Origin of the sequence: Delftia sp. WSY_22, assembly GCF_043104185.1 — a bacterium.
GTDB lineage: Bacteria > Pseudomonadota > Gammaproteobacteria > Burkholderiales > Burkholderiaceae_C > Comamonas > Comamonas tsuruhatensis.
This window is the reverse complement of the sequence record NZ_JBICKN010000027.1, coordinates 1-54,755: the sequence shown is the minus strand read 5'-3', so window position 1 is coordinate 54,755 and position 54,755 is coordinate 1. Positions and strand designations below refer to the sequence as shown.

Genomic DNA, 54,755 nt, shown 5'->3' with positions numbered 1-54,755 from the left:
CACCCCCTGGGCGGCCTCGCCCTGGGCCTCCAGCGTGCCGTCGGTCAGAAAGCCCGAGCCGTACAGCGGGATGGTCTTGTGCAGGCCGGCCGCGTGGTAGTCCTTGACGAACTTGACGGCGCCCGCGCCCGCGAAGAAGGCAAACACCGCATCGGGCCTGGCCGCCGCGATCTCGGTCAGCAGGGCCTGGAACTCCACGTTGGGAAAGGGCACGGTGAGCTGCTTGCTGACCTTGCCGCCCTCCTTCTCGAAGCCTTCCTTGAAGGCATTGGTCATCTCCTCGCCGGCCGCGTATTTCCAGGTGATGGTCATGGCGGTCTTCCTGCCTTCCTGCCTGGCGGCCACCACGCCCATGGGATAGGAGGACTGCCAGTTGGAGAAGGACGAGCGGAAGATGTTGGGCGCGCACATGGCGCCCGTGACCGCATCGGCGCCCGCATTGGGCACGATGAGCACGGTGCCGCTTTCCTTGGCCGCGCGCGCCATGGCCATGGCCACGCCCGAATGCACGGTGCCCACCAGCACATCGACCTTGTCGCGCTTGATCAGGCGGTTGACGTTGTCCGTGGCCTTGGCCGGATCGGACTCGTCATCGACCTTGAAGAACTCGATCTCGCGCCCGCCCAGCCTGCCGCCCTGCTCGTTCACGAACATGCGAAAGCCGTTTTCTATGGCCGAGCCCAGCGCCGCATAGGTGCCGCTGTAAGGCAGCATGAAGCCGACCTTGATCCTGTCCTGCGCATATGCGCCGCAGGACAGGGAGGCCGTCAGGGCGAGGACGGCCCAGTGTTTGCGATCGATGTTCATGCGTGTCTCCTTGTGGTCGATGGGTCTTGCTTTTGTCAGGGGAATCGGAAGGGGCTGTTCAGCCGACGCTGGCCTCGCGTTCACGCAGGCGGAAACGCTGGATCTTTCCGGTGGCGGTCTTGGGAAGTTCGTCCACGAACTCGATGAAGCGCGGGTACTTGTAGGCGGCCAGGCGCTGCTTCACGAAGGCCTTGAGCTCGGCCTCGGTGGCGCTGCAGCCGTCCTTGAGCACGACGAAGGACTTGGTCTTGAGCAGGCCGTCGGCGTCGGTCTTGCCGATCACGGCGGCCTCCAGCACGGCCGGGTGCTGCATCAGCGTGGCCTCGACCTCGAAGGGCGAGACATAGATGCCGCTGACCTTGAGCATGTCGTCGCTGCGCCCGGCATAGGTGTAGTAGCCATCGGCGTCGCGCACGTACTTGTCGCCGCTCTTGAGCCAGCCGCCCTGGAAGGTCTCGCGCGTCTTGTCGCGGTTGCCCCAGTACATGAGGGCGGCGCTGGGCCCCTGGATGAACAGGTCGCCCACCTCGCCATCGGCCACGGGGCGGCCGTCCTCGCCGCGCAGCTCCACGCGGTAGCCGTCCACCGGCTTGCCCGTGGTGCCGTAGCGGATGTCGCCAGGCCGGTTGGACAGGAAGATGTGCAGCATCTCGGTGGAGCCGATGCCGTCCACGATGTCGGCGCCGAAATGCGCCTTGAAGCGCTGGGCGATCTCGGCCGGCAGCGCCTCGCCGGCCGAGGAGCACATGCGCAGGCTGACCTGCTCGCGCGCGGGCAGCAGCGGCGAGGCCAGCATGCCCGCAAAGCCCGTGGGCGCGCCGAAGAACACCGTAGGCCGGTGCTGCACCCAGCGCGCGAAGGTGGCCTCGGGCGTGGGCCGCTCGGCCATCAGCAGCACGGTGGCGCCCACGCTCAGCGGAAAGCTCAGGGCATTGCCCAGGCCGTAGGCGAAGTAGAGCTTGGCGGCGGAAAAGCAGATGTCGCCCTCGCCCAGGCCCAGCACCGGGCCGCCATAGAGTTCGGCCGTCCAGTACGGATTGGCATGCGTGTGGACCGCGCCCTTGGGCTTGCCCGTGGAGCCCGAGGAATACAGCCAGAAGCCCGGGTCATCGCCCAGCGTGGGCGCCGGTGCGGGCAGCGGCGGCTGCGCCGCCAGCCAGGGCTGCAGGGGCGCAAAGCCTGCGGCGCGCGCCGCCGCTTCGTCGCCGGCCACCCAGACATGGCGCACCTCGTTGGGCGCCCGGTCCAGCGCCTGGCGCAGCAGGGGCAGCAGCGCATCGCAGGTCAGCACGGCCTGGGCGCGGCTGTGGCCCAGCATGTAGGCGTAGTCGTCGGCCGTGAGCAAGGTGTTCACCGCCACCGGCACCACGCCCGCATACAGCGCGCCCAGAAAGGCCACGGCCCATTCATGGCGGTCGTGCATGAGCAGCAGCACGCGCTCCTCGCGGTGGATGCCCGCCGCCAGCAGGCCGCTGGCCATGCGCTGCGCCTGCTGCTGCAGCTGGCCGTAGCTCAGCGTGCCGTGGTCGTCGATGTAGGCGATCTTGCCGGGCCGCCCCTCATTGAGCGCGAACAGGTGCGCGGCGAAATTGAAGGGCTGGGTGAAGTCGATCATCGGGGTCTCCTTCGACATCGGGCATCCGGCCCGACTTGTGATCTTCCGCGCAACATGCAATATTGTGCGTGCACCGGAAAGATAGTTAGAACACCACCGAGCGTCAAGCACTATATTGCATGGCTGGTGTTAACCCCGACTGTTTATCATTCACGCCCTCTTCAAGGAAACTCTATGGACCAGTTCGAGACGGCAGCCCAGTCCGCCGGGGCGGCGGATTCCCTCTCAGAAGCCCCCAGGAACCAGGTGCTGCAGGCGCTGGGCGAGCGTGTGCGCAGCCTGCGCTCGCGCCGGGGCATGACGCGGCGCGCCCTGGCGGCGGCGGCCGATGTCTCGGAGCGCCACCTGGCCAACCTCGAATACGGCACGGGCAATGTGTCGGTGCTGGTCCTGCACCATATTGCACAGGCCCTGCAATGCTCCATGGCCGAGCTGCTGGGCGACGTGACCACCACCAGCGCCGAATGGCTGCTGATCCGCGAACTGCTGGAAGGCCGCGATGAAGAGGACCTGCGCCGCGTGCGCCTGGCCGCAGGCGAGCTGCTGGGCACGGCGCCCAGCGACCGCCAGCGCCACACGCGCATCGCCCTGATCGGCCTGCGCGGCGCGGGCAAGTCCACGCTGGGCCGCATGCTGGCCGAGCAGCTGGGCGTGCCCTTCCTCGAACTCAACCAGGAAATCGAGCGCATTGCGGGCTGCAGCGTGCGCGCCATCCACGACCTGTACGGTGCCAACGCCTACCGCCGCTACGAGCGCCGCGCGCTGGAGGAGGCCGTGCAGATCTACAGCGACGTGGTCATCGCCACGCCGGGCGGCATCGTCTCCGACCCAGCCACCTTCAACGAGCTGCTGTCGCACTGCACCACGGTCTGGCTCAAGGCCCAGCCCGAGGAGCACATGGCCCGCGTCGTGGCCCAGGGCGACACCCGCCCCATGGCCGCCAATCCCGAGGCCATGGACGATCTGCGCAGCATCCTCGAAGGCCGCGCCGGCTTCTACGCCAAGGCCGACCATGTGGTGGATACCAGCGGCCAGACGCTGGAGCAGAGCTTCGATCAGTTGAAGGCACTGTTCCTGCCCGCACGCTGAGACGGCGGCAGCAACCCACGGCATCCAGGCCCCAGGCCTGGATTTTTTTCGCCTGTACTGGCTGGTGTTTACCCTGGATATGGCCAAAACACGCACTATCGTGCGTGTTGCTGCGTGCATTTTTGGGATGAATCTGCATAATTGTGCCTGCACCGTATCTGCGACTGCACTATTTTTCATCCAAGAGGCCGTCCATGCACCCGTCCAGCCCCACTGTCGATTACCGCACCGAGCCCGCCCAGTACCGCCACTGGTCGTTCACCGTCGAGGGCGCCATCGCCCGCATGCAGCTGAACATTGCCGAGGACGGCGGCATACGGCCCGGCTACAAGCTCAAGCTCAACAGCTATGACCTGGGCGTGGACATCGAGCTGCACGATGCGCTCAACCGCATCCGTTTCGAGCATCCGCAGGTGCGCACCGTCATCGTCACCAGCGGGCGCGACCGCATCTTCTGCTCGGGCGCCAACATCTTCATGCTGGGCGTGTCCAGCCATGCCTGGAAGGTGAACTTCTGCAAGTTCACGAACGAGACGCGCAACGGCATCGAGGACAGTTCGCGCCACTCGGGCCTGAAGTTCCTGGCCGCCGTCAACGGCGCCTGCGCGGGCGGCGGCTACGAGCTGGCCCTGGCCTGCGACGACATCGTGCTGATCGACGACCGCTCCTCCTCCGTCTCCCTGCCCGAGGTGCCGCTGCTGGGCGTGCTGCCCGGCACGGGCGGCCTCACGCGCGTGACCGACAAGCGCCATGTGCGCCATGACCTGGCTGACATCTTCTGCACCAGCGTGGAAGGCGTGCGCGGCCAGCGCGCCGTGGACTGGCGCCTGGTGGATGCCGTGGCCAAGCCCGCGCAGTTCGAGGCCGTGGTGGCCGAGCGCGCGCAGCGCCTGGCCGAAGGCAGCACGCGCCCCGCCAACGCGCAGGGCATCACGCTCACGCGCCTGGAACGCGAAGCCACGGACGATGCGCTGCACTACCGCCATGTCAGCGTGCAGATCGACCGCGCGCGCCGCAGCGCCACGCTGACCGTGAAGGCGCCCACGCTTGGGCAAGGCCCGCAGCCGGCCACCATCGAAGCCATCGAGCAGGCCGGGGACGCCTGGTGGCCGCTGGCCATGGGCCGCGAGCTGGACGACGCCATCCTGCACCTGCGCACCAACGAGCTGGACGTGGGCACCTGGCTGCTCAAGACCGAAGGCGATGCCGCCGCCGTGCTGGCCGCAGACGCAGCCCTGCTGGCCCACCAGGACCACTGGCTGGCGCGCGAGACGCTGGGCCTGCTGCGCCGCAGCTTTGCGCGGCTGGATGTGTCCTCGCGCACGCTGTTCGCGCTGATCGAGCCCGGCTCCTGCTTCGTGGGCATGCTGGCCGAGCTGGCCTTCGCGGCCGACCGCGCCTACATGCTGGTGCTGCCCGACGACACCGAGCGCGCCCCGCGCATCCAGCTGGACGAATTCAATTTCGGCCTGCTGCCCCTGGTCAACGACCAGTCGCGCCTGCAGCGCCGCTTCTACGAGGAAGCCGCGCCGCTGGAGGCCGCGCGCGCCGCCACGGGCCGCGCGCTGGACGGCGACCAGGCCCTGGCCCTGGGCCTGGTCACGGCCGCGCCCGACGACATCGACTGGGACGACGAAATCCGCATCGCCATGGAAGAGCGCGCCGCCATGTCGCCCGATGCGCTCACGGGCCTGGAAGCCAACCTGCGCTTTGCCAGCCGCGAGAACATGGTCACGCGCATCTTCGGGCGCCTGTCGGCCTGGCAGAACTGGATCTTCAACCGCCCCAATGCCGTGGGCGACAAGGGCGCTCTCAAGCTCTACGGCACGGGCCAGAAGGCCGGCTTCGACTTCAACCGCGTCTGACCGCAGGCACGCCCCGAAACATCCACGGAGACCCCACCATGAGCGCCATCAACTACAGCGAGAAGATCCCCAACAACGTCAACCTCGGCGAAGACCGCACCCTGCAGCGCGCGCTGGAGAGCTGGCAGCCCAACTTCCTGAACTGGTGGGGCGACGTGGGCCCCGAAGGCTCCACCGACTACGACGTCTACCTGCGCACCGCCATCAGCGTGGACCCGCAGGGCTGGGCCCAGTTCGGCCACGTGAAGATGCGCGACTACCGCTGGGGCATCTTCCTGAACCCGGCCGAGGCCGACCGCAGCATCCACTTCGGCGACCACCTGGGCGAGAAGGCCTGGCAGGACGTGCCCGGCGAGCACCGCGCCAACCTGCGCCGCATCATCGTCACCCAGGGCGACACCGAGCCCGCCTCGGTGGAGCAGCAGCGCCACCTGGGCCTGACCGCGCCGTCCATGTACGACCTGCGCAACCTGTTCCAGGTCAACGTGGAGGAAGGCCGCCACCTGTGGGCCATGGTCTACCTGCTGCACAAGCACTTCGGCCGCGACGGCCGCGAGGAGGCCGAGGCCCTGCTGGAGCGCCAGTCCGGCGACGAGAACAACCCGCGCATCCTGGGCGCCTTCAACGAGAAGACGCCCGACTGGCTGTCCTTCTTCATGTTCACCTACTTCACCGACCGCGACGGCAAGTTCCAGCTGGCCGCGCTGGCCGAAAGCGCCTTCGACCCGCTGGCGCGCACCACCAAGTTCATGCTGACCGAGGAGGCCCACCACATGTTCGTGGGCGAGTCCGGTGTCTCGCGCGTGCTGCAGCGCACCTGCCAGGTCATGAACGAGCTGCGCACCGACGACGTGGGCCGCCTGCGCGCGGCCGGCGTGATCGACCTGCCCACGCTGCAGCGCTACCTGAACTTCCACTACAGCGTGACCATCGACCTGTTCGGCGCCGACCAGTCCAGCAATGCCGCCACCTTCTACAGCAGCGGCCTCAAGGGCCGCTACGAGGAAGGCAAGCGCGCGGACGACCACCGGCTGCACGACCAGCACTACAAGGTGCTGGAGGTCGTGGACGGCAGGCTGCAGGAAAAGGAAGTGCCCATGCTCAACGCGCTCAACGAGGTGCTGCGCGACGACTACATCAAGGACTCCAACGCGGGCGTGGGCCGCTGGAACAAGGTCATGGAAAAGGCCGGCATCGATTTCCGCCTCACCGTGCCGCACAAGGCCTTCAACCGCCAGATCGGCGCGCTGGCAGGCGTGCGCATGAGCCCCGACGGCCGCGTGGTCAGCGAGCAGGAATGGCGCATGCGCGAGGGCGAATGGCTGCCCTCGGACGCCGACCGCGCCTTCGTCGCCTCGCTCATGGGCCGCTGCGTGGAGCCGGGCCAGTTCGCGGGCTGGATCGCGCCGCCGGTCATGGGCATCAACCGCCAGCCCGTGGATTTCGAATACGTGCGCTTCAACTGAAGCGCCGCGCCAGCAGGGAGTCGCCCATGACAGTCGCCTTGGTAGAACACGGCATCCTCACCCAGCACCTGATCGACCCGGAGATCTGCATCCGCTGCAACACCTGCGAGGCCACCTGCCCCGTGGGCGCCATCACGCACGATGACCGCAACTACGTGGTACAGGCCGAGCAGTGCAACGGCTGCATGGACTGCGTCTCGCCCTGCCCCACGGGCGCCATCGACAACTGGCGCAAGGTGCCGCTGGCAAGCGCCTATCCCGTGGCCGAGCAGCTGCTCTGGGACGAGCTGCCCGAGGAGCTGCCGCCTGAGGCGCTGGTCCAGGCACTGGCCCAGGCGCAGGACACAGGGGACGCACCTGCCGGCGAGGACCTGAGCCAGGCCCAGGCCGTGATCGCGGCGGCCGCCACGCGCGGTGCGGATGCGGCCCGGCCCGATGACCAGGCCGATACCCAGGTGTTGCGCAGCGCCAGCTACGGCGCCACCGTGCCGCCCTGGTCGGCCGCCCATCCGTACACCAACCTGCATGGCCCCAGGAGCCCCGTCACGGCCACCGTGGTCGGCAACCTCAACTGCACGGAGGCGGGCTTCGACAGCGAGACCCACCACATCGTGCTGGACTTCGGCAGCCAGCCGTTCCCCGTGCTCGAAGGCCAGTCCATCGCCGTCATCGCGCCCGGCACCGACGCCCAGGGCCGCCCGCATGTGGCGCGCCAGTACTCGGTGGCCAGTGCGCGCAATGGCGAGCGGCCCGGCTACAACAACCTGGCGCTGACCGTGAAACGCGTCACCCAGGACCACCAGGGCCGCCCCGTGCGCGGCGTGGCCAGCAACTACCTGTGCGACGCACGCATCGGCGACAGGGTCCAGGTCATAGGCCCGTTCGGCCAGTCGTTCCTGATGCCCAACCATCCCCGCTCGCACATCGTGATGATCTGCACGGGCACGGGCAGCGCCCCCATGCGCGCCATGACCGAATGGCGCAGGCGGCTGCGCAAGAGCGGCAGGTTCGAGGGCGGCAAGCTCATGCTGTTCTTCGGCGCACGCACGCCGCAGGAGCTGCCCTACTTCGGCCCGCTGCAAAGCCTGCCGCGCGACTTCATCGACAACAACCTGGCCTTCTCGCGCGTGGCCGGCCAGCCCCGGCGCTACGTGCAGGACCTGCTGCGCGAACGTGCGGCCGACCTGGCAGCCCTGCTGCGCGACGACAACGCGCACTTCTACGTCTGCGGGCTCAAGAGCATGGAGGAAGGCGTGGTGCTGGCACTGCGCGACGTGGCGCAGCAATCGGGACTGGACTGGGAGCAGGTGGGCGCGCGCCTCAAGCGCGAAGGCCGGCTGCATCTGGAGACTTATTGAATCGCCACAGGCCCATACGCATCGCCGGCCAGGGCCTGGGCCAGTATCCAGGCAGGGTCCACCAGCTCGGCACCGCGCGCCAGCGGCGACTGCGGCAGGGCCAGCGGGATCTCGGTGCAGCCCATGATCACGGGCACATCGCCATGGCGCTGCAGCAGCGGGGCCAGCACCTCGCCGAAGCAGCGCGCGGCCAGGTCCATGTCGCCCTGCTTGACGCCGTCGTAGATGCCCTGCATGAGCCGCGCGCGGCCCTGCGCATCGGGCTGCAGCGCGGTGATGCCGCACTCGGCCAGTGCCGCGTCGTACAGGCCGCTGTCATAGGTGCCCTGCGTGGCCAGCACGATGGCCTGCTGCGCGCCGCCGGCCTGCAGGTGCAGGGCGGCCTGGCGCGCGATGTGCAGCACATGCAGCTGCGGAAAAAGCGCCTGCAGCTGCCCATGCCAGGCATGGGCCGTGTTGCAGGCCAGGGCCACGCTGCGCACGCCCAGCGCCGCCATGCGGCCCACGCCCTGCAGCAGGTGCTGGGCCGGCCCCGTGGGCGACTGCGGGTCCGCGCGCAGCGCCGCGCTGCGGTCGGGCATGGGCAGCTGCACCAGCCAGTGCTCGGGATAGGCCTGGTCATGCACGGGCAGGCCCTGCTGCTGCAGGTGCGCCGTGCAGGCCTGCACGAACAGGCGCACGAAATCCGCGCCTGCGGCCGGACCCATGCCCCCGAGAATGCCCACCGCGCGCGGGGGCTGAAGCTGCTGCTGCATGCTGCGATCCGAAGTCAAAAAGCGGGTTTGTCGCTGAGGTCCTGCAGGTTTTTCTGCAATTGCTCGCTCATCGGCAGGCCCAGGGCCACGTTCCTCGGGGCAATGGGCTGCATGAACCACTTGTCATACAGCCTGGCGAACGCGCCCGACTTCATCATGTCGCCGATCACGCCATCGACCAGCTGCTTGAACTGGGCATCGTCCTTGCGCAGCATGCAGGCATAGGGCTCGACCTGCAGCGAGTCGGCCACCACCTCGAAGTCCCCGGGGTTCTTGGCCGTGGGGATCAGGCCGAAGAGCAGGATGTCGTCCATGCCGAAGGCCGCGGCGCGGTCGTTCTCCACCAGCAGGAAGCCGTCCGCATGGTCCTTGGCCATGACGATGTTCATGCCCCAGGCCTTGTCGGCATTGGCCTTGCGCAGCACCTGCAGGTTGGTGGTTCCCGTGGTGATGGCCACGGTCTTGTCCTTGAGGTCGGCGTAGTTTTTGATGCCCGAACTCTTCTTCACCAACAGCCGCGTGCCCGTGTAGAAATGGTTGATGGCAAAGGCCACCTCCTTGCCGCGCACCGTGTTGTTGGTGGTAGAGCCGCATTCCAGGTCGATGGTGCCGTTGGCCAGCAGCGGCATGCGGTTCTGCGAGGTCACGGCCTGCCACTGCACCTTCAGATCGGGTCGGTTCACCGCCTTCTTCACGGCCTCGGCCACGGCCTGGGACATCTCCACCGTCATGCCGATGGGCTTGCCGTTGTCCAGGTAGCTGAAGGGCACGGAGGACTCGCGGTAGGCCAGCGTGATGCGGCCGCTGTCGCGCACCTTGGCCAGCGTGTCGGCATGGGCCGCAGCCAGGCCTCCCAGGGCCAGGGCCGCGCACAGCGCGGTGGTGTGAAGTTGCATGCTTGTCTCCTCGTCTTTGGTGGATGTGCGGCCAGTGTAGGAAGGGCGGCGGCCTTTGCGGAATGACAATATCGGGCCGGTCCATGCCCGCCGGTTATGGGCTGTCGCCCTGCCCTGAGCAGCAGCCCCCGGCCATAACCTGCGTGCATGGCCCGTGTGCCAAATGCCATGGCCCAGCCTGCCGCGCGCGGCCTACAGTGCGGCTGCATGGAGAAACGATCAATGCATGTCTGCATCGTGGGCGCCGGCATCGTCGGCCTGGCAACGGCCTGGGCGCTGCAGCGGGCCGGCCATCGCATTACCGTACTGGACCGCGCACCGGGCCCCGCCCAGGGCGCCAGCGGCGGCAATGGCGCGCAGCTGAGCTATTCCTACGTGCAGCCGCTGGCCGATCCCGGCATCTGGAAGATGCTCCCCCGCCTGCTGCTGCAAAAGGATTCGCCGCTGGCCTTCCGCCTGCGCGCCGACCCCGCGCAATGGGCCTGGGGACTGCGCTTTCTGGGCGCCTGCAATGCCCATGCCTCGGCCGAAGGCACGCGCGCCCTGCTGGCCCTGGCCGCCGAAAGCCGCCAGGCCTTCGAGTCGCTCCAGGCCGACGAAGCACTGGCCTGCGACCTGCACACGCCGGGCAAGCTGGTGCTCTACCCCACCCAGCAGGCGCTGGATGCCGCCGCGCAGCAGGTGGCACTGCAGGCGGGCCTGGGCGGCGCGCCGCAGCGCATCGTCAACGCCGCCGAAGTGGCGCGCATCGAACCCGCGCTCGCCCGCTACGCGCAACGTATTGCAGGCGCCGTGCACACGCCCAGCGAGGCCGCAGCCGACTGCCGCCTGCTGTGCGAGCAACTGGCCGCCCGGCTCACCGCACGCGGCGCCGAACTGCGCTACGGCGTGGAGCTGCAGGGCTTCGAGCGCGAGGGCGACGCCATCACCGGCCTGCGCACCGCCGCAGGCCCACTGCCGCTGCGCGCCGACCACTACGTGCTGGCCAGCGGCTGGGAAAGCGCGGTCCACGCGCGCCAGCTGGGCCTGCGCATTCCCGTCTATCCGCTCAAGGGCTACAGCATCACCGCCGATGCCGCCGCGCAGCTGCCGCACGCCGCGCCCCGGGTCAGCGTCACCGACACCGCACGCAAGGTCGTCTTCGCACGCATCGGCGAACGCCTGCGCGTGGCCGGCATGGTGGAGATCGTGGGCCGGGACACGCGCACCGACCCGCGCCGCATCGCCAGCCTGCGCCGCTCCACGCAGGAGGTCTTCGCCGACCTGCCGCTGGACGGCAACCTCCACCCCTGGACCGGCATGCGCCCCGCCACACCCACCGGCCTGCCCCTCACCGGCCGCCAGCGCGGCGGTCCGCGCAACCTGTGGCTGCAGACGGGGCACGGCGCGCTGGGGCTGACGCTGGCGTTCGGTTCGGCGCAGAGGCTGGTGGGGCAGTTGGAGGAGGCCTGAAACCCGCAGGCCTCAACCAGCCAGCAACTCGCGCAAGGCCTTGCGCATTTCCTCAGTCATTGCCCGCGCCAGCACCGACCCCGGCCGCTGGGGCAGGCTCAGGGCATTCACACCCACCGTGATGCGCGGCAGCAGGGGGACAACATGGACCTTGCGGCGGTCGGCGGCCAGGGCGGTGCAGCCGTCCATGATGGCGGCGCCCAGGCCGTACTCGGCCATGGACAGGGCCGCGTGGTAGGTCTGCACGGTGACCACGGGCGACAGGCCCACGCCGTGCTCGCGGCAGGCCTGGCCCAGGCGCATGCCCAGCGGGTCGCGCGCATCGAGAGCGACCACGGGCAGCTCGGCCAGGTCCTTGAGCTCCATCCCCTCTTCGCGCACGCGCGAGGGCGGCAGCAGGCCCTTGGGCAGCACGCAGAACATGTCCACCTCGGCCAGCAGCTCATGCTCCAGCGCGGGCTGGCCCACGGAGCTGATGACGAAGCCCACGTCGGCCTCCTGCAGCAGCAGGGCCGAGACCACCTGGGGCGTGTGCAGTGCCTGCACATGGACCTGCACCTGCGGGTGGCGGCGCCGAAAGCCGGCCACGGCGCGCGGCAGCACCTCGCGGCTGAGCGCGAAGACGGTGAGCACGGTGAGCCGGTCCGCTGCCCGGCCATGGCGCAGGTTGTCGGCCAGACGCTGGACCTCGTCGAGCTGCTCGAACAGCTTCTCGATGTGGGGGAACAGCGCCAGCGCCTCATTGGTGGGCGTGAGCCGCCCGCGTGCGCGCTGGAACAGCGCAAAGCCCAGCTGCAGCTCAGCGTGCTGCAGGGTGCGGCTGACGGCCGGCTGGGTGATGTTGATCAGCCGTGCGGCAGCGCTGACGCTGCCGGTCTGCATGACGGCATTGAAGACCTCGATGTGGCGCAGGCGCATGGGCCGTCCTCAGCACGGTCACTCTTGAGCGGACTGCGCGCGCGCCAGCCGCTCGCTTTTCCAGTACAGGTCGTCGCCGCCATCCATGCGGTTGAGCACGCGTGCCAGCACGAACAGCAGGTCGGACAGGCGGTTCAGGTATTGGCGCGGCGCGGGCCGCATGGCCTCGCCCTGCTCCAGCGCCACCACCATGCGCTCGGCACGGCGCGCCACCGTGCGGCAGACATGGGCCTGGGCCGCTGCGCGGCTGCCGGCCGGCAGGATGAATTCCTGCAGCCGGGGCAGCTGCGCGTTGTAGTGGGCCAGCGCTTCATCGAGCTGCAGCAGGGCGTCGTCCTTGAGCAGTTCATAGCCGGGAATGGACAGCTCGCCGCCGAGGTTGAACAGCTGGTGCTGCACATCGACCAGCAGCTCGCGCACGTCGTCGGGCAGGGCCTCGCACAGCAGCAGGCCGATGTGGGAATTGAGCTCGTCCACATCGCCCATGGCGTGCGGGCGGCCGCTGTTCTTGGAGACGCGCGTGTTGTCGCCCAGGCCCGTGCTGCCGTCGTCTCCGGTGCGCGTGGCGATCTGTGTCAAACGGTTGCCCATGGGGTTCTCCTTGGCGATGCGGGGTGAAAAACAGGACCCGTGACGGCCCATCACCTGATTGTGCGTTACAGCCGGCACGCAAATGTTGTAGCAGGCAACAGCCGGCAAAAGTGCTGGCCCTGCTGCGCTGCAACAGGTGGAATGCAGTCATGTTCCACGTTCGACAAGGAGTTCGACACATGACCTCTCAACTGCGCAAAGTCTCCGGTTTTGAAATCCGCAGCGTGATGTTGTTCGCGGCCATTTCGCTGGGTAGCGTTGCTGCCATGGCGCAGACACAGGCGCCTGCCGCGCCCGCATCTTCCGCAGCCCAGATGGGACCTGCCGCTGGCGTGCAAAGTGCCCCCGCCCCGGCTGGTGCCAACGACGTCCAGGCCGCATTCGACCGCGCCGACACCAACCGGGACGGCAAGCTGAGCAAGAAGGAGGCCGAGGCCCTGCCCGCCGTGAGCAGCAATTTCGCGCAGATCGATGCCGACAAGAACGGATCGCTGTCGCGCGATGAATTCAGCAAGGCTGTCCAGCCGCGCTGACACCCGGATGCCTGGCGGCTGACCACACGGTTGGGCGACAGGGCCGGTGGTATTCTTTCCGGTTCCCCCTGGAGAACACCGATGAACGCCCCTGTCGCCCCCGTCCGCCTGCAGCCTGACTTCGCTCAGCGCCCCATCCCCGAAGCCTTTCTCCAAGCCCTGGCCCAGCGTTTCGGCGCCCAGTGCTCCACGGCTTTGGCGGTGCGCGAACAGCACGGCCGCGACGAGGGCGCCATCCAGGCGCCCCCGCCTGCGGCCGTGGTCTTCGCCGAAAGCACGCAGGACGTGCAGGACGCGCTGAAGCTGGCCGACCAGCATGCCGTGCCGGTCATCCCCTACGGTGCTGGCTCCTCGCTCGAAGGCCATCTGCTGGCCGTCGAGGGCGGCATCAGCCTGGACCTGAGCCGCATGAACCGCATTCTCTCGGTCAACACCGAGGACCTGACGGTCACCGTGCAGCCCGGCATCACGCGCAAGCAGCTCAACGATGCCATCAAGGACACGGGCTTCTTCTTCCCCATCGATCCCGGCGCCGATGCCTCCATCGGCGGCATGACCGCCACGCGCGCCAGCGGCACCAATGCCGTGCGCTACGGCACCATGCGCGAGAACGTGCTGGCGCTGGAACTGGTCACGGCCAGCGGCGAGCTGATGCGCACCGGCACGCGCGCCAAGAAAAGCAGCGCGGGCTACGACCTCACGCGCCTGATCGTGGGCAGCGAAGGCACGCTGGGCGTGGTCACCGAGATCACGGTGCGCCTGTACCCGCTGCCCGAGGCCGTGAGCGCGGCCATCTGCTCCTTCCCCAGCATCGAGGCCGCCGTGCGCACGGTGATCCAGACCATCCAGATGGGCGTGCCGATTGCCCGCGTGGAGCTGGTGGACGTGAACTCGGTGCGCATGGTCAATGCCTACAGCAAGCTCACGCTGCGCGAGGAGCCCATGCTGCTGATGGAGTTCCACGGCTCGCCCACGGGCGTGAAGGAGCAGGCCGAGATGGTGCAGGACATTGCGGGCGAGTTCGGTGGCAACGCCTTCGAATGGGCCGAGCGTCCCGAGGACCGCACGCGATTGTTCACGGCCCGCCACAACGCCTATTTCGCAGCCGTCTCCAGCCGCCCCGGCTGCCGCTGCATTACCACCGACGCCTGCGTGCCCATCAGCCGCCTGGCCGATGCGCTGCTGGACTCGGTGCGCGAGGCCGACGACAGCGGCATTCCCTACTTCCTCGTCGGCCACGTGGGCGACGGCAACTTCCACTTCGGCTACCTGATCGACCCGGACAACGAGGATGAGCGCTCGCGCGCCGAGCAGCTCAACCACCAGCTGGTGTCGCGCTCCATTGCGCTGGGCGGCACCTGCACGGGCGAGCATGGCGTGGGCATCCACAAGATGGATTTCCTGCGCGAGGAAGCCGGCGACGGCGCGGTGCAGATGATGCGCTCCATCAAGCAGGCGCTGGACCCGAAGAACATCCTGAATCCCGGGAAAATCTTCAGCCTCTGAGTCCCTCCGCCTCGGCTTTCTCGCGCAGGAAGTCGATCAGCGTGGTGATGGCCCGCGTCTGGTAGTGGGACGGCATGTACAGCAGGTATTGGCGCGTGGCCAGAAAGTCCAGGCTGCCCGGCGGCAGCGGCAGGCGCTCAAGCGCGCCGCTGGCCAGTTCGGCCGCCACCATGTAGCGCGGCACCACGGCCACGCCCAGGCCCTGCAGCACGGCATCGCGCAGGAAGTGGAAGTTGGGCGACATCAGGCGCGGGCGTATGCGCAGCTCGGTGGGCCGGGCGCCGTTCATGCCGGCCGTGCGCAGCTTCTGGCCCGTGAGCGCCGAGGTGATCAGCGGCACGCGCTTGAGCGCCAGCAGCGAGTCGGGGTGGCCATGCTGCGCCAGGAACTGCGGCGTGGCGCAGGCCTCGTAGAGCACATCGCCGAGCTTGCAGGCCACCAGGCTTTCGGGCGGCTCGGTCATCACGCGCACGGCGAAGTCCACCGCGCCCTGCATCAGGTCCTCGATGTCGTTGTCGAAGATCACCTCCAGCGTGATGCCCGGATGCATGCGCATGAACTCCGTCAGCCAGCCCGACATCTGCAGCTGGCCGTAGCCGCTGGGCACGCTCAGCCGCACGGTGCCCTGCAGGCTCTGGCCCAGGCTGTCCACCGACTCGTCCGCCGCCATGGCTTCCTGGCGTATCGCGCGTCCATGCGCGTACAGGCGCAGGCCCAGCTCGGTGGGCTCGACCTGGCGCGTGGTGCGGCGCAGCAGCTGCTGGCCGATCTGGCGCTCGAACTGGTTGAGCCGGTGGCTGACGTTGGCGCGGCTCATGCCCAGGCGCACGGCGGCGCGGCTCAGGTTGCCGGCTTCGATGATGTCCACCAGCAGGGACAGTCCGCCCAGATCCATTGTCAAACCTCAGTACACACAATGTCCATTTTTTAGCACGATTGTCAAAGTCAATAAACGAATGAAGAATGCGGGCCTGCCCGGGCATCACCGGCCCGTTGCGGTTTTCGTGGTTCGACAAGGTTTCGCATGAGTGCTCTCCCCTCTTCCCTGCCGCTGGACGGCGTGCGCGTCCTGGATCTTTCGCGCGTGCTGGCCGGCCCCATGTGCGCCATGGCGCTGGCCGACCTGGGTGCCGATGTCGTCAAGGTCGAGCACCCGGGCCGCGGCGACGACACGCGCGACTGGGGCGTGCGCGTGGGCCAGCGCAACACCTCCTACTTCAACAGCGCCAACCGCAACAAGCGCTCGGTCACGCTGGACCTGCAGGCCGAAGAGGGCCTGCGCATCGCACGCGAGCTGGCGGCCGACAGCGACGTGGTCATCCAGAACTTCAAGGTCGGCGGCGCCGAGAAGCTGGGGCTGGGCTACGAGCAGCTGTCGCAGCTGAACCCGCGCCTGGTGTACTGCTCCATCTCGGGCTACTCGCGCAGCGGCCCCGAGGCCACGCGGCCCGGCTACGACCTGGTGGTGCAGGGCGAGTCCGGCATCATGGCCATGAACGGCGAGCAGGGCCAGGGTCCGCTGAAGTTCGGCGTGGCCGCCGTGGACATGTTCACGGGCATGTACTCGGCCCAGGCCATCCTGGCCGCGCTCTACGAGCGCGAGCGCAGCGGGCGCGGCCGCCATGTGCAGATGGCCCTGTACGACTGCGGCCTGATGATCACCAGCTACTACGGCATGGAGGCCTTGCTCAAGGCCGGCGACCCGCCCAAGTTCGGCAACGCCCATCCGTCCATCGTGCCCTACGGCGTGTTCGAGGCGGCCGACGGCCCGCTGGTCATCACCGTGGGCAACAACGGCCAGTTCCAGCGCTTTTGCACCGACGTCATCGCCAAGCCCGAGTGGGCCGCCGACGAGCGCTTTGCCACCAATACCGCACGCTCGGCAAACCGCGAGCTGCTGATGCCGCTGGTGCAGGCCGAGCTGCTGCGCTTCACGCGCGCCCAATTGCTCGAATGCCTGACGGCCGCGCAGATTCCCTGCGGCGAGGTGCTGGGCCTGTTCGAGGCCCTGAACTCGCAGCGCACGGCCGACGCCGGCCTGCTGCACCGCTTCGAGGACAGCGAGGCCGGCAGCCAGTCCGTGCTGGCCCCGCCCTATGCGCTGGACGGCCAGCGCCTGCCCGTGCGCCGCCCGCCGCCGCACCAGGGCGAACACACCGACGAGGTGCTGCAGCAGCGCCTGGGCCTGGACGAACAGGCCCGCGCCGCGCTGCGCGCCAAAAACATCATCTGAGAGCGCGCAGACGTTCCCACCCAGACCGCTCCACGGCTCTCATTTCCACCCCTTCCCGCTTGAGGAGACATATGACTTCCACCCCCTTCCAGGCCTCGCGCCGCCAGATCCTTTCCGCCGCCTGCGCCACCGCCATCGCCACGCTGGCCCCCGCCGCCCGGGCCCAGAGCCAGTGGCCCGACAAGCTGATCAAGCTGACCGTGGCCTTCCCGCCCGGCGGCCCCACCGACACGGCCGCGCGCATCGTCGCGCAGCGCCTGACCGAGCGCCTGGGCCAGACCATCGTCATCGACAACCGCCCCGGCGCCTCGGGCTCGGTGGGCACGGCGGCCTTCATCAAGTCGCAGCCCGACGGCTATTCGCTGTCCATGTTCGGCATGCCCGCGCTGCTGGCGCCCATGCTGTTCAACAACAACCTGTACGACGTGCGCAAGGACTTCCTGCCCGTGGCCACGGTCTATGACCTGCCCATGGCCATCGTCATCAACCCGCGCGAGCTGCCGGACGTGACCAACCTGCAGCAGCTGATCGAGCATGCCAAGAAGGCCAAGCCGGCGCTGAACTACACCAGCTCGGGCACGGGCAGCTTCGGCCACCTGTCCATGGAGCAGCTCAAGGACCTGGGCGGCTTCGACATGCAGCACGTGCCGTACCGCGGCAGCGCGCCGGCCGTGACCGACCTGATCGGCGGCCAGATCGCCGTGATGTTCGCCGACGTGGTCGCGGCCCTGCCCCACATCCAGGCCGGCAAGCTGCGCGCCATTGCCGTCAGCTCGCAAAAGGCCAAGCAGCTGCTGCCCAATGTGAAGTCGGTGGCCGAGCAGGGCTTCCCCGGCTTCGACGCCGACACCTGGGGCGGCCTGATCGCCCCGCTGAACACGCCGCCCGCCGTGGTCCAGCGCCTGAACCAGGAGCTCAAGCTCATCCTGGCCGAGCCCGAGCTGCAAAAGAAGATGCTGGCCGCAGGCGCCATCGCCACCTACCAGGACGGCGCGGCCATGAAGGCGCGGCTGAACGCCGACTTCACGCGCTGGAGCAAGATCGCGAAAGACAAGAACATCTCTTCGCAGTAAAGAACACAGAGCGCCCCACGATGCGCCTTCAGGGCATGCCGCAAGGCATGCCCTTTTTTGCTTTTTGACCCCGCCATCCGCAGCGTGCGCCAGGTTTCGCTGCCGGGCCGCCCCAAGGCGAACCGCGGCCCCCTCGGGGGGCGCCCGGCCAGGGGCAGCGGACCATGCGAAGCATGGGGAGCGTGGGGGCTACTTCGACAGATCCATGATCATGCGCGTGGCCAGGTACAGGCGGGGCACGATGGTGTTCAGTTGCACATACTCCGCATCATTGGAGTGCGCGCCGTAGCCGCTCAGGCCAAAGCCCTCGATGACGGCACCCTTGGCCTTGAGCGCCGCAAACGCCGCGTCGGTGCCGCCGCCCGTGGCCTTTTCCATCACGCTCATCTTCAGGCCCAGCTCATCGCTGTAGATGGTCTGCGCCTGTTTGGCCAGGCTGCGCGAGGCCTCGTTGGCCTCCAGCGGCGGGCGGCGCACCTCGAACTTGAGCTGCACCTTGCTGGCGTCCAGCAGCTTGTGGCCCACCTTGGCCTGCATGGCCTGCTCCAGCGCCGTGAAGTCGGCCACGCGCAGCGCGCGGGCGTCGGCCTGGGCCGTGGCATCGGCGGGAATGACGTTGCGGTTGGTGCCGGCCTTGGCCACGGTCCAGTTGAGCTTGAGGCCGGTCTCGGGCTTGGACAGGTCCTTCATCTGCAGCAGCTGGTGCGACAGCTCGTACAGCGCGTTCACGCCGTCCTCGGGCTTGGCGCCCGCGTGCGAGGCCTTGCCCTCGACCTTGAGGTAGGCCGCGCCGATGCCGCTGGTGGCCAGGCGCACGCCGCCGTCGGTGCCGCCGCCTTCGAACGAGAAGACCGCATCCTGCTCGGCGCCCAGGCGCGTGATGGTGCTGCGCGCGCCGGGCGAGCTGATTTCCTCGTCGCTGTTCATCAGCACGGTCAGCGTGCCGTAGTTGTCGAAGCCCAGCTGGCGCAGCATGGCCACGGTGTGCAGGATCAGGGCCACGCCCTGCTTGTCGTCGGCAATGCCCAGGCCGTAGGCGCGCTCGCCGTCGATGCGAAACGGCTGGTCCTTGAGCATGCCGCGCAGGTAGACCGTGTCCATGTGGGCGATCAGCATGATGCGGCTGGTGCCCTTGCCCTTGAACTCGGCATGCACCATGGGGCCGATCTTCTCGGGCGTGTCACCCAGCCGGTAGACGTCGGTGGGCTGCAGGATCTCGACCTTGCCGCCCTGCTCGCGCAGCTTGCCGGCCACGTAGTTGGCGATCTGTTCCACGCCCTCCATGTCCTTGCTGCCCGACTCGATGTGCACCAGCTCGCGCAGCGTGTCCAGCAGGGGCTGCTGGTGCTTTTGCGCCAGCGCCTGGATATCGGCCTTGGGCGCAGCCAGGGCACTGCCGGACAGGCCGGCCATGGCGAGGGCCAGCGCCAGCGGGGCGCTGCGGAACATGAGGGAAAGCGGTGCGAAGGCGGAACGCATGGACAGGTCTCCTGTGTTGAAAAGTTGTGCCTGCACGATAGCAGGCGCCGCGCAGGGCGCACGCAATTGGCGTGCCTGTTTTGTCCATCTCTGCGCCCAAAGCAAAGGCCCCGCAAGCCTGGGCCTGCGGGGCCTTGTGGGGAGCGCGACCCGGTATCAGCCCGCGCTCAGCGCCATGCCGCTTTTCCGGCTCACGCCATCGCCCACGACCACGGCCGACACCACGCTCAGCACCAGGGCAATGGCCGATCCGTAGAACACGCCGTGGCTCATGCCGTGGTCCAGCATGTAGCCGAACACCGGCGCGGCCAGGCAAAAGCCCAGGTCCAGGCCCGAATACACCGTGCCGTAGACGCGGCCCGTGGCGCCGGGCGGGGCGGCGCGCTTGATCAGCATGTCGCGCGAGGGGCCGGCCAGGCCCGTGCCCAGGCCCGCGATGGAGGCCACGGCCACGGCCGCCATGGCCGGCAGCCAGCCCGTGCCGACCAGGAACAGCGCAACACCCGAGCCCAGCATGCAGATGGAGATCACCTTCTCCAGCCGCTGCACGCGGCCCACGAGGAAGCCACCGGCCAGCATGCCTGCCGCGCCGCACAGCATGTAGCCCGTGACGATCAGCGCCGTCACGCTCAGCGGCAGTCCGTACATGGACTGCATGGCGGGGCTGGCAAAGCTCTGGATGGCGCTGAGCGCGCAGGTGCTCCAGAAGAAGAACGAGAAGCACAGCCAGACCGAGGGCAGCTTCAGGAAGGCCATGGGATGCTCCTGCGGCACGGCGGCCGCAGCGGCGCGCGCCGCGGGGGCCTGGGCATCGGCCGCACGGTCGTCCAGCGCCTCGCGGTTGAGCACCATGATGGTGAGGATGACGGCGGCCAGGGCCGCGCCGCACAGGCAGGCCAGGCGCCACGAGCCCGTGGCCGTGGTGATGCCCGCCATGAACAGCGGCGCCAGCGCCCAGCCGATATTGCCCGACAGGCCGTGCACCGAGAACGCATGGCCGATGCGCTTGGCCGACACGCGCTTGTTGAGGATGGTGAAGTCCACCGGGTGGAAGGGCGCATTGCCCAGGCCCGCGAAGAAGGCCGCCAGCAGCAGCATTCCATAGCCCTGTGCCAGGCTGGCGACCACGCCCGCCACGGTGAAGCTGCCCAGCGCCGCAAACAGAATGGGGCGCGCGCCGAAGCGGTCCACGGCAAAGCCGGCCATGGCCTGTCCCACGCCGGAGACCACGAAGAACAGCGACACCATCACGCTGAGCTCGGCATAGCTGTAGCCGAACTCGGCGATCAGCCACGGGAACAGCGGCGGCAGCAGCAGGTGGAAGAAATGCGAGGAACCATGCGCCAGGCCGATCAGGCCGATGGTGCGCACATCGCTGCGCAGCGGGTCCGGCGCCACGGCGTCCGGCATGGAAGAGGAAGAGGCGGTCATGGGCCGCATCTTAGGCAGCAGCGTTTCGTCTTGTATGCGATAGTCTGCCAACTTCTATCGCAAACATGCCAAAGCCTGTCTCCACGCCCGGCCCCCCTGCCGACACTCTTGCCGACACTCTTGCCGACACCCTGCCCAGCGCCTGCCCCGCAGCCGCACTGCGGTCGGTGCGCAGGGCCCGGCCGATGGAGCCGGTGGAGGCCCTGCATCCGCACCTGTTCGTGCCCACGCCCCAGCGCCCCGTGCGCGCCAAGCAGCATCGCCTGTCGGCACGCACGCGCGTCATACCGCACAGCCACAGCTGGGCACAGATCGCCATCTCGCTGGACGGCGTGCTGCACCTGTCGGCCCCCCAGGGCACGCTGATCGCCCCACCCTCCAAGGCCGTGTGGATTCCGCCCGGCCTGGTCCACGCCGTGGCCATGGTCGAGGAAGCCGATCTCGTCTCCATCTACGTGCTGCAGGACGATCCGGCCCAGGGCCCCGTACTGCCGGACCTCCCGCCCTGCGGCGTGGCCTGCAACCCGCAGGACTGGGCACGCTGCCGCGTGCTGGAGGTTTCGCCGCTGATGCGCGAGCTGATCACGGCCCTGCCCAAGCAAAGCGATGACCAGCCCGCCCCGGACGCCGCCACCCTGCAGCGCGAGCACCATCTCAGCGCCCTGCTGCTGGAAGAGCTTCGCCGGGCCAGCGAAGTCCACCTTGGCGTGAACATGCCCCAGGACAAGCGGCTGCGCATGCTCTGCGAGGCCGTCGTGGCCGACCCCACCCAGCACGAGAGCCTGGCCGACTGGGCGGCCGACACCGGCGCCAGCCCGCGCACCGTGGCCCGGCTGTTCCAGCAGCAGCTGGGCTGCAGCTTCACCACCTGGCGCCAGCAAGTCGTGCTGGCCCACGGCCTGAGCCTGGCCGCGCGCGGCCTTCCCATACAGCAGATCGCGGCCGAGCTGGGATACAGCCCCAGCGCCTTCAGCGCCATGGTGCACCGCACGGTGGGCATGCCTCCGGCACGGTTCTTCGGGCAGCAGGCCGGCTCCGCTGCCCACAGGGTCGGATCAGGCGCTGTATCGCGGCCGATCAGGGGATGACAGGGAACCATCGCCTCTTCGCGATAGCTGATCCGATATAGGGTTTGCCTAAGGCCAGCCCATGGAATAGGGCGGCGCCCTGCGTGCTCTTATGCCGCATGATCTCCACCGCCGAGTCGCGCTACAACCAGTGGGTGCGCGATCACTACCGATTCCTGCTGCGCAGCGCCTGGGCGCTGACCGGCTCGCGCGCGCTGGCCGAGGACGTGGTGCAGGACTGCTTCACCAGCGCCTGGCGCTTTCGCCACCAGCTGCGCGAGGCCGCGATGGCGCGGGCCTGGCTGTTCCAGATCATGCGCCGCCATGCCTTCCGGCACCTTGCGCCATCGGCCCATCTGGTCAGCGATGACGAGGCACTGGACCAGCATCCCGCCCCCACTCCCTCGCCTTCGGCGCTGGATGACCGGCTCGACGTGGTCAAGGCGCTGTCGCGCATCGCCCCCATCCACCGCGAGGTGCTGGTGCTCTATTACTTCGACGACATGCCCACGGCCCAGATGGCCGAGGCCCTGGACATTGCGCCGGGCACGGTGCTGTCGCGCCTGTCACGCGCCCGCGATGCGCTGAAGGCGGCCCTGGAGCAGGCGGCCCCGGCGCCTGCCCCAGAGACTGCCAGCGTGATCCCGCTGCGCCCCACCCCGCTGCGCGCCACCCGATACCAAGGCTTGAAATGACTGCCCCGGACACGACCGACGAATCGGCCTTCGACCTGCGCGCACGCGCCGAACTGGCCCTGGCCTTCGACCCCGGGCCGCACGGCGAGCCGCCCGCCCATCTGCTGCGCCACACGCCCTGGCATGCGCGCAGCGGCGTGCGCCGGCTGATCGCCGCGCTGCTGGTGGGCAGCTCGGCCGCCACCGCCGTGTTCGCCATGCGCCCGCCCGAGCTGGTGCGCGCCGCCATCGAGCATGAGTACTACGAGCGCACGCTGCGCGGCAGCTTCATGCCCGAGGCCGAGGTGGCGCGCCGCCTGGACCTGCCGGCCGGCGAGAAGCTGCCCGGCTACACCCAGCTGATGCGGCCCTGCGACATCGACGGCACGCGCGCCTACCACCTGACCACCTTCTTCGAGAAGGGCGGCATCGTCACCGTGCTGGCCTTCGACCAGCCCCAGCGCCTGGCCGATGGCCAGGGCTGGTGGGCCAACATGCACTGGCAGGTCGTTCGCTCGCGCGAAGGCCGGCCGCTGGTGCTGGTAGCCCAGAAGAAACAGGCCCTGGCCGTGGCCAGCAAGGCCCTGGGCCCCCCTGCCCCATGAGATGCCCCATGAGACGCCACGACACGCCCCCTGACAACCACCACGAGGAGACAACCATGAACCACTTGCCGACATCGCCCACCTCCCCCGCGCGCCGCAGCCTGCTGGCCGGCAGCGCCAGCGCACTGGCCGCCGCAGGCCTGGCCGGCCTGCACCAGGGCGCGTTGGCCCAAGCATCCGCAGCTGCGGCGGCACCGACAGCCCCGGCGGCCAAGCCCCTGCCCGGCTACGCGGGCTGGAAAAAGGCCGATGCCCTCATCGTCCACAGCTCCACCACCATAGAGACGCGGCGCGGCGCCTTCGGCACCAGCGTGATCACGCCCAGCGACCAGCTCTATGTGCGCAACAACCTGCCCACACCGCCCGAATCCATCGTGGCCGACCGCGATGCCTGGCAGTTGCAGGTGGGGGGCGTGCGCCAGCCCCGCAGCCTCAGCGTGCGCGAGCTCAAGTCCCTGGGACTGGAGACCGTGGCCATGGTGCTGCAGTGCTCTGGCAATGGCCGGGCCTTCTTTCCCAGCAAGCCCAGCGGCACGGCCTGGACCGTGGGTGCGGCCGGCTGCGTGGTCTGGAGCGGCGTGCCCGTGCGCGAGGTGGTCAAGGCCCTGGGCGGTGTGTCAGACGGCGGTCTCTACATGACCGGCACGGGCGGCGAGGTGCTGCCTGCGGGGCTGGACCCCAAGAGCGTCATCGTCGAGCGCTCGGTGCCGCTGTCGGCCCTGGAAGACGCCCTGCTGGCCTGGGAGATGAACGGCGAGCCCATCCCGCTGGCCCACGGCGGGCCACTGCGCCTGATCGTTCCCGGCTACACGGGCGTGAACAACATCAAGTACATCAAGCAGCTGGCCTTCACGCCGCGCGAGAGCGAGGCCCACATCATGTCCCACGGCTACCGCATCTCGCCACCCGGCAGCAAGGGCGACCCGAGCCAGCCCTCGGTGCAGGAGATGAGCGTCAAGTCCTGGATCAACTCGCCCCTGCCCGAGGACGGCGGGCAGGCCGCCGGCCTGGTGCAGATCCACGGCGTGGCCTTTGGCGGCATGGATGCCGTCAAGGGCGTGGAGGTGTCCACGGACGGCGGCAAGAGCTGGCAGGCCGCGCGCCTGGTCGGCCCCGACCTGGGCAAGTACGCCTGGCGCCAGTTCGTGCTGCAGGCGCGCCTGCCCAAGGGCACGCATGTGCTGGCCAGCCGCGCCACCGACGCGCGCGGCCGGGTCCAGCCCGAGACGCGCGGCGAAAACCAGAGTGGCTACAACAACACCAGCTGGGCCGACCACGCCGTGACCGTCACCGTGGCCTGAACACGGCCCGCGCGCTCATCCCGCCCCCTTCTCTTCACTCCCGTCACCTCCCGCACACGGCGCCAGACCGTGGCGGGCCCGTACCCCCATTGCCATGTTCACGATGAAACACCTGATCCACACCGCCCTGCTGGGCAGCACTTTGCTCGGCAGCGCCCTGCTGTGCGCCCCCGCCTTTGCCGATGAAGCGGCCCAGATGGACCTGGGCAAGAAGCTGTTCGCCACGGCCACGCCCGCCTGCGCGCTGTGCCACACGCTCAAGGACGCGGGCGCCGAGGGCGCCATCGGCCCCGTGCTCGACGAGCTGCAGCCCGATGCCGCGCGCGTGGCCCGTGCCCTGCGCGACGGCATAGGCGCCATGCCCTCATTCAAGGCCACGCTCAGCGAGGCCGAGATCGCCGCGCTGTCGCTCTACGTGAGCAAGGCCAGCGCGAAGAAGTAGGCGGCACGGGCCCTCACCGGCGTTCCTGCAGCTCCCGCAGGGCCTTTTCGTAGGGCGTCTCCTCGGGCTCGGGAACATGCACCACGGCCTCGCCGGCACCGCCCAGCGGCATGCGGTAGACCCAGAGGCTGTGCCGGCCCGGTCCCTGGCGCTGCCAGGAGGGCTCCACGCCGGGCAGCGCAAAGTCCAAGCTGACCAGCCAGGCGCCCTCAGGCAGCTCCGTGGCGGCCTTGACGGCTGCACGGCCCATGCTTTCAGGGCGCTGGAACAGGTAGACCATCTGGTAGCCGCTCCAGTCGGCCAGCCAGATATCGGCGCGGCGCACACGGGCCCAGGGGCAGCGCAGCGCGCACAGCCAGCGCAGCGGCCAGCTCCACTCCATGCCGTTGAGCCGCGCCTGCGGGTACTGCCCGCGCAGCGCGCGCAGGCCGTCACCCAGGCCGCAGCCGGCATCGAGCACGGCCGCGCCGTCCGGCAGCGGCGCGGCATCGGCCAGGCCTTGCAGCGCATCGGCGGGCGTGGGAAACAGCGGCGCATCGCGCCAGGCGTTGAGCGGGTAGACCAGGGCGAGCAGGCCCAGCGCCGCCAGCCACAGCCAGGGGCTGATGGCGGCCAGGCCGCCCGGCCCCCACAGCATCAGGCAGGACAGCGGAAAGCCCGCCGCCACGGCCAGGCGCCGCCACCAGGGCGTGGCCAGCAGGCTGGCGAGCACGCCCAAAAAACAGGCCGCCAGCCAGGCGGCCAGCGGCCCTAGGGTCGATTGCAGCGCGGCGTACACAAGCCAGGCGCCTGCCCAGGCAAGAAGGGCCGGGGCCGGCCAGGGAAGGCGCCGCATCATGCGCGCCCTCCGGCCGGGAGCCGCTTATTGCTGTTGCAGTGCTTGCGAGGTGGCACGGTCGAGGCGGCCGGTCTGCGGCAGGCTCTGGTCGCGCTGGAATTCGCGCAGGGCGTTCTGGGTGTTCTTGCCCATGGCACCGTCAGGCGTGCCTGCGGTGTAGCCCAGGGCATTGAGCTTTTGCTGCGCGGCGCGCAGCGACATGCCGGCGGCATTGGCGCCCGGAGCCGATGTCTGCGACGGTGCGGCACCGCCGTCCACGCCCAGGCGTCCACCGCCGCCCAGGCCCTGGCCCTTGACGGTCTGCGCCTTGTAGTTGCGCAGCGAGCGCACCATCTGGTTGTAGGCGTCCATGAAGGCGGCGGCGATCACCTTGCCTTCGGCCGTGCGCGTGTAGCCGCCCAGCGAGGCGCCGGCGGAGCCGCCGAACAGCGCGCCCATGCCGCCCCAGTCGGTCTTGGAAGACGAGCCTTCGGAAGCCGACACCTGCACGCCCGAACGGTTGTCCACCAGGGCCAGCATGACCGAGGCCTCGCGGGTCTTGGTGGCTGCAGCCAGCGCGCCGAAGATGCCGCCGGCGCGGCCGCCGATGGCGCCGCCCATGCCGCCGGCATCGCTCTGGTTGAAGATCACTTCGGGGGACAGGCCGTAGTCGGAGGCCACCATCTGGCCCTTGCCCAGGTTGCTGCCGCCGCGCATTTCGCCCGAGTCCATCAGCGCGCGTTCACGCGCCATGGCACCCATGCCGGCCGCGCCGCGTTCCACGACGATGAAGCAGTTGGACTGCTGGATCATCAGGCGCAGCAGCTGCGATGTGGGCGGCAGGCGGTACTGCTGGGTGAGGATGGTGTACCAGCCGGCGGTCTGGTTCTCGACCAGGGAGATGGTGCCCAGCGAGGAATCGCAGCGCTCCAGCTCGGTGTTGGCGTTCTCGGCGCTGGCACCGCCCGCGGCGCCCGTGGCCACGGTCTTGGCTTCCGGCGAACCCATGCGCATGTCGGTGGTCACGCAGCCGGTCAGCGCCACGGCGGCGATGGCAGTCAGGGCAAGATACTTCTTCACGTTGTAATCCTCTTGGTCTGGTCTAGGTGAATCAGCGCCAGGGCAATGGCGTCCACGCACTGGCAGCGTCGCCAGTCAGCGATTACACACAATTACCCCGCATAACAGCGCGCAAATATACCGGGATTCACCCTTGCGAAAAAGCGCTGCTTTGCTGGAGAACGACAGATCACAGACGGTTACAAGCTGTTGTCATCACTCGGGTGCATCGCCGCGCAAACGTTCGATCAGCCCGTTGAGCGCATCGAGCGAGCCGAACTGGATCGCCACTTCGCCCATTTCCTGCAGCTTGCCGCCCCGGCGCACGGACTTCTTGATGCGCACCTCGACATCGGCCATGAGCAGGTCGGACAGCTCTTCCTCCACGCGCTTGATGTCGCGCGTCTTGCCTTCCTTCTTGGACTTCTGGCGCACCAGGCTGAAGTCGGCGCCGATCTTCTTGACCAGGGCCTCGGCCTCGCGCACCGACAGCTTCTTGGCCGCGATCTGGTTGCCGGCCGTGATCTGGGCCGCGCGGTCCAGCGACAGCAGGGCGCGCGCATGGCCCATGTCGATGTCGCCGGCCATGAGCATGGTCTGCACCGGGTCGGCCAGGTTCAGCAGGCGCAGGATGTTGGTGGCCGCGCTGCGCGAGCGTCCCACGGCCTGGGCCGCCTGCTCGTGCGTGAGGCCGAATTCCTTGACCAGGCGCGACAGGCCCTGGGCCTCTTCCAGCGGGTTGAGGTCTTCGCGCTGGATGTTCTCGATCAGCGCCATGGCGGCGGCGGCCTCGTCGGGCACCTCGCGCACCAGCACCGGCACCTCGGCCAGGCCGGCGATGCGGGCCGCACGGAAGCGCCGCTCGCCCGCGATGATTTCGTACTTGCCGGCGTGGTCGCCCTTGGCCAGGCGGCGCACCAGGATGGGCTGCATGATGCCCTGGGCCTTGATGCTTTCGGCCAGCTCGTAGAGCGCGCCCTCGTCCATGTGGGTGCGCGGCTGGTATTGGCCGGGCACCATCACGTCCAGCTGCAGGATGCTGGGCAGCCCGGTCTCGGCCACGGGGCCGCCGGCCTCTTCCTTGTCGTGGACCTTGGGGCCGAGCAGGGCTTCGAGTCCGCGTCCCAGTCCCTTGGGTTTCTTGGTCACCATGGTGTTGTCCTTGTCAAAGCGACGCCAGCAGCGCGTGTCCGCTGTCCCAGTCGCCCAGCCCGCTGGCCGTGTTGAGATGGCCCGAAGGCCCTGCATCGACAAAGCGCGCGCCCCAGGCATCGGCCAGGGTCTGCACGCGCTGCGCGCTGCAATAGATATCGTTGTTGCTGCCGACCACGATGGAGGCAAACGGCAGGCGCTGCATCATCACGGGCGACCAGCCAGGCAATTGCTCGCGCAGCTGGGGCTGCTCGGTATCGCCGGGGGCGACCAGCAGCGCGCCACGCACCTTGCGGGCGGCCAGCGGCGAATGCGCCGCCCACCACGCCACAAGGATGCAGCCCAGACTGTGTGCCACCAGCACCACCGGGCGCGGCGCGTCGAGCACCGTCTCCTGCAGCCTGGCGCTCCAGTCGCCGCGCAGCGGACGGTCCCAGTCGTTTTGCTCCAGGCGGCGGTAGCCATGGCGCTGCTCCCAGCGGCTTTGCCAGTGGCCGGCGTCCGAGTTCTGCCAGCCGGGCAGCAGCCAGACGTCCTCGGCAGCCCACCCGGTCGGCACGCCCTGCCCTGCCGTTTCATGTGAACCTTGCATGACTACATCTTCTTGATGCGGCGCACCATCTCGTGCGCGAAATCGATGAAGGCCTTGCTGCCCTTGGCGCCCGGGTCGAAGACCACGCCGGGCACGCCATAGCTGGGCGCCTCGGCCAGGCGCACGTTGCGCGGGATGACGGTGTCGAACACCTTGTCGCCGAAGTGCTCCTTGAGCTGGTCGCTGACCTGCTGCTGCAGCGTGGTGCGCGGATCGAACATCACGCGCAGCAGGCCGATGATCTGCAGGTCGGGGTTCATGTTGGCATGCACCTGCTTGATGGTGTTGACCAGGTCGGTCAGGCCTTCGAGCGCGAAGTACTCGCACTGCATGGGCACGACCACGCCATGGGCCGCGCACAGGCCGTTCAGGGTGAGCATGGACAGGCTGGGCGGGCAGTCCACGAGCACGAAGTCGTAGTCGGCATCGGCCGCCCTGAGGGCGCCCTTCAGACGCTCGTTGCGGCGCTCCAGCGTGACCAGCTCGATCTCGGCGCCGCTGAGTTCGCGGTTGGCGCCCAGCACGTCATAGCCCACGGCCTCGGAGCGCACGGCGGCTTCCTTGACGCTGGCGTTCTCCAGCAGCACGTCGTAGACCGACAGCTCCAGCGCGCGCTTGTCCACGCCCGAGCCCATGGTGGCATTGCCCTGGGGGTCCAGGTCGATCATCAGCACGCGCTGGCCGATCTTGGCCAGGCCCGCAGCAAGGTTGACGGCGGTGGTGGTCTTGCCGACCCCACCCTTTTGATTGGCGACACAGAAGATTTTGGCCATGGTATTTACACGCTTATTTGGCGATGGCCAGCTTGAGGCCAAAACCGATCAGAAACACGCCCGCAGTCTTTTCGAGAACCCGGGAAACCGCAGGATTGGCGCGCATGCGCTCGGCCAGATGCGCGGTCAGCAGCACCACGATCAGGCAATAGAGAAAGGTCAGAGCAGCCACCGTGGCCGCCATCACCGCGAACGTGAGCAGGCCCTGGTGGCTTGCGGGATCCACGAACAGCGGGAAGAAGGCCATGTAGAACACGATGGACTTGGGGTTCATCAGGGTGATCAGGCCGGCCTGGCGAAAGTAGTGGCGCGGCTCGATGTGCAGCACGGGCTTGTCGCCGGGCCTGGCTGTGAGCATCCTGAAACCCAGCCAGCCCAGGTAGGCGGCGCCCAGCCACTGCACGGCATGGAAGGCCGCGGGATAGGAGGCCAGCAACGCGGCCACGCCCGCCACCGCCATCCAGATCAGCACCTGGTCGGCCGCCAGCACGCCGGCGCAGGCCGCCATTCCGGCCCGTATGCCGCCCTTGCCGGTGGAGGTGATCAGCGCCAGATTGCCCGGCCCCGGAATCAGCAAAAACAGAAGAATGGCAACAACGAATGCGCTGAAATCGGAGATGCCGAACATGCTGACCCCTGAGCGATGAAAGCTGGGAGTTTATGCGAGGGCCATGGCCAGCGCATGGGGAACATGGCCCCGCCGCAACGCGGCAGTGTGCTATTCGGTAAAAAAATCAGGCTGCAGCAGTGCGCAGCCAGAGGATGCAGCGCTCGGCATCGAGGCCCGGCACCTTCAATGGTTCCACGTGAAACACCTGCACGTCGGCAGGCAGCGCGGCGATTTCCTCGTCGGGGTGCTTGCCCTTCATGGCCAGCCAGGTGCCGCCCTCCTCCAGCGACTGGCGCGACCAGCTGGTGAAGTCCGCCAGCGAGGCAAAGGCACGGCAGCTGATCAGCGGATAGCGCGTGGTCAACTGCTCCACGCGGCTGTGGATGCCGCGCAGGTTGGGCAGGCGCAGAGTGGCCGCCGCCTGCTGGATGAAGGCCGCCTTCTTGCCCACCGTGTCCACGCAGTGCACGTCGATCTGCGGGCAGCAGACGGCAAAGACCACGCCGGGCAGGCCGCCGCCCGATCCCACGTCCAGCATGGCGGTGCGCCCTGCGCGCGCAGGCATCTGGGCCAGGTGGCGCTGCAGGGGCGGCACGGCGGCCAGGCTGTCGAGCAGGTGGTGGGTCAGCATTTCCTGCGGATCACGCACTGCCGTGAGGTTGTAGACCTTGTTCCACTTGCCCAGCAGGGCCTGGAATTCCATCAGCGTATCGACCTGGGCAGGGGAAAGCTCCAGGCCCAGCGCCCGCAGGCCGGCCTCGAGAGGAGCGCGCAGTTCCTGGCTCATGCGGATGCCTCCTCGCCCTTCGCGTCTGTCACATCAGGGGCAAAGCCGCGGAAGCCCCCCTTCTTCAGGTGCACCATGAGCAGGGAGATCGCCGCTGGCGTCACGCCCGACATGCGCGATGCCTGGCCCAGCGTCTCGGGCCTGTGCTTTTGCAGCGACTGGCGCACCTCGAAGGACAGGGCCGGCACCTGCATATAGTCCAGCTCGGCCGGCAGGCGCAGGTTCTCGAAATGGGCGGCGCGCTGCACCTCGTCCTTCTGGCGGTCGATGTAGCCTGCGTACTTGGCCGCGATCTCCACCTGCTCGACGACGGAGGCGCTGAGATCGCCCAGCACCTCGGGCTGCACATCGGCCGAGGCATAGCGGCCCTCGTTCAGGCTCATCAGCTTGCCGTAGCCCACATCGGGGCGGCGCAGCAGGTCGAACAGGTTGTATTCACGCTCGATGGACTTGCCCAGCACCCGCTCCGATTCCTCGGGCGCGACGATGCGCGGATTGACCCAGGTGGACTTCAGGCGCTCTGTTTCACGTGAAACAGCATCGCGCTTGCGGCTGAAGGCATCCCAGCGCGCATCGTCCACCAGACCCATGGCGCGGCCCGCCTCGGTCAGGCGCATGTCGGCGTTGTCCTCGCGCAGCTGCAGCCGGAACTCGGCACGGCTGGTGAACATGCGGTAGGGCTCGGTCACGCCCTTGGTGATCAGGTCATCGACCAGCACGCCCAGGTAGGCCTCGTCGCGGCGCGGCAGCCAGGCTTCCTGGCCGCGGCACTGCAGCGCGGCGTTGAGGCCTGCGAACAGGCCCTGGGCCGCCGCTTCCTCGTAGCCGGTCGTGCCGTTGATCTGGCCCGCGAAGAACAGGCCCTGGATCTGGCGCGTCTCGAAGCTGCTCTTGAGCGAGCGCGGATCGAAGTAGTCGTACTCGATGGCGTAGCCGGGACGCAGGATGTGCGCGTTCTCCAGCCCCTTCATGCTGCGCACCAGTTCGTACTGGATGTCGAAGGGCAGGCTGGTGGAGATGCCGTTGGGATAGAACTCGTTGGTGGTCAGGCCTTCGGGCTCCAGGAAGATCTGGTGGCTTTCCTTGTCGGCAAAGCGGTTGATCTTGTCCTCGACGCTGGGGCAGTAGCGCGGGCCCACGCCCTCGATCTTGCCCGTGAACATGGGGCTGCGGTCAAAGCCGCTGCGGATGATGTCGTGCGTGCGCTCGTTGGTGTGGGTGATCCAGCAAGGCATCTGGCGCGGGTGCATGGCCGCATTGCCGATGAAGCTGAACACGGGCAGCACGCCTTCGTTGACACCACCGGGCATGCCGTCGCCGGGCTGCTCCTCGCACTGCGAGAAGTCGATGCTGCGGCCATCCAGGCGCGGCGGCGTGCCGGTCTTCAGGCGCCCCTGGGGCAGCTGCAGCTCCTTGAGCCGCGACGACAGGCTGACGGCCGGCGGGTCGCCCGCGCGGCCTGCCGCGTAGTTGTTCAGGCCCACGTGGATCTTGCCGTCCAGGAAGGTACCCGCCGTGAGCACCACGGTGCGGCTGCGAAAGCGCACGCCGACCTGCGTGACGGCGCCCACCACGCGGTCGCCTTCGACCATGAGGTCGTCCACCGCCTGCTGGAACAGCCACAGGTTGGGCTGGTTCTCCAGCATGTCGCGGATGGCGGCCTTGTAGAGAATGCGGTCGGCCTGGGCGCGCGTGGCACGCACGGCCGGGCCCTTGGAGCTGTTGAGGATGCGGAACTGTATGCCGCCGATATCGGTGGCCAGCGCCATGGCGCCGCCCAGCGCATCCACTTCCTTGACCAGATGGCCCTTGCCGATCCCGCCGATGCTGGGATTGCAGCTCATCTGGCCCAGGGTCTCGATGTTGTGGCTCAGCAGCAGCGTCCTGCAGCCCATGCGCGCAGCGGCCAGCGCGGCCTCGGTGCCGGCGTGGCCGCCACCGACCACGATCACATCAAATTCCTGTGGGTACAACATGCTTATCACTCCGGGGGCCTGCCCGGCCCAAGCCCCCGACACGGAGCACTCACGCTCCGGCGCTCATGGCAGGTGGCCCTCGTTCATGTAGCGAGGGGAACCCAGCGGGGAACCCGCGATTTTCCCACCTTTGCCGCACCAGTGCCTTGCAAGGGGTCGGCCGGCCCTGCCACCGGGCCGGCACTGCGCCGGTGTTCCACGTGAAACAGTGCGGCGGGCGGCCGCATTCTCCGCAGGATGCTGCGCGCCGCCGCCCGCAGGGCGGCCCGCTTGCAAGAAACATGTGCAGGGCCTGTGATGCAATGGCGGCCATGCAGATCCTCATCTTCGCGGGCAGTACCCGCCAACAATCGCACAACCGGCGCCTGGCCGCCGCCGCCGCCGACATGGCGCGCGAACTGGGCGCCCAGCCCACGCTGCTGGAGCTGTCGGATTTCGACATCCCCATGTACAACGCCGACCTGGAGGCCAGCGGCACGCCGCCCGACGTGCTGCGCTTCAAGGCCGCGCTGCACAGCCACCCGGCCTGGCTGATCTGCTCGCCCGAGTACAACGGCAGCTACCCTGCCCTGCTCAAGAACGCCATCGACTGGGCTTCGAGCCCCGTGGCCGGTGATCCGGTCTGGTCCGATGGCACCCTGCCCTTTCGCGGCAAGGTCGTGGGCATGGCCAGCGCCTCGCCCGGCGGCCTGGGCGGCCTGCGCGCCCAGTCGCACCTGGCGCCGCTGCTGCTGAACCTGCAGTGCTGGCTGGCGCCCGTGAGCCACGCCGTGGGGCAGGCAGGCCAGGCCTTTGACGAGGCCGGCCGCCTGCAGCGCCCCCAGGACCAGCAGGGCATGAAGGCCGTGCTGGAGCAGGTGCTCTGGGCTGCGCAGCGCCTGTCGGCCTGAACCCTGGCGCCAGCGCAGTCCCATCATGCGCAGCCCCGCCACATGGGGTTAGCATGGGCGCTTGTCTTTCTTACCCTGATCGGAAGCCATCCACCATGAAGCTCTACTACAGCCCTGGCGCCTGCTCTCTGTCTCCCCACATCGTCCTGCACGAGGCAGGCCTGGCCTACGAGCCGGTCCTGGCCAGCACCAAGACGCACAAGCTGCAGGACGGCACGGACTACTACGGCATCAACCCGCTGGGCTATGTTCCCTTCCTCGTGCTCGACGACGGCGACACGCTGCATGAAGGCCCGGCCATCGTCCAGTACCTGGCCGATCTGGTCCCCGAGAAGAAGCTGGCGCCTGCCAACGGCACCATGGCCCGCTACCACCTTCAGGAGTGGCTGAACTTCATCGGCACCGAGCTGCACAAGGGCTTCGGTCCCCTGTTCAACCCCGCCACGCCCGACGACTACAAGCCCGTGGTGCGCCAGCGCGTGCTGGACCGCCTCAAGTGGGTGGACGGCGAGCTCAATGGACGCGACTACCTGATGGGCGAGCAGTTCACCGTGGCCGACGCCTACCTGTTCACCGTGACGGGCTGGGCCCAGTTCGTGGGCGTGGACATCTCCGAGCTGACCAACCTCCTGGCCTACCGCGAGCGCGTGCTGGCCCGCCCTGCCGTGCAGGCCGCGATGAAGGCCGAAGGCCTGCTCAAGTAAGCAGCGCCGAGCCCGGGCTCGGCGGCACAAGGGGCCGACAAGGGGCCGGCTGGTGTAGACCAGCCGGCCCCTTATCTTTTGCGCGTGCGGATGCGCTGCTCTATCTGGGCCGCCGCAGCGCGCACCTGCTGGGCGATGCGCCGCACGCGCGCCGCCGTCATGCGCTGGGTCAGCGCGGCCACGCTGACCGCCCCCATGGCCTGGCCCATGCTGTCGCAAAAATGCGCGCCCACGGCCGTCACGCCCAGGCTCACGCGGTTCTGTATCACGGCCACGCCTGCGCGGGCCGTTTCCTCGCAGGCCAGGCGCAGTCCCGCATCGGTGAGCTTGCCAAAGGCCGGCAGGGCGGGCGCCACGCGCTCGATGATGGCCTCGCGCTCCTCGGGCGCAATGGCGGCCAGCACGGCCAGCCCACCGGCGCCCACGCCCAGCGGGCGCCGGCTGCCGACCTGCAGCACCAGCGTGCGTATGGGGAAGTCGCCTTCGAGCCGGTGCAGGCACACGGCCTCGAATCCGCTGCGCACCACCAGGTAGGCCGTGTCCTCGGTTTCACGTGACAGCGCCGCCATGGCCGGCTCGCACAGGTCGCGTATGTCGTGCAGCATCGACCCGGCCAGGCCCAGCTCGAAGGCCAGCGGCCCCAGCCGGTAGCGGTGGGTCTGGGCGTCGTGCACCACCAGGCGCTCGGCAATCAGCTGCTTGAGGATGCGGTGGGCCGAAGGGTGGGGCACGCCGGATTTTTCGGCCAGTTCGCTGAGCGGGCAACCGCGCACGCCCCCGGTCGCCAGCAGCTTGAGAAAGGCCACGCCCCGCTTGAGGGAGCCGGCATCGGACGATGAGGTCATGTTCGTTTATCGGACAACTGAGTGGCGCCGCCGGGCGATTTGAAAACAATCGGAATGGCCGATCAACCACGGCCCGGCCAGGGCACGGCAAGGCCGGGCGCCACGGATTTCCGAATGATGCAACTCTCCCATCCGCCATTGCAAGACAGAATCGCCGTCGTCACCGGCGCCAGCAGCGGCATAGGCGCCGCCACGGCGCGGGCCCTGGCCCGCGAGGGCGCCACCGTCGTGATCGGCTACCACCAGGGCCGCGACCGCGCCCAGGCGCTGCGCGAGGAACTGCCGGGCAGCCACCACACGCTGCAGCTGTCGCTGCAAGACGAGGCCAGCCACGCCACCGCCGCCCAGTGGCTGCAGCAGCACCTGGGCCGGGTGGACCTGCTGGTCAACTGCGCGGGCTTCACCGAGCGCATCGCGCACGCGCAGATCGATGCGCTGGAGCCCGCTCTGTTCAACCGCATCCTGTGCGCCAATGTGGGCGGCACCTATGCCGTGACGCGGGCCCTGCTGCCGCTGCTGCGCGCCTCGCAGGATGCCGCCGTGGTCAACGTGTCCTCGGTCTCCGCCTTCACGGGCCTGGGCAGCAACATGGCCTATTGCGCCGCCAAGGCCGCGCTGGACACGCTGACGGTGTCCATGGCGCGCGCCTTCGGCCCGGTGCGCTTTCTCTGCGTCTCGCCCGCCGCCGTGGACACGGGCTTCGTTGGGGGCCGCAGCCGCCAGGAGCTGGAGAAAAAGGCCGCGCACACGCCGCTGGGCCGCGTGGTCGAGCCCGGCGATGTGGCGCAGGCCATCCTCGCCTGCGCCACGCATCTGCGCACGGCCACGGGCACGCGCATCGTGATCGACGGCGGCCACAGCCTCGGTTGAAAAAAGGCACGGCATGCTCGTCGAACAACGCACCTACACCGCCCACCCCGGCAAGTGGCGGGACTACCTGGCGCTCTACCAGGCCGAGGGCCTGGAGCTGCAGCAACGCATTCTGGGCCGCATGGTCGGCTACTACACCAGCGACTCGGGGCCACTCAACCAGATCGTCCATCTGTGGGCCTATACGGACCTGAACGAGCGCGCCGAGCGCCGCGCCCGCCTGCTGGCCGAGCCACGCTGGCAGGCCTATGTGGCGCGCATGCTGCCGCTGCTGCAAAGCCAGGAATCGAAGCTCCTGGTCCCGGCCCCCTTCTTCCAGCCCCAGTGGAGCGGCTGCCAGGAGCCGCTCCACGGCGCCACAGGCCCCGCGTCCACTTCCGGCCCCTTTTCCACCGACTGACAGGAGACATCCATGCTGTGCAAAAAGCTTCACCACGCCGCCTACCGCTGCAAGGACGCGGCCGAGACCGTGCGCTTCTATACCGAGGTGCTGGGCCTGCGCTTCACCCACGCCATGGGCGAGGACCATGTGCCCTCCACGGGCCAGTACAGCCCGCACATCCACATCTTTTTCGAGATGGAGGACGGCAGCTCCATCGCCTTCTTCGAGTGCCCCAGGGACCCGGGCCAGATGAAGGACATGGAGTCGCCGGGCTGGATACAGCACTTCGCCTTCGAGGTCGCCGACGTGGACACCGTGCTGCGCGCCCGGCAGGACCTGCTGGACCGGGGCATTGACGTGGTGGGCCCCACCAACCACGATGACTTCATCACCTCCATCTACTTCTTCGACCCTTCGGGCCACCGCCTGGAGCTGACCGCGCGCACGGCCGACGCGGCGCGCCACCAGGTCTTCGAGCAGGAGGCCATGCAGGTGCTGGCCCTGTGGAACGAGACCCACGACTGGTCGCAGCGCGAAAAGCTCTACGGCGCCCAGACCGGCTACGCGCGCGCGGACCGCTAGCCGCAACACCAGCCAGGCCTGCCAGGCCTGCCAGGCCACTGGACACGTCCGCCGCGCGCAATACAAAAAAGGAGACACGACATGACTGCCATCACCCGACGCGCGGCCCTGCTTGCAGGCGCCGCCTCACTCGCCCTGCCCACGGCCCGGGCCCAGGGCGGTTTTCCCAACCGGCCCATTCAATTGATCCACGGCTTTGGCGCGGGCGGCAATGCCGACGTGGTGGCCCGGCTCGTGGCCCAGAAGCTGCAGGAATCGCTCAGGCAGCCCGTGGTGGTGGAGATCAAGAGCGGCGCGGGCGGCTCCATTGCCAGCAACTTCGTGGCCAAGGCGGTGCCGGACGGCTACAGCCTGGTCATGCTCACGGGCGCGCACACCGTGTCGGCCGCGCTGCGCAAATCGCTGCCCTACGACGCGGTCAAGGACTTCGCCTTTGTCTCCACCGTCTCGTCCTTTCCCTTCGTGGTGGCCGTGCGCGCCGAGCATCCCGCCAGGACCCTCGCCGATCTGCTGGCCATGGCCCGCAAGGAGCCGGGACGCATCACCTTCACCTCGGTGGGCGTGGGCTCCACCCAGCACATGGCCGGCGAGCTGCTGGGCTCCACGGCCAAGGTGCAGCTGCTGCACGTGCCCTACCGGGGCGGCGGCGCACCCGTGCAGGCCGTGATAGCAGGCGATGTGGACGTGCTCAGCGACACGCTGACCGTGGCCATGCCGCACATCAAGTCGGGCCGGCTGCGCGCCCTGGCTGTCACCAGCGCCCAGGCCTGGCCCACCCTGCCCGAGGTGTCGCCGGCCTCGGCCGTGCTGCCCGGCTTCGAGGTGCGCTCCTGGCTGGGCCTGGCCGCGCCCGCAGGCACGCCCGCCGACGTGGTGCAAAGGCTGGCCGCCGAAACCCACAAGGCCCTGAAGGAGCCCGACCTGCTCCAGGCCCTGGCCAGCGCAGGCAGCGCGGCCACGCCCTGCAGCCCCGAGGAGATGCGTGCCATGGTGGGCGCCGAGATCGCGCGCTGGCGCGGCGTCATCCAGCAGGTCGGCATTCCGCTGCAGGCCTGACGCCATGGACATCATCGGCCTGTGCGGCAGCCTGCGCCGCCATTCCCTGAACCGCCTGCTGCTGGAGCTGGCGGGCGAATGCCTGCCACCCCAGGCCACGATGCAGGTCTGCGACTGGCGCGCGCTGCCGCCGCTGGATGCCGACCTGCTGGCCACGGGCATGCCGGAACCCGTGCACCAGTTGCGCGAGCGCATCCGCCATGCCGACGCCGTGGTGCTGGCCACGCCCGAGTACAACTTCTCCATTCCAGGCATGTTCAAGAATGCGCTGGACTGGATCTCGCGTGGCGACGACCAACCCTTTCGGCACAAGCCCGTGGCCCTTGTCTCGGCCTCGCCGGGCCCGCTGGGCGGGGCGCGCGTGCAGTACGAACTGCGCAAGGTATTGCAGTGCATGGAAGCCGACGTGCTGGCCCGGCCCGAGGTGTTCGTGGGCCAGGCGGCGCAGAAATTCGACAGCCAGGGCCTGTGCACCGATGCCGCCACGCGCAGCTTCGTGACGGCGCAGATGCAGGCGCTGGGCCGACTCGTGGCACAGCACCGTCGCCTGCACGACAGCGCGCAAATCCCTGGCCTGCACGATTGACTCCATGGGCGTAATCTGTGCCGTACGCCGCGCCGCCCGCACGGGCGGCGCTTTTGCTTCACGCACAGAAAGCCCCGTTGCATGACCTCTCTGTTCGAACCCATACCGGCTGGCGAACTGCGCCTGCCCAACCGCATCGCCATGGCGCCGCTGACGCGCAACCGCGCACCCCAGGCCCTGCCCAACGACATCATGGTCACCTACTACGCCCAGCGCGCCAGCGCCGGCCTGCTGATCAGCGAAGGCACGGCCATCAGCCACCAGGGCCAGGGCTATGCCCATGTGCCGGGCCTGTACGGCAGCGAGCAGCTCGACGGCTGGAAGCGCGTGACCGACGCCGTGCACAAGGAGGGCGGGCGCATCGTCACCCAGCTGTGGCATGTGGGCCGGGTCTCGCACACCTCGCTGCAGCCCGAAGGCCAGGCGCCCGTGGGACCGTCCCCGGTGGCGGCCAGATCCAAGACCTATGTGATCGACGAGGACTCGGGCAAGGGCCAGTTCGTGCCCACCTCTGCGCCGCGCGCGCTCGCCCAGCACGAGCTGCCCGCCATCGTCCACAGCTTCGCCGTGGCCGCGCGCAATGCCGTGGAGACGGCCGGTTTCGACGGCGTGGAGCTGCACGGCGCCAACGGCTACCTGCTGGACCAGTTCCTCAAGACCGGCGCCAACCGGCGCGATGACGACTACGGCGGCAGCATCGAGAACCGCGCCCGCCTGCTGCTCGAATGCACGCGCGCCGCCGCCGATGCCGTGGGCGGCGGCCGCGTGGGCATCCGCCTGTCGCCCGTGACGCCGGCCAACGACATCGCCGATGCCGATCCCCAGCCGCTGTTCGAATACGTGGTGCGCCAGCTGGCGCCGCTGGGCCTGGCCTACATCCACATCATCGAAGGCTCCACCGGCGGCCCGCGTGAATTGCCGGACCGGCCCTTCGACTACGCGGCCCTCAAATCCGCCTACCGCCAGGCCGGCGGCCAGGGCGCCTGGATGGTCAACAACGGCTATGACCGCGACATGGCCCTGCGCGCCGTGGAAAACGGCCACGCCGATATCGTGGCCTTCGGCAAGGCCTTCATCTCCAATCCCGACCTGGTCCACCGCCTGCACGACGACCTGCCGCTGAACCCCTGGAACTCCAGCCTGTTCTACGGCGGCGGCGCAGAGGGCTATATCGACTACCCGTTCGCGCGCCAGGCCTGATTGGCGGCCGCACAAACAAAAAGCGGAGTGCATCGCACTCCGCTTTTTTTATCCAGACGATTCACGTGGAACAGGGGCCGGGCCCCTGTCCCTGCGTCCGCTATCTCAGGCGTGTTCCAGCAGCTGGGTCTCGCGCGTGTCACGGCCAGAGGCCAGCGAGGCGCGGCCTGCGGCCGGTGCCAGGCTGGGCTGGCCCTGGGAGGGACGGCCGTAGGAAGCATGCGAGCCCATGGACGCCACGGCCGCACCGGCAATGCGGAACTGGCCCACCACCTGCGCCAGGCGCGCGGCCTGCTCGCGCAGCGACTCGGCAGCGGCGGCCGATTCCTCGACCAGGGCTGCGTTCTGCTGCGTCATGCGGTCGATGTCGCCCACGGCCTGGTTGACCTGGCCGATGCCGCCCGACTGCTCGCTGGAAGCCGCCGTGATCTCGCCAATGATGTCGCCCACGCGCTGCACGCTGTCCACGATTTCCTTCATGGTCTTGCCAGCATCCTCCACCTGGCGCACGCCCACATCCACGGCCTGCACGCTGGTCTGGATCAGCGCCTTGATCTCGCTGGCCGCCTGGGCCGAGCGCTGGGCCAGGGATCGCACCTCGGCCGCCACCACGGCAAAGCCGCGGCCCTGCTCGCCGGCGCGCGCCGCTTCCACGGCGGCGTTCAGCGCCAGGATGTTGGTCTGGAAGGCGATGGAGTCGATCAGGCCGATGATGTCGCCGATCTTGCGGCTGGAGGTCGTGATCTCCTGCATGCTCACCACGGCCTGGGCCACCACGTCGCCACCGCGCGTGGCCGTGGTCGAGGCAGAGGCCGCCAGCTGGTTGGCCAGCTGCGAGGACGATGCCGTCTGCTGCACCGTGGCCGTGAGCTGGGACAGCGAGGCCACGGTCTCCTGCACATTGCTGGCCGTCTGCTCTGTGCGCGAGGACAGGTCCTGGTTGCCCGTGGCGATCTCCTGGCTGGCCGTGGCGATGTTGCCGCTGGCGTCGCGCACCTGGGTCACCATGGAGCCCAGGCTCTGCTGCATCTGGTCCAGCGCGCGCTGCAGGTCGGCCACCTCGTCCTTGCCCTCCACCTTGACGCTCTGCGAAAGGTCGCCCTGGGCGATGGTCAGCGCCGTCTGGCGCGCCTGCACCAGGGGGCGGCAGATGGACAGCATGTTCATCAGCGTCAGCGGCACCACCACCAGCACCGTGAGCACCACGGCGGCGACGAAGATCCACTGCGTCTGCTCGGCCACGCCCTGCTCCTCGGCGGCCATGGCATCGACCTGCTGACGCAGCAGCTGGTCGAGCTGGGCGATGAGCTTTTCGACCTCGGCCACCTCGGCCATGGCCTTGCCGCTCATGCGGTTGGCCGTGGTGGCCGTGTCGTAGCCACCGGCCTCCAGCTGGCGCGCAATGTGCTCGAACTGCTGGCGGTAGCGGTCCACACGGTCGGAGATGCCGCTGACGATGGCATCGTCGGCAGGGTCCTCGTCCTTCAGAAAACGCCCCGCCACGGCCTTGACGCGCTCGATGGCCGCCAGCCACTGCCCGTGGGCCTTGCGCACCTCGTCGGCACGCTCGTACTGGATGATCATGTCCTTTTCATGGGCGCGCACCGCGCCCAGCTCGGCGCGCAACTCCACCATGTAGCCCATCTTGGCGTACGAGGTATGCATGAACTGCTGACTCATGCCATGGATGCGGAACATGCCCAGCATCCCGGCTCCGCCCAGCAGACCCAGCAGCACCAGCACCATGGCGATGGCACCCAGCATCCGCGTGCGGATCGTGAAAGCCCGCATCATTCCCAACAAGTTCATGACCGTTTTCCTCTCTGTCAGTCAGGGCGCACGCACGGTCTCCAAATGCATAGCGCCAACGTAAATACAAATTGTTGCAGTTTGTCAGATGATCGCCAATGGTCTATGACGGTTTTTGCATATTCACGGCTCTTTTCGATCTATCGGCCATTGCAGCGGATCATTGAGCCGGCCGACTCACATCGAGTTGGGCCAAATCAACCCTTGTCCAGCCAGGCGCTTGACCTTGCCATGGTGTCAGGGTTCAACATGCCGTCCATGGCTTGCGCCACTTCGGCGCGCCCCAACCAGGAGCTAGAAATGCAACATGTTTTCACCGTGCAGGGCATGACCTGCGGCCACTGCGAACGCGCCGTCACCCAGGCCGTGCAGGGCGTGGATGACCAGGCCCAGGTAAAAATCGATCGCGCCGCCCAGCGCGTGGAAGTCGACAGCAGCGCCAGCCGCGAGGCGCTGGGCGCGGCCATCGCCGAAGAAGGCTACAAGGTCGCCTGAGTCCCCGGAGTGACACGCACCATGTCCGCCCAAGCACAGCACTGGCCCGTCTCCATCGGCGAGGCCGCGCGCCGCGCCGGTGTCTCGGCGCGCATGGTGCGCCACTACGAAGCCCAGGGCCTGCTGCCGCCCATGCACCGCACGGACGGCGGCTACCGCCAGTACGCCGAGTCCGACGTGCACGCCCTGCGCTTCATCCGCCGCGCCCGCGACCTCGGTTTCTCCATGGACGAGATCGCCACCTTGCTGGGCCTGTGGCAGGACAAGAGCCGTGCCAGCAGCCAGGTCAAGGACATCGCCCAGCGCCACATCGACGCACTGACCGAGCGCATCGCCGCCATGCAGGCCATGCAGCGCACGCTCAAGACCCTGGTGCACTGCTGCCACGGCGACGACCGGCCGGACTGCCCGATCTTGGATGATCTGGCAGCGCCCGACACAGTGGGAAGCGGCGCTTAATTTAAGCTGTGGGCATGCTCACCACGCCCACCCAGCTTCACCAATGGTTGCTTGAGCCTGAAGGTCAGCGGCTTGAGTTCAAGGAAGCCAAGCAGCGCTATGACTTTGAAAAACTGCTCAAGTACTGCGTAGCCCTGGCCAACGAAGGCGGCGGCGCCATCGTGCTGGGCGTGACCGACAAACGACCTCGCCTCATCGTGGGTACGCAGGCGTTCGAAGACCCGGGCCGCACCGAGGCCGGATTGCACCAGAGACTGGGCCACCGTATCCCTGTTGAGGAACTGCGCCTGCCGCAAGGCCGTGTGCTGGTTGTGCGTGTGCCCTCCCGGCTGCCGGGCACGGCATGGCAGATCGACGGCAGCTTTCTCAAACGGGCCGGCGATGATCTGGCGGCAATGAGCGCGCAAGAACTGCGGGCCATCTTCGATGAAACCGGCCCCGACTTCTCGGCACAGCCATGCCCAGGGGCCACGCTGGAGGATCTGGAGCCGTCATCCATTGCATTGTTCCGGGAGCGCTGGGCTCGCAAAGGCAATACCGCTCGCAGACGCGAACTGAGCGACGAACAGACCTTGCGGGATGCAGAGTTGCTCGTAGAAGGCAATCAGGTGAGCTATGCCGCGCTCATCCTGTTCGGCAAAAGAGCGGCTCTGACAAGATGGTTGGCCCAGGCGGAGCTGGTCTTTGAATACCGGTCGTCCGAAGCGGCAGGACCGGCTGCCGATCGCGAAGAGTTTCGAGAGGGCTTTTTTGCGTGGCAGGACGCGCTTTGGAAAAAGATCAACTTGCGCAATGACCGCCAAAGCTACCAGGACGACTTTTTCCGCATGGACCTGCCGACATTTGCCGAGGTTCCGGTCCGGGAAGCGCTCCTGAACGCGGTTGCCCATCGGGACTATCGCTTGGGTGGCTCGATTTTCGTCAGGCAATTTTCCAAGCGGCTGGAGGTGATCAGCCCGGGAGGGCTGCCTCCCGGAATCACGCCCGAGAACATCATTGATCAACAGAATCCGCGCAATCGCAGACTCGCCGAAGCCCTCGCCCGCTGCGGCTTGATCGAGCGCTCTGGTCAAGGCCTGAACCTGATGGTGGAAAGCGCCGTGCGACAAGGCAAGCCCCTGCCCAGCCTTGCGGGAACATCCGCCCACGAAGTACGGCTGACCCTGGAAGGTGGGGTGCGCAACCCGGCCTTCGTACGCTTCATGGAGCACCTCGGCGAAGAGAAGCTGAGCAGCTTCTCGACATTGGACTACCTCGCGCTGGAATGCCTGCAACAGGAAAAGCCGCTGTCTGCCCCTTTGAGGGAACGCCTTGCAGGCCTGCTGGCGGCGGGAGCGGTGGAATCCATAGGTCGAGGCAAAGGGACGCGCTACATCCTGTCCGAGGCCTTGTATGCGTCTTTGGGCGCCAAAGGAACGCATACCCGGCAACGCGGCCTGGACAGAGAGACCAACAAGGCGCTGCTGCTCAAACACCTCACAAAGCACAGAGAGCATGGCGCTGCGCTGGCCGAACTGCGGCAGGTGCTGCCGTCCTTGCCAATGAGTGCCGTTCAGGATTTGCTGAAAGAGCTGCGCAATGAGGGGCGCCTCCAGCTGATGGGTGCGCGCCGTTGGGCACGATGGCATTTGTCGGATTGATATCTGCAGCGTTTGGGCCGTGGCATCAAGACCGGTCTATGAGTCCAAAAGATGCCAAGTTCTTTAGCCTCTTTTAGAGAGTGCGAAAAACTGTTTAACCACAACGACTTATAAAGCGCCCCAAAATTGCCGGAGGCTCTTTTAGGCTCTTGGAAACACCTCTATAGAACCAAAGCTCTGCGGGCATGTGCGGCTTCGGCTCAATCCTTGGAAGGGTTTGCCGCGCGCTTTGCGGAGGCCGCGCGCCGAGCAGGCTCCGCCCTGCGCAACACCCCCCCCATCAAGGTATCAATGCACTGCTGCGCCACTTCCTCGGCCGAGTACTGGCCGCCGGGCTGGTACCAGCGGCCTATCCAGCTGAGCGCGCCGGCAATCACGAAGGCGGTCATCTTGGGGTCGCAGGGGGCCAGGGAGCCCTCCTGCACGCCAGCGGCCACCAGGCGCCGGAAGGCCTGGTCTATGGCGGCCTTCTGGCGGCGCAGTTCGCGGCGGCTGTCGGGGGGGACCTGTTCGTCGCCGACACGGATCAGGCACATGCCGAAGTCCATGGTGACGATGCGCGCATAGACCTGCATGCAGGCGCGCAGCTGGTCCACGGCCTGGCCACCTGCGCGGCGCGAGGCCTCGATGCCTTCCAGCGTCATGGCCAGGCCCTGGTTCACGCACTGCAGCAGGATCTCGTCCTTGTTCTTGACGTAGTAGTACAGCGTGGGCTTGCTCACGCCCAGCCGCGCGGCGATGTCGTCCAGCGAGGTGGCGGAGAAGCCGCGCTCGTTGAACAGCTGCGCGGCGGCCTGCAGCACGGCCTGGCGCTTGGCCTCGCGCTGCTGCTCGCGGTCGGGCGTGCCGCTCCAGGGCGAGTCCACGGCGGGCGCCGCACGGCCTTTGCGGGCGCGGGTTCCGGGGCTGGGTCGGGTCTTGGTTTCAGGGCTCGATGGCTTCATGGCGGCGGGTGCACCGGGGAAATCACCGATGCTGCATGCGGTGGGCGACAACCAGAATCTACTCCAAAGTAAGCAGTCTACGCACCAGTAGGCTCCTGCCCGGCTCGACGAACCAACGCACGAGACAGCCATGGAGACACACCCCGACGGCGGCCGGCCCGCCCCCTTGCTGCAGGTCGATGGCATCACGCTCGCCTTTGGCGGAGTGAAGGCGCTGTCGGGCGTGGGCTTCGATGTGCAGCCCGGCTCGATCACGGCCGTGATCGGTCCCAACGGCGCGGGCAAGACGTCGCTGTTCAACACCATCTCGGGCTTTTACCGGCCCACGGGCGGCTCCATCCGCTTCCAGGGCGAGGACATCACGCGCGTGCCGGCGCCGCGCCGCGCGCGGCTGGGCCTGGGGCGCAGCTTCCAGAACATTGCGCTGTTCCGGGGCATGACGGTGCTGGACAACATCAAGCTGGGCCGCCACGCCCACCTGCGCACCAACGTGTTCGATGCCCTGCTCTATCTGGGCCGCGCTCGCCGCGAAGAGGCCGAGCTGCGCCGCGACATCGAGGAGCGCATCATCGATTTCCTGGAGATAGACCACATCCGTCATGCGCCCGTGGCCGCCCTGTCGTACGGGCTGCAAAAGCGCGTGGAGATGGCGCGCGCCCTGGCCATGCAGCCGCGCATCCTGATGCTGGACGAGCCCGTGGCCGGCATGAACCGCGAGGAGACCGAGGACATGGCGCGCTTCATCCTGGACGTGCGCGCCGAATGGGGCGTGACCGTGCTCATGGTGGAGCACGACATGGGCATGGTCATGGACCTGTCCGACCATGTGGTGGTGCTCAACTTCGGCCAGGTCATCGCCCAGGGCACGCCCGCCCTTGTGCAGGCCGATCCCGAGGTGAACCGGGCCTACCTGGGCGCCGGTGATGTGGGCGAGCTGCGGCGCCGGCTGCGCGGCGCGTCCGCCCGGCCGGAGCCCGCCACGCCGCAGCCTGCCCTGGCACAGGAAGCCGCATGATGGACTGGGCCTACCTGTTCGAGATCGCCCTCACGGGCCTGGCCGGCGGCGGCCTGTATGCGCTGGCCGCGCTGGCCTTCGTGGTGGTCTACAAGGCCACGCGCGTGGTCAACATCGCCATCGGCGAGCTGCTGATGGTGGGCGCCTACCTGTTCTTCACCTTCGCGGCCATGTTCGCGCTGCCGCTGTGGCTGGCCATTCCCGCCGCCGTGCTGGGCACGGGGCTGCTGGGCGCGCTGATCGAGCGCACGATGATCCGGCCGCTGCTGGGCGAGCCGCCGATCTCGGTGTTCATGGTCACCGTGGGCCTGGCCTCGGTGCTGGTGGGCCTGGTGGAGCTGATCTGGACGGCCGACCAGCGCCGCCTGCCCGAGTTCATGCCCACGCAGCCCGTGATGATCGGCGAGGCCTTTCTCGCGCCCAAGGTGGCCTGGGGCGCAGCCGTGGCCGTGGTCTTCATCGCGGCCGTGCTGCTGGTGTTCCGCTACTGGCGCGGCGGCGTGGCCCTGCGTGCGACGGCCAGCGACCAGGCAGCGGCCTATTCGGTGGGCATCAATGTGCCGCGCGTGTTCTCGCTGGCGTGGGCGGTGTCGGCCATGATCGCCGCCGTGTCGGGAATCATCGTCGGCTCCATCGGCGGCATCTCGTCGAGCATGGGCGTGTTCGGCCTGTCGGTGCTGGTGGTCGTCATCGTGGGCGGGCTGGACAGCGTGCTGGGCGCCCTGGTCGGCGGCCTGTTCATCGGCCTGGTGGAGGCGCTGGCCGGCGCCTACCTGGGCGGCGAATACAAGCTGCTGGCCACCTTCATCGTGCTGGTCGTGGTGCTGATGCTCAGGCCCTACGGCCTGTTCGGCACACACGAGATCGAGCGGCTCTAGGCAGCTTCAGAAAGACGGCAGCATGCGCATAGGCACCCTCAAGGAAAGCTACATCGCCGATGCGGCGCTGTTCGACTCCCGCACGCAACGCATCTGGCTGGCCGTGGCCGGCGCGCTGCTGGTGCTGTTCCCCTTCATGGCCAGCGACTACTGGCTGTACCTGGCCTGCCTGGTCAGCATCAACGTGGCCAGCGCCACGGGGCTGAACATCCTCACGGGCTACACGGGCCTGGTGAGCCTGGGCCAGGCCGCCTTCATGGGCCTGGGCGCCTATACGGTGGCCATCGTGCAGGCGCGCTGGGGCACGCCCGTGCTGTTCAACCTGCTGGCGGGCGGCTTCGTGGCCATGCTGGGCGGCATCGTGGTGGGCCTGCCCTCGCTGCGCGTCAAGGGCCTGTACCTGGCGATTGCCACCATCGCGGCCTCGTTCATCGCGCACTTCCTGTTCGCCAACCTCAGGCTCACGGGCGGCACGGCCGGCCTGACGCTGCAGCCGGCCACGGTGTTCGGCGTGGCGCTGGATACGTCGTTCCGGCTGTACTGGGTGATCGTGCCGGTCACGCTGCTGATGCTGCTGGGCGCGGCCAACCTGTTTCGCACGCGCACAGGCCGCGCCTTCATCGCCATCCGCGACCGCGACATCTCGGCCGAGGTGCTGGGCATACCGCTGCTGCGCTACAAGCTGCTGTCGTTCGGGCTGTCCTCGTTCTACGCGGGCGTGGCGGGCGGGCTGTGGGCGTACTTCTTCCGCGTGGTCACGCCCGAGAGCTTTCCGCTCTTGATGTCCATCTTCTTTCTGGCGGCCATCATCGTCGGCGGCATGGGCTCCATCCTGGGCTCCATCCTGGGCGCGGTCTTCATGACCATGGTGCCGGAGCTGCTCAAGCTCATCGTGGACCTGCTGCCCGGCGGCTCCGAGCTCACCGTCTTCCTGTCGCCCGTGCGCACCATGGTGTTCGGGCTGCTGATCATCGTCTTTCTGGTCTTCGAGCCGCAGGGGCTCGCACAAATGTGGCGGCGCCTGCGCCGCTTCTTCCACCTGTGGCCCTTCCGCAATTGAGGCGGCGCCGCGCACGACAAGCAAAAGGAGACAAGCATGCAGCAACACCCGACTTCCTCGCGCCGCCGCAGCCTGCTGCTGGCGGCCGGCGCCAGCCTGGCCGCGCCGCTGGCGGCCCGCGCCCAGGCTGGCGGCGAAGACATCGTGATCGGCGGCTCCATCCCCATGACGGGCGTGTTCGCCTTCGCGGGCGTGGGCATCAATGCCGGCATGGGCGACTACGTGAAGATCGTCAACGAGGCCGGCGGCATCAAGGGCCGCAAGGTCCGCTACGTGCCCGAGGACACGGGCTACAAGGTCGATGTCTCGGTGGCCGCGTTCAAGAAGATCACCAGCCAGAACAAGGTCAACCTCTACTACGGCGACTCCACGGGCTTTTCCAAGACCATCAACCCGGAGCTGGACCGCAACGGCGCCATCCTCATGGCGGGCGCCTCCTTCGCCACCGAGCTCAACAACCCGGCCAAGTACCCGAACCAGTTCCTCGTGGGGCCCGACTACACGGAGATGTTCGGCATCCTGCTCAAGCACATCGCCAAGGAAAAGCCGGGCGCCAAGGTGGCCTTCGTCTACTCCGACTCCGAATTCGGCCGCGACCCCATCGAGGCCAGCGAGGCGGCCGCCAAGAAGCTGGGCCTGAACATGGTGGCCAAGCTGATGACGCCGCCCGGCAGCGTGGACGTGTCCACCGAAGTCATCAAGCTGCGCCGCGCCGCGCCCGACTACACCATCTTCCACGGCTACATCCTCGCGCCCATTCCCGAGTTCATCCAGCAGGGCAAGCAGATGGGCATGACCAGCCGATGGATGGGCACCTTCTGGACCATGGACAGCTCCACCGTCATGAAGATGGGCGAGGCCGGCGACGGCTTCATGGGCGTCATGCCCTACCGCTACTACTACGACACCTCGGCCAAGGCGCCCATGCTGGACAAGATCCGCGCGCTGCGCCCCGAGTACCAGAGCACGGCCTATATCCAGGGCTTTCTGGCGGCCATGCTGTTCGTGGAATCGGCCAGGCGCTGCCTGGACGCGGGCAAGCCGCTCACCGGCCCCAACCTCAAGGCAGCGCTCAACTCCATCAAGGACTTCGACACGGGCGGACTGATCGGCGTGCCCATCACCATCAAGGGCAATTCCATCCCCGTGGGCCGCGTCTACAAGGCGGACATGAAGGCGCAGAAGATGCTGCCTGCGTCCGACTGGATCGCACTTTGACCGTCGTCCGAACAGACGCCCGCACATGACCGAGCAGCCCACGGACAAGGTCCTCGAAATCAACAACATCGAGGTCATCTACAACAAGGTCGTGCAGGCCCTGCGCGGCCTGTCGCTGGCCGTTCCGCGCGGCCAGATCGTGGCGCTGCTGGGCAGCAACGGCGCGGGCAAGAGCACCACGCTCAAGGCCGTCTCCGGACTGCTGGCGCTGGAGGACGGCCTGCTGGCCAGCGGCAGCGTGCGCTACAACGGCCAGTCCACCGCGCAGTACGCGCCCCAGCAGCTGGTGCGCCTGGGGCTGTCGCATGTGATGGAGGGCCGGCGCGTGTTCGAGGACCTCACGGTGGAGGAAAACCTCGTGGCCGCGACCTACGCGCTCACGGGCCGCCATCAAGTCAAGCCCGACTTCGACCTGGTCTACAGCTACTTCCCGCGCCTGCATGAGCGACGCAAAGGCCTGGCCGGCTACCTGTCGGGCGGCGAGCAGCAGATGCTGGCCATTGGCCGCGCGCTGATCGCCGAGCCCCAGCTCATGCTGCTGGACGAGCCCTCGCTGGGCCTGGCGCCGAAGCTGGTGGAGGACATCTTCACCATCATCGCGCGCATCAATGCCGAGCGCGGCACCTCCATGCTGCTGGTCGAGCAGAACGCCACCGTGGCCCTGGCCGTGGCGCACAGCGGCTACATCATGGAGAACGGCAAGATCGTCATCGACGGCCCGGCCGAACGCCTGGCCCAGGATGCCGACGTGCGCGAGTTCTACCTGGGCATGGGTGGTGGCGGCGAGGCAAAAAGCTTTCGCGACCTGAAGCACTACAAGCGCCGCAAGCGCTGGTTGTCATGAAGCACCCCCTGAGTCGCTTCGCGCCTTCCCCCTCTCTCCCGCTTCGCGAGGGAGGGGGACAGCACCCTCGGTGCGGGGCGGCCCTTCCTCGGTGCTCCCGTGTGGGGGCACGCCAGTGTCACAGGCAGCGCGATGGGTCATTGATATGAAGAACCTTCCCGAACTCACCCTGCCCCAGATGCTGGCCGAACGCGCGCGCAGCGATGCCCAGCGCGTGGCCATACGGCAAAAGGACTTCGGCATCTGGAAGCCCACCAGCTGGGCGCGCTACCACGAGCGTGCCAGCCACTTCGGGCTGGGCCTGGCGCAGCTGGGCCTGCCGCCAGGCGGCCACATGGGCGTGATCTCCGAGAACCGCATCGAGTGGGTGCTGGCCCAGATGGGCGCGGGCCTGATCGGCGCCATCACCGTGGGCGTCTACCCCACCAGTCCCACGCCCGAGGTAGCCTACGTGGCCGGACACGCGGACATCGCCATCATGGTGTGCGAGGACCAGGAGCAGACCGACAAGCTGCTGGCCGCCCTGCCCGAGCTGCCGCAGCTGCAGAAAATCATCGTCATGGAGACCAAGGGCCTGCGCAGCCTTGCGCCCGAGCTGCGCGCCCTGATCACCACCTTCGACGAGGTCGAGCGCCTGGGCGCCCAGGCCGCCAGCCGCGCCCCCATCGAACAGGCGCTGGCACGCCAGACGCTGGATGACGTGGGGCTGATGATCTACACCTCGGGCTCCACCGGCAAGCCCAAGGGCGCCATGATCACCTACCGCAACATCCGCGGCGTGGTGCCCGGCATTGCCGAGCGGCTAGGGCTGGATGGCGACACGCGCCACCTGTCCTACCTGCCGCTGTGCCACGTGGCCGAGCAGATGCTGACCAGCTTCGTGCCGGTCTACCTGGGCTCGCAGGTGCACTTCGGCGAGTCCATCCGCACGGTGCAGGAAGACCTGCGCGAAGTCGCGCCCAACATGTTCCTGGGCGTGCCACGCATCTGGGAAAAGCTGCATGCGGCCATCAGCATCAAGATGCAGGAGACCGGGCCGCTGCGCCGCACGCTCTACCGGCGTGCCATGGCGGCCTGCGCGCCGCTGGCCGAAAAGCCCCGCAGGCAGTGGAGCCTGGCCGAACACCTCACCTGGGCCGCCAGCTACTGGAGCGTGCTGCGCGCACTGCAGAACTTCATCGGCCTGCGCCAGGTGCGCGTGGCGCTCACGGGCGCCGCGCCCATACCACCCGACGTGGTGCGTTTTTTCCGCACGCTGGGCGTGCCGCTGATCGAGGTCTACGGGCTGACCGAATCCACGGGAATGGTTACCGGCCACCGCCTGGATGACGTGTCCGTGGGCAGCGTGGGCGTGGCCACCGAAGGCGTGCAATGGCGCATTGCCAGCCTCGGCAGCAGCGCGGGCCACGAGGGTGACGACAGCGGCGAACTGCAGATCAAGGGCGACATGGTCTTCGCGGGCTACTACAAGAACCCCGAGGCCACGGCGCAAAGCATCCAGGACGGCTGGCTGCACACGGGCGACGTGGTGTGCGTGCAGGGCGGCCAGCTGCGCATCGTGGACCGCCTCAAGGACATCATGATCACCGCCGGCGGCAAGAACCTCACGCCCTCGGAGATCGAGAACACCATGAAGGCCAGCCCCTTCATCAAGGAGTGCATCGTCGTGGCCGAGGGCCGCAAGTTCGTGGGCGCGCTGGTGCAGATCGACTACGAGACCGTGGGCCAATGGGCCCAGGCGCGGCGCATTGCCTTCACGCATTTCCGCTCCCTGGCCGAGATGCCCGAGGTGCGCGCGCTCATCGAGGCCGAGATCGCGCAGGGCAATGCGCGCCTGGCCCAGGTCTCGCATGTGCGGCGCTTCCATCTGCTCACCAAGGAGCTGGACCACGACGACGGCGAAGTCACGGCCACGATGAAGGTGCGCCGTTCTTCCATCTACAAGACCTACGCCGCCGAAATCGACGCCCTGTACCACTGAGCCTCCCATGACCGATACGCAAGACACCCCGCTGCGGCTGCAGCGCGAAGGCGCCATCGCCACGCTGACCTTCCACCGCCCCGCCGCCCTCAATGCCATCGACGTGCCCATGGCACTGGCGCTGCGCGACGCCGTGCGCGCCCTGGCCCAGGACCGCGCGCTGCGCTGCGTGGTGCTGGAAGGCGCGGGCCGCGCCTTCATGGCGGGCGGTGACCTGGACACGCTGGCCGCCGACCCCGTGCGCGGCGCGGCCGAGCTGCTGGCGCCGCTCAACGAGGCCGTGGCGCTGCTGGGCCAGCTCGATGCGCCCGTCATCGCCAAGGTGCATGGCGCGGCGGCAGGCGCAGGCCTGTCGCTGATGCTGCAGGCCGACTTCGTCTACGCGGCCGAGGGCACACGCTTCAACCTGGCCTACATCAACCTGGGCGCCAGCTGCGACGTGGGAGCCTCCTGGGCGCTGCCGCGCATCGTGGGCCTGCGCAACGCGCTGGAGATCGCCATGCTGGGCGAGACCCTGGACTGCGCCCAAGCGCAGCGCCTGAGCCTGATCAACCGCGTCCTGCCGCCCGCCGAACTCGACGCCGCCGTGCAGCAGCTGGCCCAGCGCCTGGCCGCCGGCCCCACGGTGGCGCTGGGCCATATGCGCCGCCTCATGCGCGCGGGCCTGGACCGCAGCCTGCGCGACCAGCTGGCGGCCGAGGCCTGCGCCTTCGATGCCTGTGCGCGCACGGCCGACCTGCCGCGCGGCATTGCGGCGTTCCACGCCAGGCAGGCGCCGCAATTCGAGGGACGTTGACCTGCGCCCGGAACTGACGCCGAGGCGGCTGCGCTGCCTGCCGCCTGCCCGGCACAATGCACTCCATCCCCCGTGTTCATCGCTTCGAGGAGCTTCACCATGACCCCACGCGACGTCTTCGTCGTCGGCACTGCGCGCACCGCCATCGGCACCTTCGGCGGCAGCCTCAAGGACGTACCCAACACCCAGCTGGCCACCACGGCCGTCAAGGCGGCCATGGAGCGCGCGGGCCTGGCGCCCGACGCCGTCGGCCACGTGGTCATGGGCAATGTGATCCCCACCGATACCAAGGACGCCTACCTCTCGCGCGTGGCCGCCATCGATGCGGGCTGCCCCATCGAGACGCCGGCCTTCAACGTCAACCGGCTGTGCGGCTCCGGCCTGCAGGCCATCGTCTCTGCCGCCCAGGCCATTGCGCTGGGCGATTGCGACGTGGCCATCGGCGGCGGCAGCGAGTCCATGAGCCGCGGCCCCTACTTCGACCAGGCCGCGCGCTGGGGCGCGCGCATGGGCGACGCCAAGAGCATCGACTACATGCTGGGCATCCTGCACGATCCCTGGCAGAAGATGCACATGGGCATCACGGCCGAGAACGTGGCCGAGCGCTACCACATCAGCCGCGAAATGCAGGATGAACTGGCAGCGGCCAGCCACCAGCGCGCGGCCGCTGCCATCGCGGCCGGCCACTTCAAGGAGCAGATCGTTCCCGTGGAAATCGCCACGCGCAAGGGCGTCGTGGTCTTCGACACCGACGAGCATGTGCGCGCGGCCACCACCATCGAAGTGCTCAGCGCCATGAAGCCGGCCTTCCGCAAGGAAGGCGGCACCGTGACGGCGGGCAATGCCTCGGGCATCAACGACGGTGCCGCCGCCGTGGCACTGGCCGCAGGCGATCGCGTGGCTGCCCTGGGACTGAAGCCGCTGGCGCGCCTGGTCGGCTACGCCCATGCCGGCGTGGACCCCGCCTACATGGGCATAGGCCCCGTGCCGGCTACGCAGAAGGTGCTGCAGCGCACGGGCCTGAAGATTGCAGACATGGACGTCATCGAGGCCAACGAGGCCTTTGCGGCCCAGGCCTGCGCCGTGATCCAGCAACTGGCGCTGGACCCGGCCAAGGTCAATCCCAACGGCTCGGGCATCTCGCTGGGCCACCCGGTCGGCGCCACGGGCGCCATCATCACCACCAAGGCCATCGCCGAACTGCAGCGCACGGGCGGCCGCTATGCGCTGGTGACCATGTGCATAGGCGGCGGCCAGGGCATCGCAGCCATCTTCGAAAGGGTCTGAGCGCCCTGGGGGCGCGGCGATGTTTCACATGAAACATTGCCGGCCCGGGTGCCTTGCTGCTGGCTCAGAACGGCGCTTCTTCAGGCGCCGTGTCCACGGGTGCCGTGGCCGGCCCCGTCAGCGCTCCACGGCCCGATGCCGCTGCGCGCGGTGCCGTCGCGGGAGCGTGGGCAGCAGGCGTCTGCAGCGATGCGGGAAGATCCTGGCCCAGGCCCGTGCGCCCTTCCCCGCCCAACGCCTCGATCAGATCGGGGATGAGCCTGGACAGCTCGCCCGTGGCAATCGCCACGTC

53 protein-coding genes and 1 pseudogene (1 of these 54 running past the window's edge) are annotated in these 54,755 nt (G+C 68.3%); 33 read left to right on the top strand and 21 right to left on the bottom strand.

Annotated features, from left to right (window positions below):
- Window positions 1–807 carry the 5' portion of an ABC transporter substrate-binding protein gene (locus ACF8NF_RS14450; RefSeq protein ID WP_392450760.1) on the bottom strand. 357 nt of this gene lie to the left of the window's left edge, so 807 of the gene's 1,164 nt are visible here — the first part of the coding sequence; its start codon is at window positions 805–807; its stop codon lies beyond the left edge, outside the window.
- A 58-nt stretch (window positions 808–865) separates the two neighbouring features.
- Window positions 866–2,422, bottom strand: coding sequence for a benzoate-CoA ligase family protein (locus ACF8NF_RS14445; protein WP_012202016.1), 1,557 nt, complete (start codon window positions 2,420–2,422; stop codon window positions 866–868).
- 174 nt (window positions 2,423–2,596) lie between these two features.
- On the opposite strand from ACF8NF_RS14445, the gene ACF8NF_RS14440 reads away from it, so the two are divergent.
- The 4 genes from ACF8NF_RS14440 (at window position 2,597) to boxA (ending at window position 8,200) form a co-directional block, all read left to right on the top strand.
- Complete coding sequence (locus tag ACF8NF_RS14440) at window positions 2,597–3,511, top strand: helix-turn-helix transcriptional regulator (protein WP_013799986.1); 915 nt, start codon at window positions 2,597–2,599, stop codon at window positions 3,509–3,511.
- A gap of 194 nt (window positions 3,512–3,705) precedes the next feature.
- Entirely contained in the window at window positions 3,706–5,376 is a 1,671-nt protein-coding gene (boxC, locus tag ACF8NF_RS14435) for a 2,3-epoxybenzoyl-CoA dihydrolase (protein ID WP_209801280.1), read from the top strand.
- Window positions 5,377–5,414: 38 nt separating this feature from the next.
- The gene (boxB, locus tag ACF8NF_RS14430) at window positions 5,415–6,842 is read left to right on the top strand and encodes a benzoyl-CoA 2,3-epoxidase subunit BoxB (RefSeq protein ID WP_016447312.1); all 1,428 of its coding nucleotides are present in this window, start codon (window positions 5,415–5,417) and stop codon (window positions 6,840–6,842) included.
- Between the two features lie 26 nt (window positions 6,843–6,868).
- Entirely contained in the window at window positions 6,869–8,200 is a 1,332-nt protein-coding gene (gene boxA, locus ACF8NF_RS14425) for a benzoyl-CoA 2,3-epoxidase subunit BoxA (protein WP_016452272.1), read from the top strand.
- On the opposite strand, the gene ACF8NF_RS14420 is transcribed toward boxA, so the two are convergent.
- Together ACF8NF_RS14420 and ACF8NF_RS14415 are read right to left on the bottom strand one after the other, a co-directional pair.
- On the bottom strand, window positions 8,194–8,955 hold the full coding sequence (locus ACF8NF_RS14420; protein WP_016447310.1) for an aspartate/glutamate racemase family protein: 762 nt from the start codon (window positions 8,953–8,955) through the stop codon (window positions 8,194–8,196). The genes boxA and ACF8NF_RS14420 overlap by 7 nt on opposite strands.
- 14 nt (window positions 8,956–8,969) lie before the next feature.
- Window positions 8,970–9,851: an amino acid ABC transporter substrate-binding protein gene (locus tag ACF8NF_RS14415; RefSeq protein WP_016447309.1), complete on the bottom strand. Its 882-nt coding sequence runs from the start codon at window positions 9,849–9,851 to the stop codon at window positions 8,970–8,972.
- A gap of 222 nt (window positions 9,852–10,073) precedes the next feature.
- On the opposite strand from ACF8NF_RS14415, the gene ACF8NF_RS14410 reads away from it, so the two are divergent.
- The gene (locus ACF8NF_RS14410; protein ID WP_392450820.1) at window positions 10,074–11,303 is read left to right on the top strand and encodes a D-amino acid dehydrogenase; all 1,230 of its coding nucleotides are present in this window, start codon (window positions 10,074–10,076) and stop codon (window positions 11,301–11,303) included.
- 12 nt (window positions 11,304–11,315) lie between these two features.
- On the opposite strand, the gene ACF8NF_RS14405 is transcribed toward ACF8NF_RS14410, so the two are convergent.
- Together ACF8NF_RS14405 and ACF8NF_RS14400 are read right to left on the bottom strand one after the other, a co-directional pair.
- Entirely contained in the window at window positions 11,316–12,221 is a 906-nt protein-coding gene (locus tag ACF8NF_RS14405; protein ID WP_016452275.1) for a LysR substrate-binding domain-containing protein, read from the bottom strand.
- Window positions 12,222–12,239: 18 nt separating this feature from the next.
- Window positions 12,240–12,812 carry a cob(I)yrinic acid a,c-diamide adenosyltransferase gene (locus tag ACF8NF_RS14400; protein WP_392450759.1) on the bottom strand — a complete coding sequence of 191 codons (573 nt, stop codon included), beginning with the start codon at window positions 12,810–12,812 and terminating at the stop codon, window positions 12,240–12,242.
- 179 nt (window positions 12,813–12,991) lie between these two features.
- On the opposite strand from ACF8NF_RS14400, the gene ACF8NF_RS14395 reads away from it, so the two are divergent.
- Window positions 12,992–13,345: an EF-hand domain-containing protein gene (locus ACF8NF_RS14395; RefSeq protein ID WP_199135710.1), complete on the top strand. Its 354-nt coding sequence runs from the start codon at window positions 12,992–12,994 to the stop codon at window positions 13,343–13,345.
- A gap of 81 nt (window positions 13,346–13,426) precedes the next feature.
- The gene (locus tag ACF8NF_RS14390) at window positions 13,427–14,851 is read left to right on the top strand and encodes an FAD-binding oxidoreductase (RefSeq protein WP_013799978.1); all 1,425 of its coding nucleotides are present in this window, start codon (window positions 13,427–13,429) and stop codon (window positions 14,849–14,851) included.
- Here the strand turns inward: ACF8NF_RS14390 and ACF8NF_RS14385 are convergent.
- Window positions 14,841–15,746 (bottom strand): LysR family transcriptional regulator, encoded by a 906-nt coding sequence (locus tag ACF8NF_RS14385; protein WP_017405708.1) that lies wholly within the window; start codon window positions 15,744–15,746, stop codon window positions 14,841–14,843. The two genes, ACF8NF_RS14390 and ACF8NF_RS14385, sit on opposite strands and share 11 nt — an antisense overlap.
- 129 nt (window positions 15,747–15,875) lie before the next feature.
- On the opposite strand from ACF8NF_RS14385, the gene ACF8NF_RS14380 reads away from it, so the two are divergent.
- Both ACF8NF_RS14380 and ACF8NF_RS14375 read left to right on the top strand, forming a co-directional pair.
- Window positions 15,876–17,084 carry a CaiB/BaiF CoA-transferase family protein gene (locus ACF8NF_RS14380; protein ID WP_012202002.1) on the top strand — a complete coding sequence of 403 codons (1,209 nt, stop codon included), beginning with the start codon at window positions 15,876–15,878 and terminating at the stop codon, window positions 17,082–17,084.
- Window positions 17,085–17,155: 71 nt separating this feature from the next.
- Window positions 17,156–18,157 (top strand): tripartite tricarboxylate transporter substrate binding protein, encoded by a 1,002-nt coding sequence (locus ACF8NF_RS14375; RefSeq protein WP_013799975.1) that lies wholly within the window; start codon window positions 17,156–17,158, stop codon window positions 18,155–18,157.
- Window positions 18,158–18,346: 189 nt separating this feature from the next.
- Here the strand turns inward: ACF8NF_RS14375 and ACF8NF_RS14370 are convergent, their stop codons facing one another.
- On the bottom strand, window positions 18,347–19,636 hold the full coding sequence (locus tag ACF8NF_RS14370) for a M20/M25/M40 family metallo-hydrolase (RefSeq protein WP_392450758.1): 1,290 nt from the start codon (window positions 19,634–19,636) through the stop codon (window positions 18,347–18,349).
- A gap of 156 nt (window positions 19,637–19,792) precedes the next feature.
- Entirely contained in the window at window positions 19,793–21,067 is a 1,275-nt protein-coding gene (locus ACF8NF_RS14365; protein ID WP_016452281.1) for an MFS transporter, read from the bottom strand.
- 65 nt (window positions 21,068–21,132) lie between these two features.
- Here ACF8NF_RS14365 and ACF8NF_RS14360 point away from each other — a divergent pair, with 65 nt between their 5' ends.
- The 5 genes from ACF8NF_RS14360 to ACF8NF_RS14340 all read left to right on the top strand — a co-directional run bounded on the left by ACF8NF_RS14360 (window position 21,133) and on the right by ACF8NF_RS14340 (window position 25,156).
- Window positions 21,133–22,155, top strand: a complete 1,023-nt coding sequence (locus tag ACF8NF_RS14360) for an AraC family transcriptional regulator (RefSeq protein ID WP_392450757.1) — start codon at window positions 21,133–21,135, stop codon at window positions 22,153–22,155.
- Window positions 22,156–22,253: 98 nt separating this feature from the next.
- Entirely contained in the window at window positions 22,254–22,829 is a 576-nt protein-coding gene (locus ACF8NF_RS14355) for an RNA polymerase sigma factor (protein WP_392450756.1), read from the top strand.
- Window positions 22,826–23,413, top strand: a complete 588-nt coding sequence (locus ACF8NF_RS14350; protein WP_070080768.1) for a hypothetical protein — start codon at window positions 22,826–22,828, stop codon at window positions 23,411–23,413. Before ACF8NF_RS14355 ends, ACF8NF_RS14350 begins: the two co-directional genes overlap by 4 nt.
- A gap of 56 nt (window positions 23,414–23,469) precedes the next feature.
- Window positions 23,470–24,714, top strand: a complete 1,245-nt coding sequence (locus tag ACF8NF_RS14345) for a sulfite oxidase (RefSeq protein ID WP_392450755.1) — start codon at window positions 23,470–23,472, stop codon at window positions 24,712–24,714.
- A 94-nt stretch (window positions 24,715–24,808) separates the two neighbouring features.
- A complete protein-coding gene (locus ACF8NF_RS14340) occupies window positions 24,809–25,156 on the top strand; it encodes a cytochrome c (RefSeq protein ID WP_016452285.1) in 348 nt (115 codons plus the stop codon).
- Window positions 25,157–25,169: 13 nt separating this feature from the next.
- Here ACF8NF_RS14340 and ACF8NF_RS14335 read toward each other — a convergent pair whose 3' ends face one another.
- The 8 genes from ACF8NF_RS14335 to mnmG all read right to left on the bottom strand — a co-directional run bounded on the left by ACF8NF_RS14335 (window position 25,170) and on the right by mnmG (window position 32,922).
- Window positions 25,170–25,994 (bottom strand): hypothetical protein, encoded by an 825-nt coding sequence (locus ACF8NF_RS14335; protein ID WP_016452286.1) that lies wholly within the window; start codon window positions 25,992–25,994, stop codon window positions 25,170–25,172.
- A 24-nt stretch (window positions 25,995–26,018) separates the two neighbouring features.
- Window positions 26,019–27,053 (bottom strand): peptidoglycan-binding domain-containing protein, encoded by a 1,035-nt coding sequence (locus ACF8NF_RS14330; protein ID WP_016447294.1) that lies wholly within the window; start codon window positions 27,051–27,053, stop codon window positions 26,019–26,021.
- A 195-nt stretch (window positions 27,054–27,248) separates the two neighbouring features.
- Complete coding sequence (locus tag ACF8NF_RS14325; protein ID WP_047471580.1) at window positions 27,249–28,184, bottom strand: ParB/RepB/Spo0J family partition protein; 936 nt, start codon at window positions 28,182–28,184, stop codon at window positions 27,249–27,251.
- A 13-nt stretch (window positions 28,185–28,197) separates the two neighbouring features.
- On the bottom strand, window positions 28,198–28,776 hold the full coding sequence (locus tag ACF8NF_RS14320; RefSeq protein ID WP_017405073.1) for an alpha/beta hydrolase: 579 nt from the start codon (window positions 28,774–28,776) through the stop codon (window positions 28,198–28,200).
- A gap of 2 nt (window positions 28,777–28,778) precedes the next feature.
- Window positions 28,779–29,549 (bottom strand): ParA family protein, encoded by a 771-nt coding sequence (locus tag ACF8NF_RS14315; RefSeq protein ID WP_016447291.1) that lies wholly within the window; start codon window positions 29,547–29,549, stop codon window positions 28,779–28,781.
- A gap of 13 nt (window positions 29,550–29,562) precedes the next feature.
- A complete protein-coding gene (locus ACF8NF_RS14310) occupies window positions 29,563–30,177 on the bottom strand; it encodes a LysE family transporter (protein ID WP_016447290.1) in 615 nt (204 codons plus the stop codon).
- Between the two features lie 106 nt (window positions 30,178–30,283).
- A complete protein-coding gene (gene rsmG / locus ACF8NF_RS14305) occupies window positions 30,284–30,946 on the bottom strand; it encodes a 16S rRNA (guanine(527)-N(7))-methyltransferase RsmG (protein ID WP_016447289.1) in 663 nt (220 codons plus the stop codon).
- Entirely contained in the window at window positions 30,943–32,922 is a 1,980-nt protein-coding gene (gene mnmG / locus ACF8NF_RS14300) for a tRNA uridine-5-carboxymethylaminomethyl(34) synthesis enzyme MnmG (RefSeq protein ID WP_016447288.1), read from the bottom strand. Before mnmG ends, rsmG begins: the two co-directional genes overlap by 4 nt.
- Window positions 32,923–33,224: 302 nt before the next feature.
- Here mnmG and ACF8NF_RS14295 point away from each other — a divergent pair, with 302 nt between their 5' ends.
- Both ACF8NF_RS14295 and gstA read left to right on the top strand, forming a co-directional pair.
- The gene (locus ACF8NF_RS14295; RefSeq protein ID WP_063327851.1) at window positions 33,225–33,812 is read left to right on the top strand and encodes an NADPH-dependent FMN reductase; all 588 of its coding nucleotides are present in this window, start codon (window positions 33,225–33,227) and stop codon (window positions 33,810–33,812) included.
- Window positions 33,813–33,907: 95 nt separating this feature from the next.
- Window positions 33,908–34,516, top strand: coding sequence for a glutathione transferase GstA (gene gstA / locus ACF8NF_RS14290; protein ID WP_013799958.1), 609 nt, complete (start codon window positions 33,908–33,910; stop codon window positions 34,514–34,516).
- 71 nt (window positions 34,517–34,587) lie between these two features.
- Here the strand turns inward: gstA and ACF8NF_RS14285 are convergent, their stop codons facing one another.
- Window positions 34,588–35,361 carry an IclR family transcriptional regulator gene (locus ACF8NF_RS14285; protein WP_012201983.1) on the bottom strand — a complete coding sequence of 258 codons (774 nt, stop codon included), beginning with the start codon at window positions 35,359–35,361 and terminating at the stop codon, window positions 34,588–34,590.
- A gap of 114 nt (window positions 35,362–35,475) precedes the next feature.
- Between ACF8NF_RS14285 and ACF8NF_RS14280 the strand changes: the two genes are divergently transcribed.
- The 6 genes from ACF8NF_RS14280 to ACF8NF_RS14255 all read left to right on the top strand — a co-directional run bounded on the left by ACF8NF_RS14280 (window position 35,476) and on the right by ACF8NF_RS14255 (window position 40,037).
- On the top strand, window positions 35,476–36,231 hold the full coding sequence (locus ACF8NF_RS14280; protein ID WP_047469596.1) for an SDR family NAD(P)-dependent oxidoreductase: 756 nt from the start codon (window positions 35,476–35,478) through the stop codon (window positions 36,229–36,231).
- Between the two features lie 13 nt (window positions 36,232–36,244).
- Window positions 36,245–36,631 (top strand): NIPSNAP family protein, encoded by a 387-nt coding sequence (locus ACF8NF_RS14275; protein WP_047469599.1) that lies wholly within the window; start codon window positions 36,245–36,247, stop codon window positions 36,629–36,631.
- Window positions 36,632–36,643: 12 nt separating this feature from the next.
- The gene (locus tag ACF8NF_RS14270) at window positions 36,644–37,195 is read left to right on the top strand and encodes a VOC family protein (protein WP_012201980.1); all 552 of its coding nucleotides are present in this window, start codon (window positions 36,644–36,646) and stop codon (window positions 37,193–37,195) included.
- A gap of 81 nt (window positions 37,196–37,276) precedes the next feature.
- Window positions 37,277–38,251 (top strand): tripartite tricarboxylate transporter substrate binding protein, encoded by a 975-nt coding sequence (locus tag ACF8NF_RS14265; protein ID WP_392450754.1) that lies wholly within the window; start codon window positions 37,277–37,279, stop codon window positions 38,249–38,251.
- Between the two features lie 4 nt (window positions 38,252–38,255).
- Window positions 38,256–38,837 (top strand): NADPH-dependent FMN reductase, encoded by a 582-nt coding sequence (locus tag ACF8NF_RS14260; RefSeq protein ID WP_392450753.1) that lies wholly within the window; start codon window positions 38,256–38,258, stop codon window positions 38,835–38,837.
- An 81-nt stretch (window positions 38,838–38,918) separates the two neighbouring features.
- The gene (locus ACF8NF_RS14255; RefSeq protein WP_392450752.1) at window positions 38,919–40,037 is read left to right on the top strand and encodes an alkene reductase; all 1,119 of its coding nucleotides are present in this window, start codon (window positions 38,919–38,921) and stop codon (window positions 40,035–40,037) included.
- 105 nt (window positions 40,038–40,142) lie between these two features.
- Here ACF8NF_RS14255 and ACF8NF_RS14250 read toward each other — a convergent pair whose 3' ends face one another.
- Window positions 40,143–41,846 carry a methyl-accepting chemotaxis protein gene (locus ACF8NF_RS14250; RefSeq protein ID WP_016447285.1) on the bottom strand — a complete coding sequence of 568 codons (1,704 nt, stop codon included), beginning with the start codon at window positions 41,844–41,846 and terminating at the stop codon, window positions 40,143–40,145.
- A gap of 300 nt (window positions 41,847–42,146) precedes the next feature.
- Here ACF8NF_RS14250 and ACF8NF_RS14245 point away from each other — a divergent pair, with 300 nt between their 5' ends.
- Genes ACF8NF_RS14245 through ACF8NF_RS14235 form a run of 3 tightly spaced genes read left to right on the top strand, consistent with a single transcriptional unit; the run spans window position 42,147 to window position 44,440 of the window.
- Window positions 42,147–42,341, top strand: a complete 195-nt coding sequence (locus ACF8NF_RS14245; RefSeq protein WP_012201975.1) for a heavy-metal-associated domain-containing protein — start codon at window positions 42,147–42,149, stop codon at window positions 42,339–42,341.
- Window positions 42,342–42,362: 21 nt separating this feature from the next.
- Complete coding sequence (cueR, locus tag ACF8NF_RS14240; RefSeq protein ID WP_046985949.1) at window positions 42,363–42,800, top strand: Cu(I)-responsive transcriptional regulator; 438 nt, start codon at window positions 42,363–42,365, stop codon at window positions 42,798–42,800.
- A 14-nt stretch (window positions 42,801–42,814) separates the two neighbouring features.
- Window positions 42,815–44,440: an ATP-binding protein gene (locus tag ACF8NF_RS14235; protein ID WP_088166414.1), complete on the top strand. Its 1,626-nt coding sequence runs from the start codon at window positions 42,815–42,817 to the stop codon at window positions 44,438–44,440.
- 200 nt (window positions 44,441–44,640) lie between these two features.
- On the opposite strand, the gene ACF8NF_RS14230 is transcribed toward ACF8NF_RS14235, so the two are convergent.
- Window positions 44,641–45,384, bottom strand: coding sequence for a TetR/AcrR family transcriptional regulator (locus ACF8NF_RS14230; protein WP_016452290.1), 744 nt, complete (start codon window positions 45,382–45,384; stop codon window positions 44,641–44,643).
- A gap of 130 nt (window positions 45,385–45,514) precedes the next feature.
- Between ACF8NF_RS14230 and ACF8NF_RS14225 the strand changes: the two genes are divergently transcribed.
- From ACF8NF_RS14225 to ACF8NF_RS14190, 8 genes are all read left to right on the top strand, one after another.
- On the top strand, window positions 45,515–46,399 hold the full coding sequence (locus tag ACF8NF_RS14225; protein WP_392450751.1) for an ABC transporter ATP-binding protein: 885 nt from the start codon (window positions 45,515–45,517) through the stop codon (window positions 46,397–46,399).
- A complete protein-coding gene (locus ACF8NF_RS14220; RefSeq protein WP_017406956.1) occupies window positions 46,396–47,277 on the top strand; it encodes a branched-chain amino acid ABC transporter permease in 882 nt (293 codons plus the stop codon). Before ACF8NF_RS14225 ends, ACF8NF_RS14220 begins: the two co-directional genes overlap by 4 nt.
- A gap of 22 nt (window positions 47,278–47,299) precedes the next feature.
- Window positions 47,300–48,337, top strand: coding sequence for a branched-chain amino acid ABC transporter permease (locus ACF8NF_RS14215; RefSeq protein WP_046239407.1), 1,038 nt, complete (start codon window positions 47,300–47,302; stop codon window positions 48,335–48,337).
- 36 nt (window positions 48,338–48,373) lie between these two features.
- Window positions 48,374–49,555, top strand: coding sequence for an ABC transporter substrate-binding protein (locus tag ACF8NF_RS14210; RefSeq protein WP_016447278.1), 1,182 nt, complete (start codon window positions 48,374–48,376; stop codon window positions 49,553–49,555).
- Window positions 49,556–49,580: 25 nt separating this feature from the next.
- Complete coding sequence (locus tag ACF8NF_RS14205; RefSeq protein ID WP_016447277.1) at window positions 49,581–50,399, top strand: ABC transporter ATP-binding protein; 819 nt, start codon at window positions 49,581–49,583, stop codon at window positions 50,397–50,399.
- A gap of 145 nt (window positions 50,400–50,544) precedes the next feature.
- Window positions 50,545–52,380: an AMP-dependent synthetase/ligase gene (locus ACF8NF_RS14200; protein ID WP_392450750.1), complete on the top strand. Its 1,836-nt coding sequence runs from the start codon at window positions 50,545–50,547 to the stop codon at window positions 52,378–52,380.
- Window positions 52,381–52,387: 7 nt separating this feature from the next.
- Window positions 52,388–53,176 (top strand): enoyl-CoA hydratase-related protein, encoded by a 789-nt coding sequence (locus ACF8NF_RS14195; protein WP_313284190.1) that lies wholly within the window; start codon window positions 52,388–52,390, stop codon window positions 53,174–53,176.
- A 99-nt stretch (window positions 53,177–53,275) separates the two neighbouring features.
- Window positions 53,276–54,463 (top strand): acetyl-CoA C-acyltransferase family protein, encoded by a 1,188-nt coding sequence (locus ACF8NF_RS14190; RefSeq protein ID WP_016447274.1) that lies wholly within the window; start codon window positions 53,276–53,278, stop codon window positions 54,461–54,463.
- A 64-nt stretch (window positions 54,464–54,527) separates the two neighbouring features.
- Here the strand turns inward: ACF8NF_RS14190 and ACF8NF_RS14185 are convergent.
- A pseudogene (locus ACF8NF_RS14185) lies at window positions 54,528–54,755 on the bottom strand (recombination-associated protein RdgC); the annotation flags it as partial.

Excerpts from the sequence above, each read along its gene's own strand:
- ACF8NF_RS14265 (WP_392450754.1), top strand. The coding sequence starts at position 37,277 with ATGACTGCCATCACCCGACGCGCGGCCCTGCTTGCAGGCGCCGCCTCA.
- boxA (WP_016452272.1), top strand. The coding sequence starts at position 6,869 with ATGACAGTCGCCTTGGTAGAACACGGCATCCTCACCCAGCACCTGATC.
- ACF8NF_RS14370 (WP_392450758.1), bottom strand. The coding sequence starts at position 19,636 with ATGCGTTCCGCCTTCGCACCGCTTTCCCTCATGTTCCGCAGCGCCCCG.
- ACF8NF_RS14245 (WP_012201975.1), top strand. The coding sequence starts at position 42,147 with ATGCAACATGTTTTCACCGTGCAGGGCATGACCTGCGGCCACTGCGAA.
- ACF8NF_RS14420 (WP_016447310.1), bottom strand. The coding sequence starts at position 8,955 with ATGCAGCAGCAGCTTCAGCCCCCGCGCGCGGTGGGCATTCTCGGGGGC.
- ACF8NF_RS14255 (WP_392450752.1), top strand. The coding sequence starts at position 38,919 with ATGACCTCTCTGTTCGAACCCATACCGGCTGGCGAACTGCGCCTGCCC.
- ACF8NF_RS14400 (WP_392450759.1), bottom strand. The coding sequence starts at position 12,812 with ATGGGCAACCGTTTGACACAGATCGCCACGCGCACCGGAGACGACGGC.
- ACF8NF_RS14360 (WP_392450757.1), top strand. The coding sequence starts at position 21,133 with ATGCCAAAGCCTGTCTCCACGCCCGGCCCCCCTGCCGACACTCTTGCC.
- boxB (WP_016447312.1), top strand. The coding sequence starts at position 5,415 with ATGAGCGCCATCAACTACAGCGAGAAGATCCCCAACAACGTCAACCTC.
- ACF8NF_RS14395 (WP_199135710.1), top strand. The coding sequence starts at position 12,992 with ATGACCTCTCAACTGCGCAAAGTCTCCGGTTTTGAAATCCGCAGCGTG.
- ACF8NF_RS14445 (WP_012202016.1), bottom strand. The coding sequence starts at position 2,422 with ATGATCGACTTCACCCAGCCCTTCAATTTCGCCGCGCACCTGTTCGCG.
- ACF8NF_RS14220 (WP_017406956.1), top strand. The coding sequence starts at position 46,396 with ATGATGGACTGGGCCTACCTGTTCGAGATCGCCCTCACGGGCCTGGCC.
- gstA (WP_013799958.1), top strand. The coding sequence starts at position 33,908 with ATGAAGCTCTACTACAGCCCTGGCGCCTGCTCTCTGTCTCCCCACATC.
- ACF8NF_RS14380 (WP_012202002.1), top strand. The coding sequence starts at position 15,876 with ATGAGTGCTCTCCCCTCTTCCCTGCCGCTGGACGGCGTGCGCGTCCTG.
- ACF8NF_RS14285 (WP_012201983.1), bottom strand. The coding sequence starts at position 35,361 with ATGACCTCATCGTCCGATGCCGGCTCCCTCAAGCGGGGCGTGGCCTTT.
- ACF8NF_RS14405 (WP_016452275.1), bottom strand. The coding sequence starts at position 12,221 with ATGCGCCTGCGCCACATCGAGGTCTTCAATGCCGTCATGCAGACCGGC.
- ACF8NF_RS14335 (WP_016452286.1), bottom strand. The coding sequence starts at position 25,994 with ATGATGCGGCGCCTTCCCTGGCCGGCCCCGGCCCTTCTTGCCTGGGCA.
- ACF8NF_RS14195 (WP_313284190.1), top strand. The coding sequence starts at position 52,388 with ATGACCGATACGCAAGACACCCCGCTGCGGCTGCAGCGCGAAGGCGCC.
- ACF8NF_RS14280 (WP_047469596.1), top strand. The coding sequence starts at position 35,476 with ATGATGCAACTCTCCCATCCGCCATTGCAAGACAGAATCGCCGTCGTC.
- ACF8NF_RS14205 (WP_016447277.1), top strand. The coding sequence starts at position 49,581 with ATGACCGAGCAGCCCACGGACAAGGTCCTCGAAATCAACAACATCGAG.
- ACF8NF_RS14270 (WP_012201980.1), top strand. The coding sequence starts at position 36,644 with ATGCTGTGCAAAAAGCTTCACCACGCCGCCTACCGCTGCAAGGACGCG.
- ACF8NF_RS14250 (WP_016447285.1), bottom strand. The coding sequence starts at position 41,846 with ATGAACTTGTTGGGAATGATGCGGGCTTTCACGATCCGCACGCGGATG.
- ACF8NF_RS14440 (WP_013799986.1), top strand. The coding sequence starts at position 2,597 with ATGGACCAGTTCGAGACGGCAGCCCAGTCCGCCGGGGCGGCGGATTCC.
- ACF8NF_RS14215 (WP_046239407.1), top strand. The coding sequence starts at position 47,300 with ATGCGCATAGGCACCCTCAAGGAAAGCTACATCGCCGATGCGGCGCTG.
- ACF8NF_RS14225 (WP_392450751.1), top strand. The coding sequence starts at position 45,515 with ATGGAGACACACCCCGACGGCGGCCGGCCCGCCCCCTTGCTGCAGGTC.
- rsmG (WP_016447289.1), bottom strand. The coding sequence starts at position 30,946 with ATGAGCCAGGAACTGCGCGCTCCTCTCGAGGCCGGCCTGCGGGCGCTG.
- ACF8NF_RS14390 (WP_013799978.1), top strand. The coding sequence starts at position 13,427 with ATGAACGCCCCTGTCGCCCCCGTCCGCCTGCAGCCTGACTTCGCTCAG.
- ACF8NF_RS14355 (WP_392450756.1), top strand. The coding sequence starts at position 22,254 with ATGATCTCCACCGCCGAGTCGCGCTACAACCAGTGGGTGCGCGATCAC.
- ACF8NF_RS14385 (WP_017405708.1), bottom strand. The coding sequence starts at position 15,746 with ATGGATCTGGGCGGACTGTCCCTGCTGGTGGACATCATCGAAGCCGGC.
- ACF8NF_RS14325 (WP_047471580.1), bottom strand. The coding sequence starts at position 28,184 with ATGGTGACCAAGAAACCCAAGGGACTGGGACGCGGACTCGAAGCCCTG.
- boxC (WP_209801280.1), top strand. The coding sequence starts at position 3,706 with ATGCACCCGTCCAGCCCCACTGTCGATTACCGCACCGAGCCCGCCCAG.
- ACF8NF_RS14345 (WP_392450755.1), top strand. The coding sequence starts at position 23,470 with ATGAACCACTTGCCGACATCGCCCACCTCCCCCGCGCGCCGCAGCCTG.
- ACF8NF_RS14375 (WP_013799975.1), top strand. The coding sequence starts at position 17,156 with ATGACTTCCACCCCCTTCCAGGCCTCGCGCCGCCAGATCCTTTCCGCC.
- ACF8NF_RS14210 (WP_016447278.1), top strand. The coding sequence starts at position 48,374 with ATGCAGCAACACCCGACTTCCTCGCGCCGCCGCAGCCTGCTGCTGGCG.
- cueR (WP_046985949.1), top strand. The coding sequence starts at position 42,363 with ATGTCCGCCCAAGCACAGCACTGGCCCGTCTCCATCGGCGAGGCCGCG.
- ACF8NF_RS14315 (WP_016447291.1), bottom strand. The coding sequence starts at position 29,549 with ATGGCCAAAATCTTCTGTGTCGCCAATCAAAAGGGTGGGGTCGGCAAG.
- ACF8NF_RS14230 (WP_016452290.1), bottom strand. The coding sequence starts at position 45,384 with ATGAAGCCATCGAGCCCTGAAACCAAGACCCGACCCAGCCCCGGAACC.
- ACF8NF_RS14260 (WP_392450753.1), top strand. The coding sequence starts at position 38,256 with ATGGACATCATCGGCCTGTGCGGCAGCCTGCGCCGCCATTCCCTGAAC.
- ACF8NF_RS14310 (WP_016447290.1), bottom strand. The coding sequence starts at position 30,177 with ATGTTCGGCATCTCCGATTTCAGCGCATTCGTTGTTGCCATTCTTCTG.
- ACF8NF_RS14365 (WP_016452281.1), bottom strand. The coding sequence starts at position 21,067 with ATGACCGCCTCTTCCTCTTCCATGCCGGACGCCGTGGCGCCGGACCCG.
- ACF8NF_RS14410 (WP_392450820.1), top strand. The coding sequence starts at position 10,074 with ATGCATGTCTGCATCGTGGGCGCCGGCATCGTCGGCCTGGCAACGGCC.
- ACF8NF_RS14190 (WP_016447274.1), top strand. The coding sequence starts at position 53,276 with ATGACCCCACGCGACGTCTTCGTCGTCGGCACTGCGCGCACCGCCATC.
- ACF8NF_RS14200 (WP_392450750.1), top strand. The coding sequence starts at position 50,545 with ATGAAGAACCTTCCCGAACTCACCCTGCCCCAGATGCTGGCCGAACGC.
- ACF8NF_RS14235 (WP_088166414.1), top strand. The coding sequence starts at position 42,815 with ATGCTCACCACGCCCACCCAGCTTCACCAATGGTTGCTTGAGCCTGAA.
- mnmG (WP_016447288.1), bottom strand. The coding sequence starts at position 32,922 with ATGTTGTACCCACAGGAATTTGATGTGATCGTGGTCGGTGGCGGCCAC.
- ACF8NF_RS14415 (WP_016447309.1), bottom strand. The coding sequence starts at position 9,851 with ATGCAACTTCACACCACCGCGCTGTGCGCGGCCCTGGCCCTGGGAGGC.
- ACF8NF_RS14340 (WP_016452285.1), top strand. The coding sequence starts at position 24,809 with ATGTTCACGATGAAACACCTGATCCACACCGCCCTGCTGGGCAGCACT.
- ACF8NF_RS14275 (WP_047469599.1), top strand. The coding sequence starts at position 36,245 with ATGCTCGTCGAACAACGCACCTACACCGCCCACCCCGGCAAGTGGCGG.
- ACF8NF_RS14320 (WP_017405073.1), bottom strand. The coding sequence starts at position 28,776 with ATGCAAGGTTCACATGAAACGGCAGGGCAGGGCGTGCCGACCGGGTGG.
- ACF8NF_RS14295 (WP_063327851.1), top strand. The coding sequence starts at position 33,225 with ATGGCGGCCATGCAGATCCTCATCTTCGCGGGCAGTACCCGCCAACAA.
- ACF8NF_RS14350 (WP_070080768.1), top strand. The coding sequence starts at position 22,826 with ATGACTGCCCCGGACACGACCGACGAATCGGCCTTCGACCTGCGCGCA.